Origin of the sequence: Marinitoga sp. 1154, assembly GCF_013363285.1 — a bacterium.
Lineage (GTDB): Bacteria > Thermotogota > Thermotogae > Petrotogales > Petrotogaceae > Marinitoga.
In genome coordinates this window covers 1-52217 of sequence record NZ_LBFB01000015.1, presented here as the reverse complement: position 1 = coordinate 52217, position 52217 = coordinate 1, and the positions used below count along the sequence as shown (strand labels likewise).

Genomic DNA, 52217 nt, shown 5'->3' with positions numbered 1-52217 from the left:
AAGAATATATAAAAAGAAAAGGGTTAAAAGAGGGATGGTTAATAATATATTCAAATACAATAAAAGATTTTGAATATATATTAGAAGAAGAAAATGGAATAAAATTACACATTTGGTTTATAAAAACGAATTTTAAAAGTCCATCAAATGTAAAATAATTTTATGTATGGCTTTTTAGAAAAAAATATTATCATTCATTAATATTTGCAATAATAGCATCATCAGGAATAGATGTAAAAGCAGAAGGATTAACAAATTTAGGGCTCAGCGACTTTTAACCTACCGGAGAAGAGCGACAGATCAAAAGTTTTTTTAATTAAAATCCAATTTTTAATCCTATAATCCGCCGTAGCGTGAATAATTGCTTTGCAAATATTTTAAGAATTTATTTTTTAAAATAAAATGATTTTATCCTAATCCCTACAGGAGATTAAATAATTACACTGTAATTATTTAATAGTTTTTTTATCTTTTAAAAATCAAAAAAATATAAACCGCTGCCCGCAATAGCGTGTATATTTTCTTTGAAAATATTAAAAAGTTTTTATTTTAAAATAATAAATTATTATCCTATAACCCGCTGTAAGCGTGTAACACCGGAGGTGAGCGACAGCTCACAAAAGTTTTTTTAATTAAAATCCAATTTTTAATCCAAAAACCCGCCGTAGGCGTGTAACACCGGAGGTGAGCGACAGCTCACAAAAGTTTTTTTAATTAAAATCCAATTTTTAATCCAAAAACCCGCCGTAGGCGTGTAACACCGGAGGTGAGCCATGAGAAAAAAAATACCATATGGAGAACAAAATTTTGAAAGAGTAATAATGCAGAATTATTATTACATAGACAGAACAGAATATATAGAAAAATTAGAATCATTAAATGAAAAAAATATAGTGTTTTTAAGGCCAAGAAAATTTGGAAAAACATTGTTCTTAGATACACTTGCAAAGTATTATGATATCAATTATGCAGAGAAATTTGAAGAATTATTTAAAAACTTATACATAGGAAAAAATCCAACATCGTTAAAAAACAGTTATTATATTTTAAAAATGAATTTTTCTGGAATACAAACAGAAAATAAAGAAAAATTAATAAGTAGTTTTAAAAATAATGTAATATCTTCACTGGATGACTTCAACACCAGATATGAAATAAAACTAAAAATAGAAAAAGAATACACAGAACCTGCAGATATAATAAGGGCATTTTTAACAGACGCTAAAGAAAAATTAAATAAACCAATATACTTATTAATAGACGAATATGATCACTTTGCAAATGAATTATTGAGTTTTAACCTTGATTTATTCAAAGACAGCGTAACAAAACATGGATTTGTAAGAAAATTCTACGAAGAAATAAAAAAAGGAACAAAAACAATAATAGAAAGACTATTCATGACAGGTGTAAGTCCAATAATGCTGGACTCATTAACCAGTGGATTTAACATAACAATGAATATAACATTAGCACCAGAATTCAATGAAATGCTTGGATTCAAAGAAGAAGAAGTAAAAGAATTATTGGAATATTATGACATATATTCAGAAAAATTATTAAAAGAAATGCAAGAAAATTATAATGGATATAGATTTAATAAAGAAGTAAAAGCAAAAGTATATAACCCAGACATGGTATTTTATTTTATAACAGAATATTTTTCAGAAAAAAGACCACCAAAAAAAATAATAGATGACAACATAATGAGTTATTATAAGAAAATTCGGAATCTATTCAGTCTTGGTGAATTAATATATATAAAAACGGATGAAGAAAGCAATAAAGAATTAACAAATGAAGAAAAACAAAAAAAATATTTAAAAAAAATAATCGGGAAATTATTAAACGAAATATTACTAACAGGAAAAACAGAGCTAACAGAACTAACAACAATGTTTAATCCAGGAAAAAGGATAGAAATAAAAGACATAAAATCATTATTATTCTATCTGGGATTCATGACTTTTGAAAAAAAAGGCATAATAACATATCTAAAAATACCAAATTATTCAATGAAAAAAATATTCTCAGAATATTTCACAGAATACATAGAAGAAAAACTAACAGAATATATAGACCCAGAGCCAATAGAAATAGCGGTAAGAAAGATACTATCAGATGGAGAAATAAAAAGCTTTGCAAAAGAAATAGAAAGCCTACTGAACAAAATGGACAACAGAATATTCATGGGATTAGATGAAAAATACATAAAAGCAATAATGTATAGTTATCTAATACTAACGCCATATGCAATGGTAAAAATGGAATATCCAGTAGAAAATGGGTATATAGACATAGCAATGTTCAAAAGATACGAAGAAGTGCCATATGAAGCGATAATAGAAGTAAAATACATAAAACAAAAAGGATACACAGAAGAAAAATTAAAAATGAAAATAAAACAGGCAAAAGAACAAATAGAAAAATACAAGAAATCATATGAATTAAACACAAAAAATGAAACGATGAAAAAGTATATAATCGTTTTTGTTGGTAAAGAAGCGAAGTATATTGAGGAAATAAAATAAATCGGGCAATTTCGCCCGATTTATTATTAAATATTCTTTTATTTCTCTTTTACTTCTATTATAATTTCTAACTGCAGTGTTTGATCTCTAAAATTTGGAGGATTTTTTTTCCACATTTCAAATTTTTCTTTGCTTTTGTCAATATATTCTTCGTAACATAATTCACAACTGCCAGAACGATAGAATTTCAAAAATCTTATACTATCTTCATTTTCTATGAGACTATAAGCTTCATCTTCCTCATCAAATAAAACTTTTTTCATTACGTCTAAAGCCTTTTCATCTTTTATTTCATCTTTAAAATATTCTTCAACTGCTTTGTAATTTTCTAATCTTTTAAAGATCCTTTTATGCATATTCCCCTCCTAATAATGATATTTTTCATTGTTATTTATTTTAAATGCTCTATATATTTGCTCTAATAATAATAAAACTGCCATTTCATGTGTAAAGGTCATATTTGAAATTGAAAGCAAAAAATCCGCATTTTTTTTGATATATTCATGATGCCCTAAAGGTCCTCCTATAAAAAATGATATATTTTTTCTTCCTATTCTCCATTTTTCAATCTTATTTGCAAAATCTATTGAACTTAATTGTTTTCCTTTTTCATCCAGAACAACTTTAAAAACTTGGGGTAAAAAATATTTTTCAAATTTTATTTTATCCTGATTTTTATATTCTTCAACTGTTATTTTATTTAAATCATTTGATAATGGTAACTCTACCAATTCAATTCTATCATATTTTTTATTCCACTTTAAATATTGTTCTATTCCCATTTTTATAAACTTTGTTTTGGGTTTTCCTATCACATATATTTTAATCATTAAAATCATCCTTTATTCTTTAGTTTTTTATTCATTGTCCAGATAATTATCCTCCGTAAAAATTTCTGTTGTTGCAATTCCTTTTGTTGCCAATCCCAATAAAAAGGAAAATGTTATTATTTGACTTCCACCATATGAAATTAATGGCAAAGGTACTCCTGTAACAGGCATTATTCCAAGATTCATACCAATATTTTCATACACGTGCAAATATATAATTACTATTGTCCCAAAATATATATATTTCCAGAATTTTCTTTCTGTTTTTTGAGCGTATATATATAATCTATAAATTAATAAAGCATATAAAAATATAATCAAAATAATTCCTAAAAAACCCAATTCTTCACCAATTACAGCTGTTATAAAATCATTGTGGTCTTCTGGAACAAAGTTTGACAGGTTCATAAAACCATTTAAATATCCTTTTCCAAATAATCCACCAGATCCTATTGCCTTAATTGATTGTAATGTATTATATGCGACACCTGCTGCATTTTTTTCTGGAAACAAAAAACCTATTATTCTCGCTCTTTGATAATCTTGCATAAAATAAAACGCAAATGGCATTGAAAACAACATTAAAAATAAAGATGTTTTCCAGGTTTTTTCATGTTGTCCTGAAACATATGTCAATAAAAACCATAATGTAAAGGTGAATAATGTCATACCTAAATCAGGTTGTTTAAAAATCAATGCAAGACCTATTAATGTTGTAAAGGATAATATATAGTATGCTTTTTTATTTTTTTCTGATAAATATTTCGCTAAAATAACCAGCGTAAACATTAAAAATAAGTGAGAAGGTTGAATTCCAACGGGACCTATCCTTATCCAGCGCCTGGCACCATATCTTGCCCGTTCGAAAAACAATACATATATTAATAATAATAATGTTATACCATATAAATGAGGTATTATACTTTTCAAAATTCTTTCTTTCAAAAAATATGTAAAGAAAAAAACTATTATTCCTAAAATGGAAAAGATTATTTGTTTATAATAATTATCTTCTATATATTCGCCATAAGTCGCTGTTCTCACCATAAAAATACCTATAATCAATAAAGAAATATATATTAAAGGAACAATATATTCAAATCTTCTCATTCTTTCAAATGGTTCTACCTTTATCTTCACAGATATTTCCTCCTCAAAAATTCGATAAATTTAGATGCTAAAATAGGATCAAATTGTGTTCCAGAATTTATTTTTATTTCTTCAATGGCATCTCTTATACTTAAAGCTCTTTTATATGGCCTTATTGTAATCATTGCATCAAAACTATCTGCCAATGTTATAATTCTTGAAATGTATGGTATTTCTTTACCTTTTAAGCCATCTGGATAGCCTGTTCCATCCCATCTTTCATGATGATGCCTTACTATTTTTGAATACTCTTCAAGATATGCATTACTTGATAATAACTCAGAACTTTTAACCGGATGTTTTTTTATAATTTCAAATTCTTCATCACTTAATCTTTCTGGTTTGTTTAATATAGTTTGAGGTATAAAAAACTTACCTATATCATGTGTTATACTTGCCCAATATATCTTTCTTATTTCTTCTTTATTTAAATTCAAAAATTCTGCAAATTCTGTAGAATATTTTGCAACTCTCTCAGAATGACCTTTGGTATATTTGTCATAATATTCAAGCGCTTTTATCAATACAAGAATTATATTTTTATGAAAAACACCTTCTTCTTTTGATATTCTTTTCAGTCTTACAAAAGTTGTTGCGATTATACTTAATGATTCTATCAATTTAAGTGTTTCTTCTGAAAAGTCAATATCCTTACTTGTATCTAATGTTAATTGACCAATAATTATATCCTTTATTTTCATTGGACATAAAATACTCTTTTTATATGGTTTAGAACCCTTTTTTAATATTTCATAATACTTTTTTTCCATTAATAATTCATCTCGTTCCATTAAGTTTTCCTTTATCATTATTTTTTCAGGATGTATAAAGATTTCTTCTGGAAATGCTACTTTTTTTAATATATTATAATCATGGCCAAGTGTTGCAACAAAACTCCAATATCCTTTATTTTTTACCAAAATACTGCCATATTCAATACCAGGAATTAACTTAACAGAAATATTCAATATCTCATTGAAAAAATCTTTTTCTTCTATATCTTCTAAACTTAAAGAACTTATTATTTTCATAATATTGTTAAAACGTTCTATATACGTTTCAAGATTGTTATTTAAATCATTTAATTCCTCATTCATAGATGTTAATTCTTCATTCATAGCTGTTGTCTCTTCATATGCTGATTCTAATTTTAAAATATTGTTGTTTATTTCTTTTATCTGTTTATTGAATGCATTTTTAAGATTTTCATACTCCTGAATTTCGAAATTTTCATTATAGATTTCATATTTTGATGTTTTAATGTAGTTTGAAAACTTTTCAAGTGGCTTTATTATATTTTTATTCAAATATTTCATTTCAAATTTTTTTATAATATAATACATTATAACTATTATTATTAAGCCTAAAAGTAGCATTTCAAAAAATACAAAAATTCTATTTCTCAAATTTATTATGAAATAATATTTATTATTATAAAATTCAAAATTTTTATACTTTATTCCAAATATTTTCTCTGGTTTATTTTTTAAGATTTGTTCTCCTTCTACAAGAAGATTTTTTATCTCATTTAATAACGACTCTTTTGATATTTTAAAAATTAACACTCCCTGAAATATATTATAATTTTCTACCATTTTATAAAAATATGGAAATACATAACATATGTAATGTTCATTATCAATAAATATATATTCTCCATTTTTTAGATTTTCTGCTTTTCTCTTTATTGCTTCTTTAATATTTTCTTCTGGATTTATATTTTTTGGATATGCTGAATTTTTTATATCCATAAACGGTTTATAATCAATAACAGCTGATATATAAGAGCTTTTTTCTACTATGCTTTCTAATAAGTTTTCTATATCTACTGAATATGCATAAGTTTGAGTAATAAATTTTATTTCGTTAAGAATTCTTTGTTTCTGCATATCTATGGTTTTTATAATTTTATTATATTGTATCTCCATTCTTTTATCTATCTCTATATGAACAATAAGGATCATTGATATGATCCATATAAAATACATTATTGAAAATGTTAAAAAAAATATTATCTTTAAATTTTTTTTAAACCATTTACTGATAGTAGTTTTATCCTGCATATCTATCTCCCTATTAAATTCTTCTGTCTATACTTTAAGATTGACATATTTATTTTATTTAAAAGCTCTTTATCCTTTACACCTATACCTACATCATTTTTTGTTAAAGGCTCACCATATATTTCAATAGGATATTTTTTCATCAAATATATTGCATTCACCAAATCAAAAAAAGCCCCTTCTGCATTTTTGTTTAAAATAGAATTCAAACATTCTTCATTGGTTTCATATACGGTATAAATAATATCTTTTCCAGATTTTTTCCAGCTCAAAACAGTTTTATATCCCGTTGAATCATTTTTTACAGCAAAAGTTTTCAATTCATTATTTTTATTATCCTTTAATTTTAGAATAACAAGACCTGTTGTTAAATAGGGTATGGAAAAGTTGATATATTTTTTTCTTTCATCGGTTATGTGAATACCCCCTATTATAATATCCATATCATTCAATGCATTTTCTATTAGATCTGGAAAAGAATAAATATATATATCGACCTTTTCATTTAAATCTTTAGAAAGCATCTTTATTATATCAATATCTATACCTTTTAGCAAATATCCCTCTGTGGTTTCTTCAAAGTAGGCATAAGGCTCTGTTAATGCTATTCCAACCTTTAATATAGGAAAAGATATTGTTGTAAGTAAAAGTACAATTACTATTAAAAACTTATTCATTTCTTCACCTTCCTGTTATTTATTATTACAATTATACCATATTTCACTTATCTTAATTCTCAATCACATCAAATCCAAATAAACTAATATTTTATTGCATAATATATAATGATATGTTATAATTACTATAAGCAAATTTTTCAAAGAGTTAAAAATAGATTGTACAAAAATTTAAAAACACAAATATTTTTAAAGGGGGGAATAAGATGAAGAACTTTTTAACATTTTTTTTGGTTTCTTTATTCTTAATTATTGGTGTTTTAGGATTTTCAGAAAACATAACGTTACAATTAAAGTGGTTTCATCAGTTTCAATTTGCAGGATTTTATGCAGCAAAAGAAATGGGATTTTACTCTGAAGAAGGTCTTGATGTTTCAATAATACAGGGAGGACCAACTGTAAGTCCTTTGAAAAATGTGCTTACTGGTAAAGTGGATTTTGGTCTCGAAGGGGCTAATATTATCCAAACAAAAGCTGCTGGAAAAAAAATCAAAGCTATTATGGTTATATTCCAGGAAGAACCTGTAAGTTTTATGTCTTTAAAAAGTTCAGGAATAAAAACACCTCAGGATTTTAAAGGGAAAATTTTAGGTAGCGCTGGTTTCTCTTACTTAGAGTCTCAATTATTGTTGAAAAAAGCCGGACTTTCAAAAAAAGATGTTACATTTAAAAGATGGACATTTAATATGGACTCATTTTATAAAGGGGAATTTGATGTAATTCCTGTATATATAACAAACGAGCCAAATTTAGCAAGATTAGCTGGGTTTGAAGTCAATGTTATTAAACCTTCCGATTATAATATTCACTTTTTTGGAGATACATTATTTGTTTCAGAATCTTACTTAAACAGCCATCCAGATATTGTAAAAAAATTTGTTAAAGCTACATATAAAGGCTGGTTATATGCTATAAATAACAAAGAAAAAATTGTTGATATTATTTTAAATAAATATAATACACAAAAATTATCAAAAGATCATTTATTGTATGAGGCTACAGAAGTTATAAAATTAGTCAAATCTGGTTTAAAATCAGAAAAATTAATAGGAACATTTAATAGAAATGTGTGGAATGAAGTTAATGAAACTATGTATGAATACAAAGTATCAAGGAAAAAAATTGATATAAATGATTTAATTTATGATGAGTTTATAAATAATGTTGCAAAGTAGCCGTAGTTTTTTAAGGAGTTGATATAAATATGATAAATACTTTAAAAAGCAAGATTATTCTATCTATTCTGATTGTTGTTCTGATAATGGTTACTATTATTTTATCTATATATAATCAGGGTATGACAAAAATAATAAATGTTATAGAGGATTCTTTTGATTCTGTAAATAATACAATTTCAACAGCTTTTTCTGATATGAAAGTTCAAACAGAAACATTTATGAATACTACAATAAAAAAAGAGACTGAAAATATTGTAAATAACACTCAGACTTTTGTTCAAGAAAACCTTGATGATTTCAATAACACTATTATAAATGAATTAAAAAACGAGGCAGAAAAATTGGCTCTTTCTGAGATTTCTAAAAAACTAAAATCCAGAATACAAATTATAGAAAGCGATATTAAAACTCAGATTTATAACTATGTTGAAAGTTTATATATGCTACCATCAATAAAAAACTTTTACGATTTATATGATTTTGATTTAGGATCTGCTGAATCTATTGGAAATGATATAGGTACCTTTTTCATAACTACAAATAATAGTAATAATACTGTATTTAAAAAGTTCATACTTACAGATTATAGCGGAGCTATTTTATTGGAAGTTGATAATAATTCGGATATAATATTTGATTCTGGAGATTATATTGATGAAAAATTCTTTTCAAATATTGAAAAAGCCAAAGAAGGGTCTTTTGTAATTTCTGATTTCGATTATAAAACCTTTGATTTTAATATAAGTACTCCTATATTTATTGCAGGAGAATTTAAAGGAATACTGACATTAACTGGTAATTTATTAAAAACTATAAAAACTGCTTTAAAACCTCTGTCAAATAATAGTAAAGTCTATTTATTGGAAAAAAATGGAAAGGTTATATATCCATATTCCAATGAAAAAAAATCCTTTAAAATTGGTGTTTATAGCAAAGAAAACAAGGTTGAAGCTGCACAAAATATTAAGGTGAAAAACCTGGAATTTGTTTTTTATACAGAAGCTCCTATAACTGACTTTAAAAGTAATATAGATTCTATTATTGGAAATTTAATGACAGAAAAACTAAATGATATAAATAATGAGATGACTTCTCAGAAAGAAACAAGTTTAAACAAACTGGATGAAAACATTAAAACCATAGTAAGCAATTATGAGAAAACTATTAAAAATGTTGAAGCCAAATTAAACAGTGAAACAGAAAAATCAAAAAACACTATTATAAAAGAAAAAAACAACACATTTCAATTTTTAATATATATTGGTTTGGCATTTATTATTGCTGGATTCTTTATTTCAGTATTTCTTGGAAATATGCTTTCTCGTGAGATAAAAATCCTAAATAATGAATTAAAAAAGGTCGAAAATGGTGATTTGCGTTTTAAAATATCTGGCTTTAATAAAAAATCAGAAATTGGACAGATTAGTTTGTCTGTAAAAGATACTGTAAATTCTCTGAGAAATGTTGTCAGAAAGATTATAGACTCATCTAAAAATTTGTCTAATATTATATCTTCATTATTTGATATATCCGGTATATTAAGCAAAACTTCTACTGAACTAAACAACAAAGCTGATAAAATTTATAATAATGCTAACAATACATTTACTTCTGTTAATGAAGTAAGCAATGAAGCAAAAAAGGTTGCTGAACTTTCAAAAAATGTATCTGATTTAATTCAAAATGCTGCGAATATCTCTGTAAACGTTAATAAATCAGCTTCTGAAGGAAAAGAAGATATTAAAAAAATCGTTGATTCTATTTCTAAAATAACAAATGGTGTAACTGAAACAGCAGAAAAAGTAAAAGATCTATCAAAATTTACAACAAATATCGGCGAAATTGTAAATGATATATTATCAATAGCAGAACAAACAAATTTACTTGCATTAAACGCTGCGATAGAAGCTGCAAGGGCAGGAGAAGCTGGAAAGGGGTTTGCCGTTGTTGCCGATGAAATCAGATCTTTAGCGAGCGAAAGCAAAAATACAACAGATAAAATAGCAGAAATATTAAATTCCACTACAGATTATGTAAAAGAAATTGATAATAAAATTGTCGATGTTGTTCAAACTTCCAAAAACGCTGAATCACGAGTATATGAAATTGGTAAAAAATTAGAAGATATATTGACACAAATTGGTGATATCAGTAATATGATGGAAGAAATAACAGATATGTCATCCAATCAAAGTTATTCTGCTGAGGAAATTTCAAAGTCTATTGCTTCTGTGAGTCAGGCAATAGAAAATGTTGTTGATAATATTGATGGGATAACAAAAAATATTGATAACCTTGTTAATATTTCAAACGAAATAAGCTCTGATATGGATTCACTAAACAAAGTTGATAATGAATTTAAAAATCTTATTAAGAGATTTAAAGTATGATAACCATCCAAAAAGTCAAATTATACTTTTTATATGTAAAAAATTATCAACGCCTCACTAAAATAGTGAGGCGTTAAATGTTATAATTACGGTGTCCAAAAAGTCAAATTCACTCAGGCAGCTTGATTGCTTATCCTTAAAATTATTCATTCTCAGCCGTCGCTCAGATTTTTCATCCATGAAAAAGCTTCACTCAAAAAAACGTCCTGTTTTTTTGACGGCTTTCATTCACGCTTAGATTTTTTAGGATAAAAAATCTAAGGGAAAAGGAGAGCGATAGCTCAAATGTTTTTTTAATTAAAATCAAAATTTTTAAACCTATAATCCACCGTAGGTGCGTTAAGGGCAATCTTCGAGCCTTCGTTTCATTTGAGACTTTTTAGACAGCCTATGTTATAATATAAATGACAAAAAATTTTCAGGAGGTTATTATGATAAATATTATTGGACCAGGTAGGGTTGGAAAAACTTTATTCAACTGTTTTAAAAAGAAAAATATTTCTATTAAATTATTTTCCAAAGATGATGATAAAAGTAATATTTCTGGCATTGTTATAATAACAACACAGGATGAAAAAATTAAAAATGTATGGGCTGAAATAAAAGATTGCAATATAGAAGCGGTTGGACATTGCAGTGGTATTTTAGATTCAAATTTTTTTGGTGATATTCCTCATTTTTCTATGCATCCTAATTTCCCGTTTTCTTCACCCTTAAAATGTGATGCTTTAAAGAATATAGTATGGGGTATAGAAGGAAATTCTAAAGGAATTGAATATGCAAAAAATTTAATTGATATTTTAGATGGAAAATATGTTATAATACCACAAAATAAAAAAGTTTTATATCATCTGGCTGCAGTTATAGCTTCTAATTTTTCTTATGGATTAATTAAAATGTCAAAGGTTTTATATAATGAAATTGAAATTGATACTATTAACCATTTAATTGACCTTTCCATTATATCTTTAAATAATATAAAAGAAAAAGGTTTAAAAGACGCTTTAACTGGCCCTGTTTCAAGAAATGATACATATACTATAAACAAAGAACGTGAAGAATTTAATAAAATTTTTGGAAATGTTGAAGTTTATGATTTTTTTATAGATTTACTCTATAAAATTAAGGAGGATGAATGATATGAGTATAAAAAAAATACTAAAAATGAAAAATAAAGAAAAAATCGCAATGATAACAGCCTATGATTATATCAGCGCCAAAATTGCAGAAGCTGCTGGAATTGATGTGATTTTAGTTGGAGATTCTGCCTCTAATGTTATGCTTGGTAATGAGGATACTATCAAAATAGGTATGGATGAAATGTTAATTTTTATAAAAGCTGTAAAAAAAGGGGCTCCTAATACATTTGTTGTTGGAGATATGCCGTTTTTGAGTTATCAAATTTCTGAAAGTGAAGCAATAAAAAATGCCGGATTAATATTAAAAGCTGGAGCTGATGCAGTTAAGCTTGAAGGAGGTTATAATGTTGCTCCTTTAATAAAAAAAATGGTAGAATTCGGAATTCCTGTAATGGGTCATATTGGATTTACCCCGCAATCATATAAACAAATAGGTATTTCTTCTAAAGGTAAAACAAAAACAGAAGAAGATTTACTTATAGAAAGTGCTGTTGCACTTGATGATGCTGGCGCATTTTCTCTTGTTTTAGAAATGGTTACAGAACCTGTTGCAAAAAAAATTACAGAATCTATTTCTATTCCAACAATTGGCATTGGTGCTGGAAGATTTTGTGATGGGCAGGTGTTAGTATGGCACGATTTTCTTGGTCTGAATAAAGACTTTGAACCTAAATTTTTAAAAAAATATTTGAATGGTTTTGATTTATTTAAAGAAGCTATTGAAAATTATTCAAAAGAAGTAAAAAATGGTATTTTTCCTGAAATAAAAAATGTTTTTAAACCCATTGAAGGCAGTGATCAAAAATAATAGGGGATAATATTATATATTTTGATACAATAGATTCAACCAATGCATACTTAAAAAAATACTGGAAAAAACTTCCTTCTGAAACTATAGTCTGGGCTTCTAAACAAACAGGTGGTTATGGTAGAATGAAAAGAAAATGGATATCCCAAAGGGGAGGTTTATGGTTTTCTGTATTATTTAAACCAAAAAATCGACCCATGAATCCCTGGCATTATGTAAGGTTATACACCATGTCTATTAAATATGTTTTATCTAAATATAGACTTGAAACAGTTATAAAATGGCCAAATGATTTATTGGTAAATAATAAAAAAATATGTGGTATTTTAGGCGAGGGTATTTATACTGGCAACATCGTTTCTGCTATTATTGTTGGAATTGGACTAAATGTGAATAATATAATTCCAGATGATTTAAAAAACATAGCTACAAGCTATGTTGAAGAAAAAAACAAAGAGTTAAATCTAAAAAAGTTGTTAAAACAGATTAATTCGACAGCATATTATAAATATTATCTAAAATATTTTAAAAAAGATAAAATTTCCATTTTCACAAAGTTATGGATAAAAAATCTTAACATTAGACATGGAGATTTTATAAAAGTAATATCGCAAAGTATTGAAAAACGTGGTAAAATTGTTTCAATACATGGTGATTATTTGGAAATAGATTTTGATGGAAAAATAGAGAAAATTTATGCTGGTGAAGTTTCAGTAAGAAAGGAGCGGATTTAAATGGAGATTAATCCAAAAAAATTAAAGGTATTATTGACTGAAAAGCAAATACTTGAAAAGGCAAAAGAATTAGGAAAGCAAATAACAGAATATTATAAAAATATTGATGAAGAGATTGTTGCTGTATGTGCATTAAAGGGTTCTGTTCATTTTTTTTCTGATTTAGTTAAACATATAAATCATGATATGGTATATTATTTTGTAAGGGTTTCAAGCTATCATGGCGGTACATCTTCAACAGGTAAAATAACCGTAAATAGCTGGACAAACGAACCACTTGAAGGAAAGCATATACTTCTTATTGAAGATATTGTGGATACTGGCAATACAATTAGGTTTTTAATCAATGAATTTAAAAAGCAAAATCCTGCTTCAATAAAACTAACCTCTCTCCTTATAAAAAATGCTCATGATCACGGAATAAATGTAGACTTTCCCGGTTTTGAAATAGATAATTATTTCGTTATTGGTTACGGACTTGACTACGAAGAAAAATATCGAAATTTACCATTTATTGGTTATGTAGAATAATATTTGTGATATAATATATAATGTTATTATTATCTCTGGAGGTGTTTTTATGAATGATATTAACGAATATGTAAAGAATGTAAAAGAAGCTGCTAAATATATAAAAGAAAAAATATCAAATCAACCAGAAATTGCAATTGTATTGGGATCAGGATTACACGGAATTTCCGAAAAATTAGAAAATTCATTAAGTATATCATATACCGATATTCCGAATTTTCCTGTTTCAACAGCACCTGGTCATAAAGGCGAATTGATGTTTGGCAGTATATCTGGAAAAAATGTTATGTTAATGAATGGAAGGTTCCACTATTACGAAGGATATACTATGAAGGAAGTTACATTTCCAATTAGAGTTATGCAGGAATTAGGCATAAAAATCCTGATAGTAACAAATGCTGCTGGTGGTATGAATCCAAATTTTGAAGTTGGTAATCCCTGTATAATAACAGATCAGATTAACTTTATGGGAGATAATCCATTAATTGGACAAAATTGCGAAGAATGGGGACCAAGATTTCCTGATATGAGTGAACCTTATGATAGAGAATTAACAGAAAAAGCTATATCCGTAGCAAAGAAATTAGGAATTCCTGTATATACCGGTGTTTATCTTGGTATTACCGGTCCTACATTTGAAACACCTGCTGAATTAAAAATGATGAGAAATTTTGGTGCTGATTTAGTAGGAATGTCTACAGTTCCTGAAGTTATTGTTGCAAATCATGGAGGAATAAGAGTTTTAGGTCTATCCGCTGTTACTGATAAAGCTGTACCAGATGAATTAAAACCAGTCACAGCTGAGGAAGTTATAGAAATAGCAAATAAAACTGGTGAAAAAATAGCTGAAATAATTTTATCTTTATTGGGTGAATTATAGGTGAAAAGGTTTTTTTTTCTAATATTTCTTTTTATTTCTATATTCTCATTTTCAGAAAAAATTGATATATATAATAAGATTTTTTATAAACCAGGATTACACATGGAGTTATATACAGACTCCATGTTTTTGAATTTTGAATACACATTTTTAGGAAAATATTCTTATATGAGTTCATCTGAATTACTGAATTACGTCTGGTCACAGGATAGAAAGTTAATAGGAGGCCAGATGTATGTTGAGTCTAATTATTATACACATGCTATTTCTTCAAGTCATGCCGTTGGACTTCTACAGTTAAAACCTATAGTTGCACAGGATTTTGGTATTCATAATTTATTTAACCCAATTGATAACCTAACTGGCGCCGCTGCTTATCATAGTTATTTATATAAAATTTTTCAATCTGAAAAACAGCAAATAGCAGCCTATTATCAGGGACCAACATCTGTTTTAAAAAGAGGAATAAATTCTTCAGGTTTGAATTATTATAAAAAAGTAAAAAAAGCTCAAAAATTTTATAAGAATACCGAAATTTACTCTCCATTTTTAATTGGGATTAATGGAAAAGTATCGCTAAATTATTTTGAACTAAATACATATTCCGGACTTGCTTATAAAAATTTTGAAGTTTATTCCACTCAAAATTTATCTTTTATCAAAGAAAACTATTCCACTAAATTTAACAAATTAAATATTACCTATGGTTTGATGTATTTTCCAAAATCCGATTTCTCAATAGGTTCATCATATGGAAATAATTTAAACCTCTATTTACGCCTTGGTTATCCCTGGTCACAAAATATATTATCTTTAAATAACTTAAAATTTATGAATTCTTATTATCTGAACATTGAGTATAAAAATGGAATATGGATAAAATCTTATATAGATGATAAATTTATCTTTATTACTGGTTTTTCTGTATACGACATAAAATTCGGAATAATTCTAAATTCTGATTATAGAATTGGTATTTATATGAGTCTTTAGAGGTGAGTTCATGGGTTTTTTTCAAACTATAAAAGATTATTGGGAAAATTTTTCTCCAAATCAAAAAATTATATATTCTATCTTAATTGCAACTGTTATCTTTTTGTTAATAATTTTAATTATATTAAACTTAAGACCTAATTATCAGGTCTTAATAAGTGGTGTTGACGAACAACAGGGTGGAAAAATTATATCGAAATTAGAAGAGTTAAATATTCCATATAAGGTTGGTCCAGGCGGTTCTATTCAGGTGCCTGAAAAATACAACAAATATGAACTATGGATGAAATTAGCTTTAAATGGTGTTTTGGGAAATCAAATACAGGGGTATGAATTGCTTCAAAAACAGAGTTTTGGAGCAACAAGTTATGATAAACAGGTAAATTATCAGATTGCTCTTGAGGGTGAATTATCTAAATCTATTTCAACTATGAAGGGCATACAGTATGCAAGGGTACATATTGTTCTGCCTGCAAGAACTTATTATACTCCTGCTGAACAATCAAAACCAACTGCCTCTGTTTTATTATTTCTTGAGCCTGGTGCTACAATAGACTCTGCGCAGGTTAAAGCTATAATGGATTTTGTTGCAGGCGCTGTACAAAATCTTGATCCTAGAGATGTAAAGGTAGTCGATAATAATTCTCGAAATTTAAGCGCTCAGGTTATATCAGAAGGTAATATTGCTGATGCAGCTACGAAATTTGATTTAAAAAGAAAAATAGAAGAATATTATACAGAAAAAATAGAAAATAAATTACAAAGAGTTTTCGGTATGGGAGCCATTGTTGTTATTCCAGAAGTTGAATTAAACTGGCAAAAAATAGAAGAAGAAGCAAGAAAAGTTCAACCTGTTAATAAAAATACAGGAATTATTGTTAGTGAACAAAAAGAATCTGAAGAAAGAAAGAATTTTTCAGGTATATCAAATGTTCCAGGTGTAGATTCAAATGTTCCTCCTTATACCACACAAACACCAGACAATCAAAATGGCGATACTTATAAAACGTCGAAAACAATTACAAACTACGATTTCAATGAAATATACCAAAAGGTTACGGAAGATAAAAATGGCGAGATTGCTCAAAAATCCATTACTGTTTTCATAGATTTAGATAAGTCACCTATTCCAGAAAATGAAACCACTAAAGCTCAGATTAAAAGCGCTATTTCAACTGCTACTGGTGCGACTCCTGCTAATATTAATATATTATTCACCAAATTTAACAAAGATTTAGAATCTGAATATCAAAAGATTATTCAACAGTCTGAAAGGGCTAAAACAATTACTGCTATAACCATTATTTCTGTAATTTTTATTTTTGTTTTAATATTGTTGATTATCGGAATAATAAATGTTAATAAGAAAAGAAAAGCAAGAAAAACACTTATTGAAAGAAAGAAAAAACTCGAAGAAGCTGCAAGTAGAATTATTGAGGAAATTGAACCGAAAACTACAGAAATTAGTGAAGATCAAAAAATTTTTGAAAAACTTGAAAAAACAGTCGATCAAAGTCTTGATGATGTTGTCGAAATATTAAAATACTGGATTAATCAATAAAGAGGTGATTTTATGGCTGCAGAAAAAGGTAACGTTACTACAGGTTTGAGAAAAGCAGCTATTCTTGTGGTTTTAGTTGGACCAGATAGAGCTTCAAAATTATTACAAGAATTAAATGAAGAAGAGGTGGAAATGCTGACACTGGAAGTCGCCAATCTGGGAAAAATATCTGATGAAGAAAAAAGCGCAGTTTTAAATGAATTTTTTGAATTGATGAAAGTAAAAGAATTTATTAAAGAAGGTGGCGTTGATTATGCCAAAAAATTGCTTGAGGAAGCATTTGGTCCTGAACAGGCAATTAAAATTATTGAAAATCTCGTTACAAATTTACAAGTTAAACCTTTTGATTTCTTAAAAAGAATCGATATTGCTCAAATTACAAATGTTTTACAAAATGAACATCCCCAAACTGTTGCACTGGTATTATGTTATCTGCCACCATCTGCTGCTGCGCAGGTTATTGCTGGCTTGCCTGAGGATCTTCAGGTTGACGTAATTAAAAGAATTTCTATTATGGATAGAGCCACCCCAGATGTTGTTAAGGAGGTGGAAAGTCGTATGAAAGATAGATTATCATCATTTGCTGCCCAACCATTCAGTCAAGTTGGTGGAATAGAAACAACTGCCGAAATTATGAATAATATTGATAGAACCGTATCAAAAAATATTTTTGATAGATTATCAGAATCAGATCCAAAATTATCAGAAGAAATTAGAAAGAAAATGTTTGTATTTGAAGATATCCTCAAACTTGATGACAGAACTATTCAAAGAATACTCAGAGAAGTTGATACTCGTGATTTAACGCTATCACTAAAAGGTGCATCAGAAGAATTAAAAGATAAAATTCTATCTAATATGTCCCAAAGAGCAAGTCAAATGATTGTGGAAGAATTAGAATTTATGGGACCTGTCAGACTAAAAGATGTTGATGAAGCACAGCAAAGAATTGTTGCAATTATCAGAAAATTAGAAGAATCCGGTGAAATTATTATTGCTGGTGGAGGAGGAGAAGAATTAATTGTTTAATAGAAAAATAATCAAAGGCCAATATATTATTTTTGAATCACCAGAAAATACACAGGAGTTAGAAAAAGAAAGCGCTGAAGAAATTGCAAAAAAAATTATTGAAGATGCTGAAAGAAAAGCCTCAGAAATAATAGAAAATGCAAAACATGAGGCAGAAAATATTATTAACGAAGCTCATTTAGCCTATGCTGAAGAAATTGAAAAAGCAAGAAGAGAAGGCAAAGAACAGGCGGAAAATGAGCTTAATTTATTGATTGAGCAATATTCACAACAGCTCAATCAATTATTGTCCTCTTTTGAACAGTCTATAAATTTAGAACTATATAATGCAAGAATACTTTTATTTAATATATTAAAACTATTGATCAATAAATTTCTGGATATTGAAATTTTATCTTCTCCAAAATGGATAGAAAATTCATTAAATAAAATTATAGAAAAATTTATTAATTTTGATAAAATAAAAATACATGTTAGTTCCAATATTATAAATAATTACTCACAATTGATAGAAAAATTTGACTCTTTAGATAATATTGAAATAATAGAAGATATCACTTTGCCGGATTTTTCTCTTTCTGTACATACGGATATGGGAAAAATTATTATTAATAAAGATAATATTATTAAGCAGGTTAATACTATAATTGAGGAAGAATTAAATGATGAAAAATTATAATGATATTTATGAAAATATAAGCAAAAAAATTACCGCTTTAGATTTTTTTTCGCTGGAAGGAATTGTAGATAGGATTACAGGCGTTGTTATAGAATCCAGGGGACCAGATGTGTCTCTTGGCGATTTGTGTTCTATAACATTAAAAGACGGAAATACTGCACTATGTGAAGTTGTAGGTTTTGTTGGAAATAGAGTTTTATTGATGCCTTTTGAAGATGTTCATGGCCTTTATGTTGGAGCTAAGGTAAAAAAATTAAACAGAAAGGTATCAATTGGAATTACTCAAAACCTATTAGGAAGAGTTTTAGATGGAATAGGAAGACCAATAGATGGAAAGCCCCTACATATTGAAAAATATCGTTCTATATATTCTCCGCCTCCAAATCCTTTAATAAGAAATAAAATAGAAAATCCTTTATCTGTTGGAGTTAAAGCTATAGATGGCTTAATAACCCTTGGGCAGGGTCAAAGAATCGGAATTTTTGCCGGTAGTGGTGTTGGAAAAAGTACATTATTGGGTATGATTGCAAGAAATACATCTGCTGATATTAATGTAATCTCATTAATAGGTGAACGAGGAAGAGAAGTTAGAGAATTTATTGAAAGAGATTTAGGCGAAGAAGGTTTAAAACGTTCAATTGTCGTCGTTTCAACTTCTGATCAACCAGCTTTGATGAGAACCAAAGCTTTACTCAGCGCAACTACTATTGCAGAGTTTTTCAGAGATCTCGGATATAATGTTATGCTAATGGTAGACTCTTTAACACGTTGGGCTATGGCTCAAAGAGAAATAGGGCTTTCAATAGGCGAACCCCCAGCAACACGAGGATATACTCCAAGTGTTTTTGCGGAATTACCTAAAATATTGGAAAGAGCCGGTAATTCTGATAAAGGTAGTATAACTGCAATTTATACTGTTCTGGTTGAAGGCGATGATTTTAATGAACCAATTTCTGATACTGTTAGAGGTATTGTAGATGGACATATTATTTTATCTAGAAGATTGGCAGAATCTTCGCATTATCCAGCGATAGATGTTTTATCAAGTATAAGCAGATTAATGTCATCTGTTGTTTCGGCTGAACACCTTGATGCTGCTTATACGGTTCGGGACATTATGGCAACATATAATGATGCAAAGGATTTAATAGAAGTTGGCGCATATAAAGAGGGAACTAACAAAAAAATTGATATTGCAAAAAGGGAAATTGATAATATCAATGCATTTCTAAAACAGGGAACATTTGAAAGACCTTCATTTGATGAAATAGTAAGTCAATTAATAAAATTAGCGGAAAAATTGAAATAAATAAAAATTGACTTTTTATTATATAATATGGTAAAATAGGTGTTACAAAATTTTTGGTTGATTGGAGGAAAGTATATGCCAGCTGAGATTCTTATTCCTGTTATAGGTGTTGTTATTGCCCTATTATTGGTAATTTTTATGAAAGTATCCAGATACTTTCTTTCTCCACATGCATGGAGACGTACACGCGAAAGTTTAACTGCATATTTATATATTTTACCATCTATGATTATTTTATCTATTTTTGTTTTCTGGCCTATTATATATTCATTTGTTTTGAGTTTTTTCAAATGGGATTTTAAAAATCAGGCAAACCCTCAGTTTATAGGTTTTGACAATTATACTCAACTTTTTAAATTAAAACATCCCGTTGATTTAACATTTAATGTTGCTTTTTTAGGTACTTTTTTTATAGTATTTTTTACAGCATATTTTTTGAATACTTTATTGGATTTGAGAAGAATTCCTGATAAAAAAATTAAAAGTTTTATAATTTTTAATTCTATTTTAGGATTATTTACGTTTATTCTTTGGAACTATATTAATTATCAATTTCAATGGATTATATTTCTATGGCTCGCTTTTTCATATGTCGCAATTGCTGCAATGAAAAAAATAGAAGGAACACCTGATAAATTATTATTGAGATTAATATTATTTTTAATTATTTATATTGTCGGAATAAAATTTATAAAAATACCAGAAATTGTGAATTATTTAAGTATGGCAAAAGAAGAAGCTGACTTTTTGAAAGCTATATGGAATACAAGTTATTACGTGTTATTATCAATGCCTATAACAATATTTTTGTCTTTAATAATAGCTTTATTGTTTTATCAGGAAATCAGGGGAAAAGTTGTTTTTAGAACTATATACTTTATCCCTTTTGTAACTAGTGTTGTTGCCGTTTCATTGGTCTGGCAATGGATATTTAATGACAATGGTTTGTTAAATTACATTCTGTCATTTTTCGGCGTAGATAAAGTTTTATGGTTAAAGGATGAAAAATGGACAATTCCAACAATAGCTATTATTTCTATATGGAAACTGGTAGGATATTACTCTATAATTTTCCTTGCAGGACTTCAAAATATAGATAAAAGTTATTATGAAGCTGCAGAGGTTGACGGCGCAACAACATGGCAAAAATTTGCTTATATAACATGGCCTTTACTTTCTCCAACAACATTCTTTATTTTAATTGTTTCTATGATTGGTGCATTTAAAGTGTTCTCTGAAATTTTTGTTCTTTATTCAGGACTCCCGGGTCCATACAACAATAGTGGTTTGACAGTTGTTTATTATGTTTTTGAAAAATTCTATGGTGAACAGAGAATGGGACAGGCAAGTGCAGCTGCATATGTATTATTTGGTATTATACTGATTTTCACCTTTATACAATTTGTAGCTGGGAAAAAACGTGTCCATTACGATTCTTAAGGGGGTCTTATAATGTCCTGGAATAAATTTGCTAATACTATGGGTACTTTAATTGTATATTTGTTGGTTATTGGTGGAGCTATTGTAATGGCAATGCCATTTGCCTGGATGGTTGTAACTTCATTTAAAACCGGTAGCGAAATAGCACAATGGCCACCAAGATGGACATCAAAAAATTTCAAATCTGAAATTTCAGTAAACATTAAAAATGTACCTTCAACAACACTTGGTAATCAGGGAAGTCTTAGTTTAGCTGAATTCAGAGCCTCTCAAAGTGGGGATATATATAATCCGTATAAAAAGGTTTTTATCGTTGAAGATGATCCAATAAAAAGAGGTTTAGTTACCTTAACTTTTACAAAAATTAATTATGCTGATAATGAAAACATCAATACTTTAATTAAAGAAATAAAGGAATATAATGCTAAATTTCCTTTAATAAAAGAATTATCCAATAAAATAAATCTATTAGAAGAAAATCCACAAAGTTTTGAGAATTTTTATTTTGGCTTATATTCATCCTCAAATGGATTATTTAAAAAATCTCAAATATTAAAATCTATGGATAAAGAAATTAAAAATTCTATCAATTACATTGATAAATTTTTAAAGATTTCTTTAAATAGAGTCCCATATCTCAGAGTTAAAGATACTGATAACTCAGTAATAAAAAATGAAAAATTAAGAAAAAAAGATGAGTTAAAAAATTATCTTTTAAAATTAAAAAACAGTTTATCCGACGTATCTGCTTTAATAGAAAAATATTCAAAAGGTACCGGAATAATTTCAAATGATGAAATCGCTCATATAATTGAAAAATTAAATTCTATCGATTTTGTATCATTCACTGATATGTATTTAAGAAATGTCAATAGATTACTGGAAAAAAATATTTATAATTCAATAATCTATAACAAAAATTCTTTGAAATTTAAAGCATTTTTTGAAAATAAATTTAATGATGTTCAAAAATATACTTCTAATGACTTAACAATACAATTCAAGGTTCCAACTAAAGAAATAATGAAAGCTAATTTCCTTAAAAAACTTGAATCATCAGATATACCAGATGAATTAAAAAATGAAATAGATAAAAATATCGATATATTAAAAATTAAAGATAACTTTGTATTAAATTTAGAACACGACTTTAATGACCAAGTATTATCTATTTTAAATATCAATTCAGAAGATTTATCGCGAGCATTGATGATAATCAGAAGTCTTTCTAAAATAAATAATGTAAATGTTGATAATATCAATAACTATTTAAATACTTTTGATCTTGACTTTATAAATGAAAAAAATATCGATAAATCAAAATTATTAAAACTGTCTAGCATCAGAAATGACTATAATAAAATCCTTGAAAAATTCAATAAGGTTTATTCGGATTCGATTTCCATAGTTAACTTAACTAATGCGCCTTCTTTTATTGATAAAGTTTACTATAGAAACTATTCTACTATTGAAATATATTATAAAGATTTATATGCTGTATGGTTTCTTGATGATATACCAACAATGAAAGCTAATTTTACACCAACAGAAATCTTTGCAAATGTTTTTCAAAATTATGTTGATGCATGGAACGCTGCACCTTTTTCAAAATATTATATAAATACCTTATTCATGGCAACATCTACAACTATTTTTGAAATTATTATTGCAGCAATGGCTGCTTTTGCATTTGCTAAACTTGAATTCTGGGGTAAAAATATTTTATTCACATTATTTTTAGCAACAATGATGGTTCCAGGGGAAGTTATGCTTGTTCCAAACTTTATAACAATAAGTAAATTTAGATGGCTTGATACTTATTATGCATTAATAATACCGTGGATAGTCAGTGTATTTGCTATATTTTTATTAAGACAGCAGTTTTTGACAATTCCAAATGATTTATGGGATGCTGCTAAAATAGATGGAAGTTCAAGCTGGCGATTCTTATGGACTGTTATGGTTCCTTTAAGTAAACCTGCATTAATTACAGGTGCTTTATTAAAATTTGTAGGAAGCTGGAATGCATTCTTATGGGTATTAATCGTTACCAAATCTCCAGAAATGCGCACCTTAGCTGTAGGATTACAAACATTCACAACAGAATCTGGTACATTATATAATCTATTAATGGCTGCTTCAACATTCTCTGTAATACCGATAATTATATTGTTTATTTTCATGCAAAAATATTTTGTGGCAGGAATAGCACGCTCAGGATTGAAAGGATAAACATGGAAAGAAAAAAAATCATTGTTGGAAAAAAAAAGAAAAAAAGAAAGAATATTAATTTTATAAAAGTTATAATAATATTTTCTATTATATTTGTTATAATATATTTCAGTATTCAAATGATTCGTATGCTATTCATTTATAATGAATTAGTTAATGAATATAAAAAAACTCGCAATGAATTTGAACATTTACAAAAACGTCTTTATGAAATAGAAAAAGAAAGAGATATGATTAAAAAATTATTAGAAGAAAAGGGTGTGACAATAGAAAATGGAAAAATTAATTATAACTACGTCCCACAAACCATCGAAGGAACAACTACAGCGAGCCAAACAACTCGCTAAAGAATATGGTTTAATATATAAAAATAGAAGACATTTAAAAACCGATAATATATTCTTTGTAGTGGAAAAAAATCTAACCGTTAAGGTTAAAAAAGGGGATTTTGAATTTTTCTTTCACCCTTCTATTGTAAAAATAAGAATGAAAAATTTTGTTTCAGATAAAAAAGATTATTTACTGAATAATTTAGAATTAAAAGGAAATGAAATTATTTTAGATTTAACTTTTGGTCTTGGTAGTGAAGCTTTATTAATTGCTTCTCAATTAGACAATGGAAAATTAATAGGTCTTGAAGGTTCATTCCCTATATATTTTGTTGTTAAAGAAAGTATAAATTATTATCCATATAAAATAAAATGGTTAAAAGAAGCTTCAAATAAAATTGAAGTAATAAATGATAATTATAAACACTTTATAAGGAATCAAAAGGATAAAAGTTATGATATTATATATTGTGATCCAATGTTTGAAAACCCTGTATTTGAATCTTCTGCGCTAAATCCATTGAGAAAGTTTGCTGTTTATGAAACATTAGAACCTTCAGACATCGAAGAAATGAAAAGAGTTGCAAAAAGTAAAGTTATTATAAAAGCTCATGTGAAGGATTCTATATGGAATAAATATAAATTTGATAAAATTGATGGGAGCAAAAATTCAGGTGTATTTTACGGGGTGATTTATCTAAAATGAAAATACCTGTAATATTAGGTCCTACCGCAGTTGGAAAAACTGGAATTCTCACAGAATTTGGAGATGATTTTGAAGTTGTATCATGTGATTCAAGACAGATATATAAATATATGGATATCGGCACAGCCAAACCTACAAAATATGAACAGGAAAAAATAAAACATCATTTAATTGATTTTATAGAACCGAATCAATATTATAATGCATATATGTATAGATTAGACGCTTTAAAGAGTATTAAAGATATTTTAAATAGAGGAAAAATTCCAATAATATCAGGTGGAACTGGGCTATATTTCGATTCTATATATAAAGGTTTTTTTGAATCACCGTCTTCGTTAACATTGAGAAGTTATTTAAGAAAATTAGAGGCAAAACAACCAGGAATCATAAGAGAAATATTAAAAGATGTTGATCCTGAAAGTTATTTAAGAATACATCAAAATGATTTAAAACGAAGTATCAGAGCTTTAGAAATATATATTATATCTGGAAAAAGAATGTCTGAATTAATAAAAAATCACAAAGCACATTCCCCCTATGAATTTAATATAATTATACTGGATAGAGATAGAAAAGAGCTTCATGAAAGAATAAATTTAAGAGTTGAATTAATGATAAAAAATGGATTAATTGATGAAGTAAAAAAACTAATTGACATGGGATATAACAAAAACTTAAATTCTTTGAATACTATTGGATATAAAGAAGTATTAGAATATATTGAGGGGAAATATGATTATGATAAAATGATACATCTTATAAAAAGAAATACAAGACGTTATGCCAGACGGCAGATTATATATTTTAGAGGATATGATAATGTAGTATGGATAAATTTATCAGAAGAAAAATATGCGATAAAGAAAATTAGAGATTTGATTTTTTTAAATTTATAATTAATTAAAATTCATCTTAAAGGGGGAGTTAAAATGGCTGAAAAATTTAATTTACAAGAAAGATTTTTAAATTTGTTGAGAACAAATAAAATTGAATGTAAAATTTACTTTGAAGGCGGATTTCAAACAACTGGTTTTATAAAATCCTTTGATAATTTTACCATATTACTGGAAAAAAAAGGACAGCAATCGCTTGTATATAAACATGCGATAAAAATGATTGTGCCAATGAAATATGTAAGGTTATTCCAGCAAGATAATAGTGGACAATAAGCTTAATTTATAATAATAGAATAATCAATTTTATCCAGAAGATTTTTCTTCTGGATAGTTGAGTATATATTTAGGAGGTATGTTATGAAAAAATTATTTATTATTTTGATTATTCTTTTTAGTCTCGTTTTATCTTTTTCACAAAGATTTTTACCACCAGTAAAAGATTCATATCTTACTTCATCTTTTGGAGAATATAGAGATACTGGGGATAAACCTCATTTTCACCTTGGTATTGATTTTTCATCATTTTCAAGAATTGGATATCCTGTAAATGCAGCTGCTGACGGTTATGTATATAAGATATGGTTAAACCACAAAGTTTATGGAAATACTATTTTTCTATATCATCCAGATTATGATTTAATAACTGTTTATGCACATTTAAATTCGTTTAAAGGTATACTATCTGAAATTGCTAATTCTGTAATCAGCGAGGTTGGAAATACTTTTGCAGAAGTTAAATTTCCTGAGGATGAAATTAGAGTATCAAAAGGTGAAGAAATTGCTTATTCAGGAAAATCTGGAGAAGCAGAAGTTCCACATGTGCATTTTGAAGTTAGAGAACTCAGAAAATCTGGAAATGAAGAAATTGAAATTGTTAGAGACGCTTTAGAATTTGTTGATTATATTGAAATGAGACCAAGAAAATTAGAAGCTCTTGAAATCAGGTCAAATAATAGAACATTTAAATTACTTGAAGATCAAATTACTGAAATTCCATTTGCTACTCTTCCAAAATTAGAAGTAAAAGCTGATGAAAAAATTGGAAATAATACGAAAATTATTCCAAGAAAAATTTCCCTACGCGTAAACGATGAGCTTGTTTATGAAATTGAATTTGATGCTATAAGAGCAGATGAAATGTATTCTGCCAATACTGTTTTTGGATATGGTTCAAATATTTTTACATACTGGCTTAAGTTATACTCATCATCGTTCATAACTCCTATTAAAGTAAATAGATGGAATGAAATTGCATTTACATTAAAAGATAGAAATCCTGCTGAATTAATTCTTGAAGATATATGGGGAAGTGTAAAGGTTTATAAATTAGTATTAGTAAAAGAAATGTAACTTAAAATACAATAGATTTTATTTTAAAATTAATTTTATATAAGTCTATTGATGTATATTTTTGGTATAATAGTAATCTGGATATCGATTAAATTATAATATAATCAAAAATTAAAAGGAGGAAGAAAATTGAAAAAAAGACTTTTCACAAGTGAAAGTGTTACTGAAGGACACCCAGATAAAGTTGCTGACCAAATTTCAGACGCAATATTAGATGCTTTATTAGAAAAAGATCCATTTTCAAGAGTTGCTGTTGAAACATTAGTAACAACTGGTGTTGCAATGGTAGCTGGAGAAATTTCGACAAAAGCATATGTTGATATACCCAAAATTGTAAGACAAACAATTTTAGAAATTGGATATACACGAGCAAAATATGGTTTTGACGGTGAAACATCTGCTGTTTTAGTTTCAATTGATGAACAATCACCGGATATTGCTATGGGTGTAGATAAAGCATTAGAAGCTAAAACTGGAGAAATGAAGGATGAAGACCCCTATGAAAAATTAGGTGCTGGAGATCAGGGAATTATGTTTGGTTATGCTACAAATGAAACTCCAGAATTAATGCCATTACCTATAGTTTTAGCTCATAAACTGGCATACAGATTATCAGAAGTTAGAAAAAATGGTACATTGAAATTTTTAAGACCTGACGGAAAAACACAGGTTACTGTAGAATATGATGAAAATGGTAAACCTATTGAAGTTGAGACTGTATTAATTTCTACACAACATGAACCAGATGTTACTATAGAAGAAATAAGAGAAGCATTAATTGAACATGTAATAAAACCTATTATTCCAGAAAATTTATTGACAAAAAATACAAGAATTCTGGTTAATCCAACTGGAAGATTTGTATTAGGCGGTCCTCATGCTGATACCGGTTTAACAGGAAGAAAAATAATAGTCGATACATATGGTGGTTGGGTACCACATGGAGGAGGAGCATTCTCTGGTAAAGATCCAACAAAAGTTGATAGATCCGCTCATTATATGGCTCGATATGTTGCAAAAAATATAGTAGCTGCTGGATTAGCTGATGAAGTTATGATTCAATTAGGTTATGCTATTGGTGTAGCGAAACCTGTTTCTATCTTAATTGATACCAAAGGAACTGCTAAAGTTGATGAAGAAAAATTATACAACGTTGTAACTGAAATGTTTGATTTTAGACCTGGTGCTATTATTAAAAATTTAGATTTATTAAAGCCAATGTATAAAAAGACCGCTGCTTATGGACATTTTGGAAGAAATGATGTAGAATTTCCATGGGAAAAGACCGATAAGGTTAATGAATTAAAAGCTGCATTTGGATTATAATAATAAAATAATATAAAGGAGGAATTTTAACGTGCCAAATGTAAAATCTGCTAAAAAAAGAGTAAGACAAACAGCTAAAAGAAGATTGAGAAACAAAAGTTATAAAACAAGAGTTAAAAACTCTATCAAAAAGGTATTATTAGCTATTGAAGAAAAGCAGGAAAAAGAAGTTTTAAATGAATTGTTAAGCAATGCTTTCTCTGTTATAGACAAAGCTGCTAAAAAAGGTGTTATACATAGAAATAACGCAAATAGAAAAAAAGCAAGATTGACAAAAAGAGTTAAAGAATATTTAGGCGAAACTGAAAAGTAATAAAAAACTTCCCGAGAACATCGGGAAGTTTTTTTTACATATAAATATTCTCATTTAAAAGTTTTATTATTTTAATATTTATTTAGTACAAAATGATCAAGAATTACATTAACAGGAATAAATCCATCTTCTTTCTTCTTATCTGTTTGTTGTGCAACACCTTTAACAAGAACTTTTACCTGATTTTCTGTAACTATAACTTCTACATAGTGATGAAGTCCTGTAATATCTTTTGTTGTAAATGGATATTTTTCATCATAAGATTTAACCTTTGAATATAATGGAGCTCCACCTCCACCTGTAACTATATAATTAATTTTGTTATTGGTAAATCTTTCATACATATGGAAATGACTGTTAAATACAATATCAACACCATATTTTTCAAATACAGGTTTCCAATAATTAATAGTTGGACTTACAGGTTCTACGCCATACTCAGTACAATTCGTCCAGAAAGGTTCGTGGAAAAATACAAATTTCCATTTCGAATTTTTATTCTTTTCTAAATCATTGATTAACCATTGAGTTTCTCTTTCCATTCCTTCTTTATCTTTCTGCATTAATAATACATCAGCATCTAAAACTATAAAATGAGCATCTCCATAATTAAACGAATAATATTGTTCATTATAATCTCCGCCACCTTGTGGTGTAACAAATGAGCTGAAATAATATTTTGAATTATATTCATGATTTCCTAAAACGGGATAGAATGGTGAATTGGCTGCCATATTCTTTATTGCCCAGAAAAATCCATCCCAATCACTCATAATTCTTCCATCCATTACAAGATCCCCAACATGAACAACAAAATCTGGATTTTCCTCTGCTATTTTATCAGCAACTATTCTATGTCTTTTATTATATGTTCTTGTATCCGCATATACTACAAATTTAAATTCTTTTACTTTTTCAGAAACTGTTTTAAATGTATAAGTTTTTGTTGTTACCCCCTTTGCTGCACCATCTTCAACTATTAATTTATATGTATATTCTTTTCCAGATTCTAACCCTTTTATTTCTAAATGATGTAATACACTTTCATTATTATCTTCATATACTTTTCCATTAACAACCACTTTTCCTTTTGCTGGAACAAGTGTTTTCCAATTAACATATACACTATCTTTAGATACATCTGAAAGATATGGACCCCATAATACTTTATTTTCTTCTGCATATTTTCCAACAACAGTCGCTGCATTCACACTTTCTTCACCTTTAACTATTATCTCAGGTAATTTTATTGTATTCATACCTGGTAAGTCGATCTTAACTGTATAATTTCCTTTTTTAGCAGGAAATGTATATTCTCCATTTTCATTAGTATATGCAACAATATATAATGTTCCATTCTTATCATATATATTAACTTTTGTATCTTTTATTGGTTTTCCATTCTCAAAAGTAGCTTTTCCTTTAACCAAAGTATATTCAACACTTCTTAAATCAAATGCTGTTTTTAATAATGAAGACAAATCTTTACCAACCATGAATATTCTTTGAAATGTTACTTTTTCCCCATTTTTTATAGAAACTGTTTTAATTTCTGGATCTGCAAAAATATAGGAAATATGTATATCTCTTAATTTTCCTTCTTCGCCAGTTTCTGTTGTAGTAACACCATAAGCAATTTCATCACCTTGTGCTCCTAACAAATCTGTATCTATTCTATTTACTTTATAACCGAGACCAAATGTAAATGGTCTTGCATATCCAAAAAATGTTGCGTCTCCCAAAATCATTTTATCTATATCTTTTCCACTTTGATTTTCAAGAGTTGTTTTCATTATTAAATAATTTACACCAGGTAATAGCATATATGTAGAGGTAATTTTAACTCCTGGTATGTCAGAATGATGACCTACTAATTTTAATACTGCAGGTCCTCCATCAGAACCATTATTCAAAACAAATACATTTTCATAAATTGCTTGTTTTGGCCAACCAAAATATGTATGCATTTCATCAAATTGATCTTCTCCACCTAAATAAATAGCATCAAGAAGATTTCCTCCAGACTTCATATATCCGTGGTAATTGCCAAGATTACCGATTAAAAATTCAACCTTTTCATTGGATAAAATATAATCTCCAACCTTACCATCTGCAGCTGGTCCTGGTAATAATTGACTCTTATCCATAATTTTGAATGCTTTAGCATTTGGAAATACAGATACAGCTAATAAAACTACTAACATCAATAAAATATATAACTTTTTATGCACTTTAATACCCCCTTTTTGAATGATAATATATATATACATATATATTATATGTATGCAAAATATAATGCTACACCTTTTTATTCGTTTTGTCAAATATAAAAAACGCTATCTAAATCCTTTGAGATTATTTAAATATAATTATTTCTTATTAATAAATAAAATTTATTTTTTTAAAAATATACTTTAACCTCCTCTATAGGAATTGACAAAAATAAAAAAAAAGAGTATAATAAAATCGAACGAACGTTCGATTGGGGGTGATTATATCGAAAGCATTAAAGAAAGAATTTTTAAAAGTGCTGTAGATTTATTTTCTAAAAAGGGATTTGAAGCCACAGGAGTTAGAGAAATTGCCAAAAAAGCAAATGTAAGTATATCCATGATTAATTATCATTTTGGATCAAAAAAAGGGATCTTAAAAGAAATTATAGAAGTATTTTTTTCTCGAATGAACGAACTGCTTGAAAATGAACATATAATAGAAAAAGATTTTGAAAAGAGATTACGTCTTGCAATAAAATCTTTAATTCAGGCTTTAAGGGAAAATGAAAAATTGTTTAAAATTATAATGATTTATATTCCAGAAAGTGAAAATGAACTTTTGAATTTGCGAACAAAAAAACTTAAAAATATAATTTTCAAAAAAGTACTACAGGATAAATTTAAAAAGGAGAATAAAAATATACGATATGATATAATTGGTCCAGCTTTAAGTGGTATGATTTTTTCACATTTTTTATTAAAAGATTTAATTCCTCAAATTGTAGAAACTAAAATAGATGATGATTTTTATAAAATATATCCCGATTATATAGCAGATATATATTTATATGGTGTTTTGAAAAAATTTGAAGAGGAGATGGAATAATGGAAAAGTATGTTGATCTTTTGCTCAAAAATAAGAAAAAACTACTATTTTTGCTGGGGATTATCAATTTAATTGCCTTAATTGGCTTGTTTCACATAAAAATAAATGTAGATATGAAAACATTTTTACCTACAGACTCAAATTATATAAAAAGTTATGATCTAATAGAGAAAAAATACGATCTATCCGATCAATTAATTGTAATGCTAGAAATTGAAAAAAATCCACTTGAAGATATAAAAACATATAAAAAAATCTGGCAACTTCAAAGAGATATTGAAAAAATAAATGGTGTTAATTTTATATCGAGTTTATTTCCACAGTCATTACCTGGTTATAACATTAAAAATGCTGATGATATAAATATTTCTTTTTTAAATAGATTAAATCAGATAACATTATTTAAAGAAAAATTTTTAAAAGTGAAAAATAATATATATTATACATTATTGACTATACCATTAAAAAGTGAAGATTTTAAAGTTGTGGATGAGATTGAAAAAAAATTAAAAGATGTGACATATTATAGTGCAGGTACACTTTTTTTTACAAAAAAACTCTTTGATTATTTATTTAACATGGTTATATTCCTGCCACCCTTTGCATTTATTGTTATGTTATTTATATTCTCAATGCAATTGGGTTCAAAAAAGGTTGCTTTTTTTTCTATAATTCCAGCAGGTTTGGGTGCTCTATGGACAATGGGATTAATGGGATGGTCTGGAAAGGAAGTGGGAATATCCACAATTTTAGTTCCAATATTTACAATAATAATGGGTAGTGCTGATGGTATGCATTTTTTAACACATTTTATAGAATATAGAGAAAATGGGTTAAATAAAAGACTATCAATAATAGAAACATTACGAAGCACTGGAATTGCTATGATTATGACAACAATAACAACAATTATAGGTTTTATATCAATGATATTTATTAATTCCAATATGATGAAAGAAATGGGGATATGGTCTTCATTTGGTATAGGTTTTGCTGGAATTGCAACCTTATATATTTTACCTTTAATTATTTCAGGTAATGTGGAATTAAAAAGAAAAAGACCACATATGTTTAACGTTGATTTTACAAAAAAATTATGGAATAAAAAAGGTATTTTTGTATTTATAATCATTATATTATTTTTTGCTTTGCTCATTCCAACTATAAATATCAAATTTGATCAAATCTCCATGTTTAAAAACTATACCAAAGTAAGAAAAGACTATGAAAAGTTGAAAAATATTTTTGATTTTAATATACCTATAATGGTAGATTTTGAAACAACAAAAGAACCACTTGATAAGATTTATTATAAAGAGATGAAAACTTTAGAGAAAAGTCTATCAAATACAATAAATGAATTTAATTACCCCCAGGATTTTCTTGAAATAATGGGAAAAGAATTCTTTAAATTTAAAACATACCCAAATCCCATACAAATTTTAATAATAAAAAATGCTGTAAAAAATAACCCATCAATTCCTTTATTTGACCTCACAAAAGGGAAAAGTTATTTAGGTATTATAATAACAAAAGATAATTCAGAAAATACTTTAAAAATGGTAAAAAATACTATAAATAAGCTCAAAGAGAAAAAAATATTTAAAAATATAAACGTTACTGGAATGGGATATGTCTTTGATGAAATGAATACAACAGTATTGACCAGTCAGGTTAAAAGCATATTTTTAAGTGTATTTCTGGTATTTATTTCCGTATTTTTCATGATTAGAAAATTAAAAACATCTTTTTTTGCAATTTTACCATTAATGGGTGCTTTGATCGTTGAATTTGGAACAATGGCATTATTGAAAATTCCTTTAAATATTCAAAGTGCTTTAATGGCGAATATAACAATAGGTGTCGGTGTGGATTACGCTATACATATGATAGGAACATATAGATACTATAAAAATAAGGTAGAAAATCCTATTGAAAAAACATTTGATGTTGTACAGAAACCTATTATGGCAAACGCTCTTGGCCTGGCTTTTGGACTTTCAGTATTGAATGCTTCACCATTCACATTCCATACATACTTATCAATTATAATGTGGGTTGGCATGCTAAGTGCTTCCTTATTTACATTAATATTATTACCAAATCTATTAAAGCTTGATAACAAAATCTCCCGATAAAGGGAGATTTCTTTTATGTATTGATAATTGAGCATTTTTATTCTTAACATGGTATAATAATATAGAAACTATTAATTTTTGAGGTGATTTTATGTCTATGTTGGATGTTGTTGGTCCGGTAATGGTTGGTCCATCGAGTTCTCATACACTAGGAGCATTAAAAATAGCCCGATTTGCTTATAAATTGTTTGGTGAAAAACCCGATAATGTTGAGTTTTTTTTACATGGATCCTTTTCAAAAACATATCTGGGTCATGGTACAGATAGAGCATTAATTGCCGGCATTTTAGGATTAAGAGAGTATGACTATGAAATAAAAAACGCATATGACCTTGCCAAAAGAAAAAATTTAAAATATAAATTTATAGAAGCAGATTTAGGGGATGTTCATCCAAATACATTATTAATTAGAATGAAAAAAGGAGATAAAATGAATGAAGTTCAGGGAAGTTCAATTGGCGGAGGTTCTATTAAAATAACAAAAATAAACGGTGTTGATTGCGATTTATCAGGAGATTATAATACATTAATAATTGTTAATAAAGATGTGAAAGGTGCGTTAGAAAATATTTTAAAATTAATACAAGTTAATGTTGCCAATCTTTATTTAAAAAGAACGAATATTCTGGAAGGACGTGCTTTAACCATATTAGAACTTGACGAGAAACCAACCAATTTTAATGAGCTGGAAAATTTAGAATGTGTCATTAAATATTTTTATGTTGGAAGTGATAATAGTGACATTTAAACATATTCTGGAAATGTGGAAAGAAACTAATATTCCATTTGATGAAATAATTTTAACTGAAGAAATGGTTGAAACAGGCATGGATCCTGTTATAATAAAAAATAACATGAAAAGATTAGTTGAAGTTATGATAACAGAAGCAGAAAAAAATTATGGAAAAAAACATGAAAGTTTGACGGGATTAACAGGAAATAATGCATCTAAATTGATAAATCACAATCCAAAAATATTGGGAGAATTTAATTATGTAGCAACTATAACTGCATTATCAACAGCAGAAAACAATGCATCGATGGGAAGAATAGTAGCATGTCCAACAGCAGGTTCATGCGGAGTTGTTCCTGCAATATTATTTGCCTTAAAAAAAGTTCACAATGCCAAAATGGAAGACATAGTTTCATCATTTATAATTAGTGGTGCAATAGGTAATATTATTGCTAAAAAATCTACAATTTCCGGTGCTGCTGGCGGGTGTCAGGCTGAAATTGGAACAGCAGCGGCAATGGCATCTGCTGCTTTAACCTATTATTTTTCAAAAGATGCTGAAAAATGTGGCCACGCTGCATCATTAGCACTAAAATCATTAATGGGACTTGTTTGTGATCCTGTAGGTGGGTTTGTTGAAATTCCGTGTGTAAAAAGAAATGCATCAGCAGCTAACGTAGCAATTACTACAGCTGAAATGGCATTAGCTGGGATAGAAAGTGTCATACCATTTGATGAAGTTGTAGATGCAATGTATAGGGTTGGAAAGATGATGCATGAAGATTTAAGAGAAACGGGAAATGGTGGAATTGCGACTACACCTACAGCACAAAAATTAGTGGAAGATATTAAAAAGAGATGGAAATAATTATTTCCATCTCTTTAATTTATTTTCGGAATCTTTATAACCCAAATCTATTAATTTTTTGGAATACTCACCTGAAAAATTCAAAGGAAATGGAACTGAATCTGAAGGTCTTATTATGATTACATTTTTCTTTGTTAATAAAAATGTAATTAATAACCAATCTGTTGGGTTATCTATTACTGGAAATACGCCTATTATTTTATCATATCCATATTTCTCTGCCAACAATGCCGGATATACATTTGAAAATACTCCACCATCTGTATATTTCTTTCCTTCTATTTCAATTGCTCCAAATAACGGATAACTTGCACTAGCGAATATATAATCTAACATTCTTCCTTTCATTTCATTCTTTCTGACAAAAACAGGTTTAAAATCTGTTATATTAAATGTTAGTATCCCATAATCATATCTTGAATTCAATATTAATTCTTCAGATATTATTGTATTTAAAAAAGTATAAAGAGGAGAAGGGTCAAAAATAAAAGGCTTTAATTTTTTACTATGATCATTTATATTGAGATCAAAAACATCTTCTGCGCTTATATTTTTCCATAATTCTTCAACTTTATCCAATTTTCCCATAACAAAACCTGCACCATTCAACGCACCTGCTGAAACTCCATATATTCCATCTATTTTAATGTTATTTTCAATAATATATTTTAAAACTCCAATTTCATAAGCTCCCGCTGCACCTCCACCACCCAGAACAAGTAATGTTTTTGGAAATATTATTGTGAAAAATAGCATTATATATAATACATATGTGGTTAGTAATTTTTTATTATAAATTTTATCACTCCCCTTAATTTTTATAAGTATATAAATAGGGTGTCCAATTAGTAAAGCAAGCGAAAACTCGCAGATTGTCCGAAAAAATAGCGAATGTAGCCGGTCAATTTTGCACGGATGCAAAATTGAGTGAAGCCGAACACGGATGTGAGTCTGATACGACCGGCGAGAATGAGCTATTTTTGAGGATTAACAATCAAGGTTTGAGCGACTTTACTTTTTGGACATCGTAAGTATATAAATATTATAACATATTTATATATTTGTTTATTATTCATTACGAAATTTTTTTCTATTGACAAAAATTTACAGTTGTTGTATAATAAAGTATAATAAAGACATGGAGGCGATATTTTGAAAGTATTTCTTTTAGGAGCGGGAAATTCTGCAAAAATTATTCTGGATGAATTGAATTTCGAAAAGGTTTATGTATATGATAAAAATTTCAAACAATTTGAAAAACTAAAAGAGATACATAATGAAATCGAATATTTAGATATTAAAAACTTAGAAACTATTGATGTTGATTATATCATAGAAGTAGCTTCTGTTGAAGCATTAAAGAATTATGGACTAAAACTCCTTGATATGAATAAAAATTTAATTGTCTTAAGCACAGGCGCTTTTGCAGATAAAACTTTTAGATATAATTTTGTGAAAAAATTAAATAACAAAAATATTAATGTTTACGTTGTATCTGGAGCAATCGGTGGAATTGATCTAATAAGAACTATAAGCAATAAAATAAATACAATCACATTAATAACCCGAAAAACACCAAAAAGGCTTGGAATTGATATTACTACAAAAGAAAAAATAATTTTTGAAGGTAATTCAATAGAAGCTATTGAAAGATTTCCTAAAAATATAAATGTTGCTGTTACGCTGGCATTGGCAATAAAAAATTTTGAAAAGGTAAAAGTTAAAATTATAGCAGATCCTTTTATTGAAAGAAATGTACATTCAATAGAAATAAAATCAAAGGTTGGAAATTATACATTTAAATTTGAAAATTATCCATCAAAAAATCCAAAAACCAGTTATCTGGCACCATTATCTATAGTTGGATTATTGAAAAACATTCACTCAAAATTCAAAATAGGAGGATAAAAATGATAACAGAAACAGTTGTTGAAAAAGATTTTTTAATAAAAAAAATAAAAGAGTTAAAAAAGAAAAAGGATTATACAATATTAGCCCATAATTATCAAATTGATGAATTACAGGATTTAGCAGATATAACAGGGGATTCATTACAACTTGCAAAACTTGCAACAGAAATAGAAAACGATAAAATACTATTTCTTGGTGTGGATTTCATGGCAGAAACATTGAAAATATTAAACCCAGAAAAAAAGATAATAGTTCCAACAACAGGATCCACATGTCCAATGGCAAATTCTCTAACACCAGAAATAATAAAAGAATACAAAAAAAGATTTTCAAACGCTCCTGTTGTATTATATGTAAACAGCACTGCAGAATGTAAAGCACTTGCTGATTACACATGTACATCAGCCAATGCCGTTGATGTGGTAAAAAAAATAGATGCAGATACAATATTATTTGGTCCAGATAAAAATCTTGGTTCATATGTCGCAGAAAAAACTGGGAAAAAAATTATTCCAATTCCTGGTGGGACTGGATATTGTTATGTACATAATAGATTTTCAACAGAAGATGTAAAAATAGTAAAAGAAAAGTATCCAAACGCAAAAATAATAATACATCCAGAGTCGCCTAAAGAAGTGAGAGATTTATGTGAATATGTGGGTAGTACAGGTCAGATGATGAAATTTCCAGAAACAGATGGATCCAATGAGTTTATAATTGGAACAGAAGTTGGAATGATTCATAAGTTGCAAAAAACATTTAAAAATAAAAAATTCTATCCATTAAAAGAATTAGCAATATGTAATAATATGAAGAAAAATAACCTGAAAAATGTATATCTTTCTTTATTGAATGAAGAACATGAAATAACCTTACCACAAGAAATTATAGAAAAGGCAAAAATTCCAATTCTAAACATGTTTAAAATAATGGAGTGATTATATGTTTGAATATGAAATAAATCTATTAAAAGAATGGATAGAAAAAGATAATCCATTTTTTGACATTGCTTCATATGAATTAAAAAGAAAAGAAGCAAGAGGAACAATAATTTTAAAAAACTCAAATGTTGTATTATCTGGAATAGAAATAATAGAAAAGTTATTAAAAGAATATAAAATAAAAACAGAGTTTTATTTTAAAGATGGTAATTTTGTTAAAAGTGGAATTATAGGTAAAATAAGTGGGAATGCTTATAATATTTTAACGGTTGAAAGAACAATGTTAAACATACTTTCTTTAATGAGTGCTATTGCAACAAAAACAAATAAATTAGTTAGTAAGATTAATGGAAAAACAAAACTTGCTGCTACAAGAAAAGTATTTCCAGGACTGGGAAACCTTGAAAAAATTGCTGTGTTACATGGTGGTGGCGACACTCATCGATGGAGTTTATCAGAAAGTATAATGATAAAGGATAACCATATAAAATTATATGGCGGTGTGGAAAATGCCATAAGTGCTGTGAAAAAATATAAATCTTTTACAAAAAAAATAGAGATAGAAGTTGAAAGTAAAGATGATGCATTTCTTGCAGTAAAATCTGGCGTAGACATTATTATGCTTGATAATTTTGATTCAAAAAATGCAAAAATTCTTGCCCGAGAATTAAAAGAAAGATATCCGCAAATAATTATAGAAGTTTCTGGTGGAATTAGTGAAGATAATTATCTTGAATATGTTGATGATAATATTGACATAATTTCAATGGGAAAATTAACAACAGAAGTAAAATATATTGATTTTTCATTGGAAACAACAAATTGAGGCATTCCACCTCAATTTGTTTTAATTTAAAGACTGTCTAAAAAGTCAAATTCACTCAGACAGCGATTATCCTTAAAATTATTCATTCTCAGCCGTCGCTCAAACAATACATCGTGTATTGTTTCGCGGCATTACATCCATGTAATTTTGACGGCTTTCATTTACGCTTAGATTTTTTAGGTATAAAAAATCTAAGGGAAAAGGATTTATAATTATATAATAAAAATTATTTTTTCCAATTACCCGCTGTAAGCGAGCGATAGCTCAAAAGTTTTTTTATTAAAATCTAATTTTTTAATCCAATAACCCACCGTAGGTGTGTTAAGGGCAATCTTCGAGCCTTCGTTTCATTTGAGACTTTTTAGACGGTCTATTAATTTATGCAACATTTAAAATTTTTTCAACAAGCTTGCCTTCTTCCATTTTTAATACTTTTTGTCCAAATTTTTGAGCTATATTTAAATCATGTGTAATCATAAGAATTGTAATTCCTAATTTTTCATTAATTTGTTTTGTTAGATTCATTATAATTTCTGTTGAATCAGGATCTAAAGCTGCTGTATGTTCATCAAGTAATAAGATTTTAGGATTTGATAATACAGCTAAAATCAATGCTAAAGCCTGTTTTTGACCACCAGATAATTCTCTAACTTTTGTATTCAATCTATTTTCTAATTTCATATTTAAACCCTTTAATAAATCCAGAGAAGGCATTTTTCCAAATTTTAAACCTCTAAACCCTTTTTTAGATCCAAGAATTAAATTCTCTTTTATTGTTAAATCTGGAAAAACTCCCATTTCTGGGTTCTGATACACAATACTTATTCTTTTTGCCAGAAGATGCGAAGATATTTTGTTCATACTTTCTCCATCAAGAAAATACTCTCCGGAAAAAGGTTTTATCGTACCTGATAATACCTTAAACAAAGTTGATTTTCCTGCTCCATTTGAACCTATAATAGAGATAAAATCACCCTTTTCAATTTTCAAATTTAAATTTTTTAAAGCAATTTTTTCATTTACCTGATTGTGGTTGTAGATAACTGTAATTTCTTTAAGTTCAACCATTTTGTTACCTCCAATCTTCTTGAAAGAATAACACCAATTATAAAAAGTACAGTAGTTAATTTTAAATCGCTTGATTTAAAACCTATCTTATATCCATATTTAATAACCATGGTTATAATAATACTGTATATAATTGCTCCGAAAAAAGGAGCTGGTAATTTATAAAAATATTCTTTCTTTCCTAAAATAATTTCTCCTAAAATAACTGTTGCAAGTCCTGTTACAAGCATTCCTTGTCCCATATTTACATCTGAAAATCCGGCATACATTGAAAATAAAGAACCACTTAATCCTGCAAAAAAATTACCTAAAAACAATCCTAAAATACTTAAAAATTCTGGTTTTATACCAAATGAAATTATTCCATATTTATTAGAACCAAAAGCCCTTAGTGAAAGTCCTAATTCTGTTTTTAAAAATAAAAATAACAAAAAATATGAAGACATGGAAAATATCAGTAATTTTATAAATGTATTTGTTTCTAAAAAATTTTTTGTAAAAGATTTATTTTCTTTTCCTAAAGATATAGTTGTATTATTCATTTCAAACATTTCATCTAATTTTGTTCCTGATAACGAAACTGAACTTTCTTTTTGAATTTTTGGTATTGGCAAATTAGGACCATCCATAATTCTAATATTTATTGAATATAACATTGTCATAACAAGAATACTCGCCAATAAAGGATTTATTTTTGTTTTTGCATGTATTATTCCTGTTAATATTCCAGATAGTCCTCCGGCAAATGACCCAATAAATATAGATAATCCCCATGGTATCCCGATATACATTAAAGAAACAGCGACAGAACCACCTAAAACATATGAACCATCTACAGTCAAATCCGGGGTATCTATAATTTTAAATGTAATATATACACCTAACGAGAGTATTGATAAAATAAGAGCTTGTTCTAATATCTGAATCATTGTTTCACCTCACTACTTCATCAGCTTTTTCTAATAAAGAATCAGGAATATCTATATTTAAATTATTTGCTGATTTTAAATTTATAAACAAGATTAAAGCATTCATATCCATAGTTTTTGATTCTAAATCAGATGGTTTTGAACCTTTTATAATCAAATTTACCATTTTTCCAGTTTCTTTCCCCAAAGAATAATAGTCAAATCCAAAACCCACAATACTTTTAGCAGCTTTTGCTAATTCTATATCTCCTGAAATAGATGGAATTTTATTCTCATTTAATATTTTTCCAATACTTTCTATTGATGAAGCCAATAAATTATCTGTAAATATATAAACAGCATCTATATCATTTATTTTTGAATTCAAAGAATTTATCATTTCAGAAGAAGTGGTTCCAGGAATCTCTACTATATTTAGTTTTAAATCTTTTGCAAATTTTTTTGAAAGGTTTAAAAGTGTTTTTGAGTTAGTTTCACCAGGATTAAAAATTATTCCTATATTTTTTGCATTTGGAATCAACTTTTTTAGAATTGATAAATGAATATGTACAGGTAATAGATCACTTAAACCAACTATATTTCCATTGTTTTTACCAAAATTTTTTATTAAACCCGCACTAATTGGATCTGTAACAGCAGAAAAAATTAAAGGCTTATCTTTAATAACATTTGCTGCTGCTTGAGCACTGGGTGTAGTGATTGCAACTATTATATCTGCAGTATTATTAAATTCTTGTGCAATAGATACTGCATTTTGAAAAGAACCTTGAGCATTTTGAATAATAATTTCCACATTTGGATTTTCTTCTTTGATAGTTTTTATAATAGCTTTTTGAACCTGGTTTAATGCTGGATGGTCAATAATCTGTGTAATTCCAACTGTAATAGAAAAACTAACTAAAGATAATAACAATACCCATACTACAAAAAATTTTTTCATAATACCACCTCCATAATATTTATTACAATAATATTTTTTTAGAAAATAAGACAAAAAAATATAAAAAAAAGTGGATGCTATAAAGCATCCACCTTTTTTATTTAGCCTTCATTCCTCAAATAGGTATAACAAAAGAGGTATGGAGGCCATCACAGTGGATGCCATTTCCATACCAATAATAATAGCTATTTAAATTATAATCTTGAAATAATTTTTTCATTAACATACAACATCACCTCAAATTCATTTGCAGTAATTTTAACACATGTTACATTCTTTGTCAAGAGATAATTTTATAAATAATCCACGGTTATTTATTCAATATATTGATAGCTTTATCAAGAAGTGTTTTTAAACTTTGTGATGTTTCCTTTACTTCATCAAGCAGAGCGATATTCTTTTCTTTATTTTTATACTCAAAACTATTTGCATATTCATGCAAATCTTTGTGCAATTTTAAAATATCTCTCCATATTGATTTTAATTCATCTGGAAGATTTTGAGATATAACCCTTATCAAAATACCAAAACCACACTTATCAGAACTACTTTCTGATAATAATCTTAAATTTTCATTTGTTGATTCCTCAAATCTTTTCACCCAATCTGTATGTGACTCTTTTGCCTTTTTTAATTCTTCTATTAAATCCTGTTTTGTAAATAATTTAAACGATGAAAATATATCTACTGTTTTTATTAATTCAAATGATTCTTTTTCTACTATATTTAACAACTCTGTATTTCTATCTTTTATATAAATCTGCTCTTCGATTACTTCTTTCATATCTTCTTTTAGAGCATTTACAAGTTCTGTAATATTTTGTGACGATGCTGTTAATTCCTCAACTGCTGCACCCTGTTCCTGAGCACTTGCAGCTAAATTATCTGAATAATTAGAAATTTTTTCAACAGAATCTATAAGTTCATATAATTGATCTGCTGTTTCTTTGTTTACAGAAGAAACACCTTTTATATTTTCAGACATATCCATAACCATTTCTGATGTTTCATTTACACCAGTCATAACCTCTCCAAGATTTTCTCTTATACTTTCAGCAGCTTTTCTACTTTCCTCTGCTAACTTTCTAATTTCATCAGCGACAACAGCAAAACCCTTTCCTGCTTCACCTGCTCTTGCAGCTTCTATTGCAGCATTTAACGCCAATAGATTTGTCTGTTCAGAAATATTAGTTATAGTTTCAACTACATCATTTATGATTTCAGCTTTTTCAGCTACTGACTTTACTTTATTAACAATTGGTATCATGTTTTCTGTAATATTTCCCATAGTTTCATTAACCCTATCAAGACCAACTTTACCATTATTAGCAACTTCATTGATATTATGAGCAATTCCACTTAATTCCACAGCTGTATTGGCTAAACTTTGAATATTATCTGATATTTCATAAGTACTTGCATTTTGTTGTTCAACATAACTTGTTATATTATTTAAAGACTCAATATTATTTTTTAAAGAATTAAGGGCTTTTTCAAAATTATCATCAAAATTCTTTAATTCACGGTTTATTGAGTTAAATTGTGATATATTATTTCTAAATCTATTAAAGAAATCCTTTAATGATTGTCTGAATGAATCAATAAATATATTAAAGAATTTTGATATTTCACCTATTTCATCATTCTTAGAATACTCAAGTTTAGAAACTAAATCCCCACCATTTTCTGATAATTCACCCAATTTATTCCTGACACTATACAATGGGTTCATTAATTTTGAAATAAAAATATACAGCAATATCAATGCTAAAATTATTATTATCGATATTCCAATTATTATCATTTCAAGGAATAATATAGAACCATCAAAATTCTCTGTTTTTATTTTTGTCAATTGTGTATTGATTTTTTCCAGTTCATCAAACGCATTTAAAGCCGGGCCATCATCTATTTTTATTTTTTTATCTATTTCTGATATGCTTAGACCCTGTTTTTTCAATTCGGCAGCTAATTTTATATTTTCACCATATAATTTAAAAGTTTCTTCAATTACTTTAAGATATTTTATCTCTTCCTGAGTAACATCTGGAATATTTTTATACATTTCAAAATCTTTCATCACTTTTTCTTCTCGATCAAAAAATCTTGTTATATATTTTTCATCCCCTCTTAAAACATAATTTTTGAATAAATGTATACCTCCACCATATCCAAATTGTTCTTTAATATCCGAAAGGAGATCCTGCCTTTTAGTTACTGTATTTACATAATCTTCCCATTGAAGTTTTAAACCTCTCGTTTCTTTAATAACAAAAAATCCAATAATCGAAAAAATAATAATACCTAAAATTACCATTATAGATATTTTTGTTTTTATTTTCATTTTTTCACCCCTTTCTTAATTTAATATTATTTTTCTTTTTTATATTATATCATATTTTTATATCATTGTAAAAATTTAATTACTACATCAACTATTATTATTTTTACATAAAAATAATAATATCTTTTGTTTATTATGATAATATTAAATTTAGACTTAAAAAAAGGAGGATTTTTAATGCATGATAAAATTGGGGTATTAAAATATTTTATGAAACCCCAGCAATATGATACATATCCTATAAAATGGAACGAAATATTTGGAAATAAAAGAAAAATATATGTTGAAATAGGATTTGGCAGTGGAGAATATATGGCTGCACTTGCAAAATCTAATCCGGATATTAACTTTATTGGATTTGAAACCTCTTTGACAGCTTTGTACAAAGCACAAATTAATTTTCATAAAAATAATATTAAAAATGCTCGTGTTATTCAGGGAGATGCACGTCTTTTAATAAGAGAATTATTTTCATCTAATTCAATTTCAAAATTAATAGTGAATTTTCCCTGTCCATGGCCGAAAAAACGACATAAAGAAAGAAGAATTTTTATTACATCGTTTATTAATACTCTTGCTGATGTTTTAAAAAAAGGCGGGACAATAGAATTAGCAACTGATGTAGATTGGTATGCTCAAGAAGTTTATGAGAATTTCAGTAATTCTGAATTTTTTGAAACGCAAGAAATTATCAAAAATTTTAATAGACCTATAAAAACAAAATATGAGTTAAAATGGGACAATGAAGGTAGAAATAAATATTTATTTATTGCAAAAAAATTAAAAAGTTTTAAAATAAAAAGAGTTCTGGAGGGAGTGAGCGATTTGCCTCATAAAAATATAAAAGATATTGATATAGAAAAATTAAAAAGTTTAAAAGATAAAACATTCAAAGATAACAACATAACCTTTACAGTAAGCTCTGTGTATGAAGATTTATTAAATGATAGGTTCTTACTCAGGGTTGTTTCTACTGATGATGACTTCATGCAACAATATTATATATCAATATATAAAAAAACAAATGATTGGCTTGTTAAATTAGATTCAACAACAATTCCATACAGAACCCCTGCTGTAAAATATACAGTTTATAAAATTGCAGAATTAATTGAAAAATAAATCTTAAATATATTATAAAAATTATTATGTGGTGATTTATATGAAAACAAAAACTTTTAATCTTATCATTGTGTTATTACTTACACTTGGATTACTAATTATTTCCGTAAACTCATTATTTCAGATGAATAATGATAAAAAATTGCTCAATAATATGAAAAACTCAATATCTCTAATAAAAAATATATCTTCAGCTGTCTTTCATCTTCAGAATGAAAGAGGACTTGTTAATATGTATGTAAATGGTGAAAAAAGCGTTTACGATGAATTGGTAAAAGAAAGAAATCTATTTAATAAATATCTTGAAAATATTAAAAATTTAAACCTCGAAGATTTTTATTATAAAAAATTGGAGGATATTGAAAAAAAACTCAATTTATTGCGAAAAAATATAGGAAAAGATAATAATATAGATATTTTTATAAATTACACAACAATAATAAATGATCTCCTTGATTTTTATAATTATTCCATAAAGCAAAAAACTGTTTCAGAAACAGGAAAATGGTTGTCTTCCATATACTTTCTCGAAAGGATTAAGGAATATTCTGGTGAATTTCGAGGTATATTTTCAGTCATTGTATATAAAAAAATGAAAATAAGTGAAAAAGAATATTATTTATTGGATAGAAGTTTTTATTCGCTTATTGAATTTCCGAAATTTAAGGGTTTATCATTTACAAAAGAAACATATGAAAAATTAAATAATTTTTATAACTTTGAAGGTTATAAAAGTTTATGGAATTATTATGAACTTTTTGAGAAAAAATCTCCAAAACTATATGAATTAAATTCAAAAGATGTTTTTAAAAATCTGAGCATGCTTGTAAATTATTTTCAAAACATAATAAATTATGAACTATCAAGTCTGGATTCAAATATATCTTCCATTTTAAAGGAAAAAATAACTTTTTTATTTATTGATATTTTCACGCTATTTTTTAGCATTATTATGGCTATATTTATTATTATTAATTATTATAAACTGATAAAGGTTAAAGATGAACTGGATAAAAATCTGAGCTTATTTCAAACAATATTTGAAAATTCTCCTGTTGGTATAATAATTTTTAATACTAATTTAAAAGTGATTATGGCAAATCCAAGTTCGTTAAATGTCTTAAATTTGAAAAAAAATGATATTATCGAATTTGATCTATCCACACTACCAAATAAAATTATAAAAGATAATATTTTTAATGTTTTAAAAGGTAAAATTTCTTATTATGAAGGAGAATATACATCTTTCATTTCTGGAAAAAAAATTATTTTACGAGCTGAATTTGCTCCTTTAAAAAAAGATAATTACATTATTGGAGGTATAATTATTATGGAAGATTATACCGAAAGAAATAATCTTGAGAAAAAACTTAAACATCTGGCTACTCATGATATATTAACTGGACTGCCTAATAGAACTCTATTCTTTGAAAATTCAAAAAACATACTTGCAATTGCAAAAAGAAATAGTTTAAAATATGCTTTAATGTTTATTGATATTGATAATTTTAAAAAAGTGAACGACAATTTTGGACATGATAAAGGAGATGAAATTTTAATAGAATTTTCAAATATTCTAAGAAATTCTTTAAGAAATTCTGATCTTATTTCAAGATTCGGTGGAGATGAATTTGTTGTATTAGCTCAATATAAAGAATTAAAAGATATACATACAATAACAAAAAAAATGTCAGAAAAAATATACAGGAAATTTAGTACAAATAAATGTTCTTTTTCTATTTCATTGAGTATTGGTGTTTCCTTATTCCCTGAACACTCTGAAAATATAGATACATTAATTAAATATGCTGATATAGCAATGTATAAAGCTAAAAAAATTAAAAATACAGTTATTATATACAAAAAACCCCAATAAGGGGTTTTTTATATTTCTTTTACTTCATCAAAATTTTTTTTATAATTAAATAAGAATGCTGTTGATACTAAACTAATCATAGATAATATTAATATAAAGAAATTCATACCACCCATTGAATAAAAAATAGATAGATATGGCCCAAAAAAGTTTCCACTTATTCTAAAAGCTGAAAATACTGCCATTCCTTTTTCTTCAAAACCAACTGATAGATATGACGCATATTCACTACTCATTGTTAAAGATAGACCAAGGAACAATCCTGATATAATTATCAAAAATAGGAATAAAAACATCGATATTGAATTAGCAAACATCGCAAATATTAAAGTTGAAAACGTAGCAAGAGGTATCCAAATTCTCACTCCACTTATTTTATGTTTAAATAAATTTCCAAGCATTAAAGATAATGCAAATATTGATATATATATTTTTCCAAATATAGGATTATGAATATATTTTTCTATAAAAAATGGCATTGTAGCCTGAAATCCAACTATTACAGCTAATGTTAAAATACCAAAAAAAGCAGCTAAAAATATTCTTGGTGAAAACTTTGCTACCTGTTTTTTTACTTTTTCAGGATGAATATCTATAACAGGCAACTGTTTATAAACAAACAATGTGGCTATAAATAATATTACACCAACTGTCATTAAAATATAATGTGACATATAAATAAAACCCGTACCTATTACAAGAGGACCCATAACGGCTCCAAAACTTGCCAGAAATTCAACTAAACCAAAATATTTTGACTGTTCTTTTGCAGAAAAATTTGATTTTGTTATTACTGTTAATGCATTAGAAAATAGTGCAGAATCAGCTATTCCCTGGATTGCACGAAAAATTATTGCCAATATTGGTAATTTTAAAGATAATCCAGATAAATATAATGCTGTAGTCCATAATGCCATTGAATATAAAAATGTTTTACTTTCACCTTTTTTCTCTAATACCTTTCCCCAAAAAGAACCAAAAATAATGGATATTAAAGGGGTTATTCCTATATATGTACTTGCTAACCATGTTGAACCAAAAATTTCAGTTAATTGTGGAAAAGATGATGCTATTCCCACCTGAACAAATACCTGTAAAAATGGTAATGCGAGAATATATTTCAATGTGTTTTTCAACCGTCTCAACCTCCTGATATTATCTATTCTTAATCTTTACAGTCAACTTTAAACTATAAAGATTAAATTATGATGTATATTTTTTACTCACATATTAAATATATGATAATTATTGTTTCTAAAACTCTTTTTAAATCAAAGTTTAATCATCATGTAACGATATATGGATTCATAAAAGTATATATACGTTGTCCAAAAAGTAAAGCCGCTCAAACCTTAATTGCTAATCTTCAAAAATAGCATATTTTCGCCGGTCGTATCAGACTCACATCCATGTTCGGTATTTTGCATCCGTGCAAAATTGTCCGGCTTCATTTTACGCTTAGATTTTTTATAAAAAATCTAAGATAAATAGTTTTTTAAAAATTTTATAGAAAACAAAAATTTAAACAAATAGCCCACCGCAGGAAAGCGATAGCTTAAAAATTTTTTATAAAATCAAAATTATTTAAACCAATACCCGCGGTAGCGTGTATGGACAATCTGCGAGTTTTCGCTTACTTTACTAATTGGACACCCTAGTATATATTCTGTTTTTTTATTTTCAACGCAGTATGTTATAATTGTAATGTATTTGTTTATAGTTATGAACTTTTGTTATCATATTAAAATTCCTGATAATAGTAATTTCAGAAGTTAACAACCAAAAATGTTTATAACTATTATAGTTGTTGTTAAAACTTTCAACATATATATTTTTATGGTTGATAAATTATAACAGGAATACTAACAATCAACGTTAAAAGTTATTTACTTATGAACAATTTAAATATTATCAACTAAAAATATAGAACATATATTCGTATTATGTACTTTGAACCAAAATAATAAAAGTTACATTTAATTATTTTCAAAACTTTCAACACATTAAAATACCCTATTATAAACATGTATACACTGTTATTAACTAACAACACTATCATAGCACCTGCACCAATATAAATAATATATAAAGGAGAAAAAATATGAAAAAAATTTTGTTGTTTATTTTAATAATAATAGTAATTCTTTTTTCACTGGATATTATATATATATATTCATCAACTAAAAAAGCTTTGATTCCTGTAAAAACAAACAACACCAATAATCTTGAAAAAGATATTTTCAAAATAAGCAATATAGATATAGAGGAAAATATAACAGTTGATACATGGTTTAAAAAAATGACAGAAGGTAAAATATTAATATTAAAAGACATTGTAACTGTTAATAAAAAAATTTATATTATAGGACAAAATGAAAAAATAAATCAAAATATAATAATAATAAGTTTTAATGAAGAAGGAGACATACTTTTCCAGAAAGAAATAAACATATCATCTAATGTAAAAATAAATACAGCGGAATACATAAATAATGAATTTTATATAGTAGGAACACAGGATTATAAACCAGTGATTTATATAGTAAATAACTCAGGAATATTAATAAAATCAAAAGTATTCAATAATAAAGGTGAATTCATAAAAATTATAAAAGATAATTTCGAAAATATTTATGTTACAGGATTCATAATAGAAAAAAATAAAAGAACAGGATATCTAACTGAAATTAATGAAAATCTTGATAAATTAAACGAATTTAAAATTACATGGTACAATGACGAAGTTATAACGGATATAAATTATGATAAAAACTATATATACTTACTCGGAAATACCAATTCTACAGCAAATAATAATGAAAATATTTTCATCATTAAATTAAATAAATTAAATTACAGTGATTATACAATATTAAAATATGGAAAAGAACAGTTAAATGAATATGGTAATACTATTTTAAAAGACAATGAATTTTATTATATTATAGGCTATAGTACAACAATAAATGGATTTCCATGGAAAGTATTAATAATTAAAACCGATAAAGATTTCAATAAAATATGGAGAAAAGATTATCTTTTAAAAAAATCTGCAAGAGGATTATCGGCAAATATCATAAATAAGAAAATTATTATATCAGGATATACATTAGAAAAAAATGATGACTTTGATGGATTTATATTACTATTAAATAAAGATGATGGTATTATTATAAAAGAAAATTATTATGGTGAAACTTTTGATGAAAGAATTTTAAAAACAATATTATTTGATGATAAAGCTTTGATATCAGTAGGATATCAGAAAAATCCAAATGACATTTTAGGAATAATATTATATTCAGATATAAACGGAAGATTAAATGGATTTATAAAGTAATCAACGATAATAGATTGGAGGTTAAAAATGAAAAAAGAAAAGGTATCTTTATATCAGTTAATATCAAAAAGTATAATGACAATAGTTATAACAAGTATTGTTTTAGTATTAATTTTAGTCAGCGTATTTAGCTATATAAATTTATTAAAAGTAGAAAAATCACTAAGAAATAATACAGAAAGTCTAATAAGATTTGCATTTAATTCATTATATAATGCGCTATATGATTTTGATTCTGTTTTTTATGAAAAATTAGATACATTAATGAATGAAATAAAAACATCACAGGATATAAATGAATCAATAGAAAAATTTGTTTCAACATCATACAAATCAAATAGAGAAAATAATGTCATAAAAAAAGTAAATATTGAGTCTATAGATCTAAAATTAAAAAATAAACTGATTAATCTTCAAAAATATAATTATCTAATAGAATTAGATTTAAAATCTGACAAATTACTAAGAAATATATATATAAAAACAGATGAGAATTTTTATGTTTTAAGCTCCATACTATCTATAGATAAAATAAAAAAAACAATAAATAATTTAGCAAATTTAAAAAATGAATATGACTTTATTTCAGATATCAATATATGTACGCATGAATTTGAAGGATTGTCACAAAACTTTTCTAATTTAACAGATGAAGATAAAAAGTATTTAGAAAAAGTTTTTTCTACTGAAAAAGATATCGTTATAAAAAATAATGAAAAAGTAAAATTTTACTATGTATGGAAATATGAAGATGAAAAAACTTTATTCAGGCCAATTGGTATAATATTAAAATTAGATTTTAATAAATATCGAAGTTCAATAATAATAAGCATTATTTTATTTTTTATATTGTTAAGTATAGTTATTATATCAATAGTTAAAAAAGCACATAAAGTATCAAAACAGATATCAAAACCATTTGAAATAATGCTTGATAATATGAAAAAATTTCAGAAAACACGTTACCTTGAATTTGATAAAATTATGGAAAAGTGTGAAATTAAAG

45 protein-coding genes are annotated in these 52217 nt (G+C 27.0%); 33 read left to right on the top strand and 12 right to left on the bottom strand.

The genetic code is table 11. The features are described 5' to 3' along the window. Nucleotides 1–773: 773 nt before the first annotated feature. Nucleotides 774–2531 (top strand): AAA family ATPase, encoded by a 1758-nt coding sequence (locus tag XO12_RS07835; RefSeq protein WP_175420061.1) that lies wholly within the window; start codon nt 774–776, stop codon nt 2529–2531. Between the two features lie 38 nt (nt 2532–2569). Here XO12_RS07835 and XO12_RS07830 read toward each other — a convergent pair whose 3' ends face one another. The 5 genes from XO12_RS07830 to XO12_RS07810 are packed head-to-tail and all read right to left on the bottom strand — an operon-like array spanning nt 2570 to nt 7250. Further along, complete coding sequence (locus XO12_RS07830) at nt 2570–2887, bottom strand: hypothetical protein (protein WP_047266032.1); 318 nt, start codon at nt 2885–2887, stop codon at nt 2570–2572. Nucleotides 2888–2896: 9 nt separating this feature from the next. Then, nucleotides 2897–3361 carry a 23S rRNA (pseudouridine(1915)-N(3))-methyltransferase RlmH gene (locus tag XO12_RS07825; protein WP_052913218.1) on the bottom strand — a complete coding sequence of 155 codons (465 nt, stop codon included), beginning with the start codon at nt 3359–3361 and terminating at the stop codon, nt 2897–2899. A 27-nt stretch (nt 3362–3388) separates the two neighbouring features. Beyond that, the gene (locus XO12_RS07820) at nt 3389–4501 is read right to left on the bottom strand and encodes an FtsW/RodA/SpoVE family cell cycle protein (protein ID WP_052913219.1); all 1113 of its coding nucleotides are present in this window, start codon (nt 4499–4501) and stop codon (nt 3389–3391) included. Continuing rightward, complete coding sequence (locus XO12_RS07815) at nt 4498–6573, bottom strand: HD-GYP domain-containing protein (protein ID WP_052913220.1); 2076 nt, start codon at nt 6571–6573, stop codon at nt 4498–4500. Before XO12_RS07815 ends, XO12_RS07820 begins: the two co-directional genes overlap by 4 nt. Before the next feature lie 2 nt (nt 6574–6575). Then, entirely contained in the window at nt 6576–7250 is a 675-nt protein-coding gene (locus XO12_RS07810; protein WP_047266034.1) for an ABC transporter substrate-binding protein, read from the bottom strand. A gap of 206 nt (nt 7251–7456) precedes the next feature. Here XO12_RS07810 and XO12_RS07805 point away from each other — a divergent pair, with 206 nt between their 5' ends. The 21 genes from XO12_RS07805 to rpsT all read left to right on the top strand — a co-directional run bounded on the left by XO12_RS07805 (nt 7457) and on the right by rpsT (nt 29076). Beyond that, complete coding sequence (locus XO12_RS07805; protein ID WP_047266035.1) at nt 7457–8425, top strand: ABC transporter substrate-binding protein; 969 nt, start codon at nt 7457–7459, stop codon at nt 8423–8425. 29 nt (nt 8426–8454) lie between these two features. Then, nucleotides 8455–10818 (top strand): methyl-accepting chemotaxis protein, encoded by a 2364-nt coding sequence (locus XO12_RS07800; RefSeq protein ID WP_175420060.1) that lies wholly within the window; start codon nt 8455–8457, stop codon nt 10816–10818. Nucleotides 10819–11249: 431 nt separating this feature from the next. Then, nucleotides 11250–11957, top strand: a complete 708-nt coding sequence (locus XO12_RS07795; protein WP_175420059.1) for a DUF2520 domain-containing protein — start codon at nt 11250–11252, stop codon at nt 11955–11957. Nucleotide 11958: 1 nt separating this feature from the next. After that, on the top strand, nt 11959–12765 hold the full coding sequence (gene panB, locus XO12_RS07790; RefSeq protein WP_047266037.1) for a 3-methyl-2-oxobutanoate hydroxymethyltransferase: 807 nt from the start codon (nt 11959–11961) through the stop codon (nt 12763–12765). Next, nucleotides 12762–13499, top strand: coding sequence for a biotin--[acetyl-CoA-carboxylase] ligase (locus XO12_RS07785; RefSeq protein WP_047266038.1), 738 nt, complete (start codon nt 12762–12764; stop codon nt 13497–13499). Before panB ends, XO12_RS07785 begins: the two co-directional genes overlap by 4 nt. Further along, complete coding sequence (gene hpt / locus XO12_RS07780; RefSeq protein WP_047266039.1) at nt 13500–14030, top strand: hypoxanthine phosphoribosyltransferase; 531 nt, start codon at nt 13500–13502, stop codon at nt 14028–14030. A 49-nt stretch (nt 14031–14079) separates the two neighbouring features. After that, a complete protein-coding gene (locus XO12_RS07775) occupies nt 14080–14910 on the top strand; it encodes a purine-nucleoside phosphorylase (protein ID WP_175420058.1) in 831 nt (276 codons plus the stop codon). Continuing rightward, the gene (locus XO12_RS07770) at nt 14911–15903 is read left to right on the top strand and encodes a lytic transglycosylase domain-containing protein (protein WP_052913222.1); all 993 of its coding nucleotides are present in this window, start codon (nt 14911–14913) and stop codon (nt 15901–15903) included. It abuts the gene before it with no gap. A gap of 10 nt (nt 15904–15913) precedes the next feature. Then, nucleotides 15914–17464, top strand: coding sequence for a flagellar basal-body MS-ring/collar protein FliF (fliF, locus tag XO12_RS07765; protein WP_175420057.1), 1551 nt, complete (start codon nt 15914–15916; stop codon nt 17462–17464). Between the two features lie 12 nt (nt 17465–17476). Further along, entirely contained in the window at nt 17477–18493 is a 1017-nt protein-coding gene (gene fliG, locus XO12_RS07760) for a flagellar motor switch protein FliG (protein WP_047266042.1), read from the top strand. After that, nucleotides 18486–19172, top strand: coding sequence for a hypothetical protein (locus XO12_RS07755; protein WP_047266043.1), 687 nt, complete (start codon nt 18486–18488; stop codon nt 19170–19172). The genes fliG and XO12_RS07755 overlap by 8 nt, the downstream gene beginning before the upstream one ends. Continuing rightward, a complete protein-coding gene (gene fliI, locus XO12_RS07750; RefSeq protein ID WP_047266068.1) occupies nt 19159–20481 on the top strand; it encodes a flagellar protein export ATPase FliI in 1323 nt (440 codons plus the stop codon). The genes XO12_RS07755 and fliI overlap by 14 nt, the downstream gene beginning before the upstream one ends. Before the next feature lie 75 nt (nt 20482–20556). Next, on the top strand, nt 20557–21921 hold the full coding sequence (locus XO12_RS07745) for a carbohydrate ABC transporter permease (protein ID WP_084822667.1): 1365 nt from the start codon (nt 20557–20559) through the stop codon (nt 21919–21921). Between the two features lie 12 nt (nt 21922–21933). Continuing rightward, entirely contained in the window at nt 21934–24153 is a 2220-nt protein-coding gene (locus XO12_RS07740) for a carbohydrate ABC transporter permease (RefSeq protein ID WP_175420056.1), read from the top strand. Nucleotides 24154–24155: 2 nt separating this feature from the next. Further along, complete coding sequence (locus XO12_RS07735; protein WP_047266044.1) at nt 24156–24500, top strand: hypothetical protein; 345 nt, start codon at nt 24156–24158, stop codon at nt 24498–24500. Then, nucleotides 24427–25188 carry a class I SAM-dependent methyltransferase gene (locus tag XO12_RS07730; RefSeq protein WP_047266045.1) on the top strand — a complete coding sequence of 254 codons (762 nt, stop codon included), beginning with the start codon at nt 24427–24429 and terminating at the stop codon, nt 25186–25188. The genes XO12_RS07735 and XO12_RS07730 overlap by 74 nt, the downstream gene beginning before the upstream one ends. After that, a complete protein-coding gene (miaA, locus tag XO12_RS07725; RefSeq protein ID WP_175420055.1) occupies nt 25185–26087 on the top strand; it encodes a tRNA (adenosine(37)-N6)-dimethylallyltransferase MiaA in 903 nt (300 codons plus the stop codon). Before XO12_RS07730 ends, miaA begins: the two co-directional genes overlap by 4 nt. Nucleotides 26088–26120: 33 nt before the next feature. Continuing rightward, a complete protein-coding gene (gene hfq / locus XO12_RS07720; protein WP_047266047.1) occupies nt 26121–26360 on the top strand; it encodes an RNA chaperone Hfq in 240 nt (79 codons plus the stop codon). An 84-nt stretch (nt 26361–26444) separates the two neighbouring features. Then, complete coding sequence (locus XO12_RS07715; protein WP_175420054.1) at nt 26445–27437, top strand: M23 family metallopeptidase; 993 nt, start codon at nt 26445–26447, stop codon at nt 27435–27437. Between the two features lie 129 nt (nt 27438–27566). Continuing rightward, nucleotides 27567–28763 carry a methionine adenosyltransferase gene (metK, locus tag XO12_RS07710; RefSeq protein WP_175420053.1) on the top strand — a complete coding sequence of 399 codons (1197 nt, stop codon included), beginning with the start codon at nt 27567–27569 and terminating at the stop codon, nt 28761–28763. A 31-nt stretch (nt 28764–28794) separates the two neighbouring features. Then, complete coding sequence (gene rpsT / locus XO12_RS07705; protein WP_047268367.1) at nt 28795–29076, top strand: 30S ribosomal protein S20; 282 nt, start codon at nt 28795–28797, stop codon at nt 29074–29076. A 71-nt stretch (nt 29077–29147) separates the two neighbouring features. Here rpsT and XO12_RS11640 read toward each other — a convergent pair whose 3' ends face one another. Then, nucleotides 29148–31307 (bottom strand): metallophosphoesterase, encoded by a 2160-nt coding sequence (locus XO12_RS11640; protein ID WP_175420052.1) that lies wholly within the window; start codon nt 31305–31307, stop codon nt 29148–29150. A 202-nt stretch (nt 31308–31509) separates the two neighbouring features. Between XO12_RS11640 and XO12_RS07695 the strand changes: the two genes are divergently transcribed. From XO12_RS07695 to sdaAA, 4 genes are all read left to right on the top strand, one after another. Further along, on the top strand, nt 31510–32175 hold the full coding sequence (locus XO12_RS07695) for a TetR/AcrR family transcriptional regulator (RefSeq protein WP_175420051.1): 666 nt from the start codon (nt 31510–31512) through the stop codon (nt 32173–32175). Beyond that, nucleotides 32175–34313 (top strand): RND family transporter, encoded by a 2139-nt coding sequence (locus tag XO12_RS07690; protein ID WP_175420050.1) that lies wholly within the window; start codon nt 32175–32177, stop codon nt 34311–34313. Before XO12_RS07695 ends, XO12_RS07690 begins: the two co-directional genes overlap by 1 nt. A 91-nt stretch (nt 34314–34404) precedes the next feature. Continuing rightward, the gene (gene sdaAB / locus XO12_RS07685) at nt 34405–35061 is read left to right on the top strand and encodes an L-serine ammonia-lyase, iron-sulfur-dependent subunit beta (protein WP_047266052.1); all 657 of its coding nucleotides are present in this window, start codon (nt 34405–34407) and stop codon (nt 35059–35061) included. Next, on the top strand, nt 35051–35914 hold the full coding sequence (gene sdaAA / locus XO12_RS07680; RefSeq protein ID WP_047266053.1) for an L-serine ammonia-lyase, iron-sulfur-dependent, subunit alpha: 864 nt from the start codon (nt 35051–35053) through the stop codon (nt 35912–35914). Before sdaAB ends, sdaAA begins: the two co-directional genes overlap by 11 nt. Here sdaAA and XO12_RS07675 read toward each other — a convergent pair whose 3' ends face one another. After that, nucleotides 35915–36670: a patatin-like phospholipase family protein gene (locus XO12_RS07675; protein WP_175420049.1), complete on the bottom strand. Its 756-nt coding sequence runs from the start codon at nt 36668–36670 to the stop codon at nt 35915–35917. A gap of 396 nt (nt 36671–37066) precedes the next feature. On the opposite strand from XO12_RS07675, the gene nadX reads away from it, so the two are divergent. From nadX to nadC, 3 genes are read left to right on the top strand one after another with little or no spacing between them, the layout of a single operon-like run. Further along, complete coding sequence (gene nadX, locus XO12_RS07670; RefSeq protein WP_175420048.1) at nt 37067–37822, top strand: aspartate dehydrogenase; 756 nt, start codon at nt 37067–37069, stop codon at nt 37820–37822. Between the two features lie 2 nt (nt 37823–37824). Then, the gene (gene nadA, locus XO12_RS07665; protein WP_047266056.1) at nt 37825–38763 is read left to right on the top strand and encodes a quinolinate synthase NadA; all 939 of its coding nucleotides are present in this window, start codon (nt 37825–37827) and stop codon (nt 38761–38763) included. 4 nt (nt 38764–38767) lie between these two features. After that, on the top strand, nt 38768–39592 hold the full coding sequence (nadC, locus tag XO12_RS07660; RefSeq protein WP_047266057.1) for a carboxylating nicotinate-nucleotide diphosphorylase: 825 nt from the start codon (nt 38768–38770) through the stop codon (nt 39590–39592). A 378-nt stretch (nt 39593–39970) separates the two neighbouring features. Here nadC and XO12_RS07655 read toward each other — a convergent pair whose 3' ends face one another. From XO12_RS07655 to XO12_RS07640, 4 genes are all read right to left on the bottom strand, one after another. Continuing rightward, nucleotides 39971–40660: an ABC transporter ATP-binding protein gene (locus tag XO12_RS07655; RefSeq protein WP_175420047.1), complete on the bottom strand. Its 690-nt coding sequence runs from the start codon at nt 40658–40660 to the stop codon at nt 39971–39973. Next, nucleotides 40612–41589, bottom strand: coding sequence for an ABC transporter permease (locus tag XO12_RS07650; protein WP_052913224.1), 978 nt, complete (start codon nt 41587–41589; stop codon nt 40612–40614). The genes XO12_RS07655 and XO12_RS07650 overlap by 49 nt, the downstream gene beginning before the upstream one ends. 4 nt (nt 41590–41593) lie before the next feature. Further along, entirely contained in the window at nt 41594–42529 is a 936-nt protein-coding gene (locus XO12_RS07645; protein WP_047266059.1) for an ABC transporter substrate-binding protein, read from the bottom strand. Between the two features lie 310 nt (nt 42530–42839). Further along, the gene (locus tag XO12_RS07640) at nt 42840–44873 is read right to left on the bottom strand and encodes a methyl-accepting chemotaxis protein (protein WP_047266060.1); all 2034 of its coding nucleotides are present in this window, start codon (nt 44871–44873) and stop codon (nt 42840–42842) included. Between the two features lie 177 nt (nt 44874–45050). On the opposite strand from XO12_RS07640, the gene trmB reads away from it, so the two are divergent. Together trmB and XO12_RS07630 are read left to right on the top strand one after the other, a co-directional pair. Further along, on the top strand, nt 45051–45995 hold the full coding sequence (trmB, locus tag XO12_RS07635) for a tRNA (guanosine(46)-N7)-methyltransferase TrmB (protein WP_052913225.1): 945 nt from the start codon (nt 45051–45053) through the stop codon (nt 45993–45995). Between the two features lie 40 nt (nt 45996–46035). Beyond that, the gene (locus XO12_RS07630) at nt 46036–47871 is read left to right on the top strand and encodes a diguanylate cyclase (RefSeq protein ID WP_175420046.1); all 1836 of its coding nucleotides are present in this window, start codon (nt 46036–46038) and stop codon (nt 47869–47871) included. Between the two features lie 8 nt (nt 47872–47879). Here XO12_RS07630 and XO12_RS07625 read toward each other — a convergent pair whose 3' ends face one another. Then, nucleotides 47880–49007: an MFS transporter gene (locus tag XO12_RS07625; protein ID WP_175420045.1), complete on the bottom strand. Its 1128-nt coding sequence runs from the start codon at nt 49005–49007 to the stop codon at nt 47880–47882. A 965-nt stretch (nt 49008–49972) separates the two neighbouring features. Here XO12_RS07625 and XO12_RS07620 point away from each other — a divergent pair. Together XO12_RS07620 and XO12_RS07615 are read left to right on the top strand one after the other, a co-directional pair. Further along, the gene (locus XO12_RS07620; RefSeq protein ID WP_175420044.1) at nt 49973–51211 is read left to right on the top strand and encodes a hypothetical protein; all 1239 of its coding nucleotides are present in this window, start codon (nt 49973–49975) and stop codon (nt 51209–51211) included. A gap of 27 nt (nt 51212–51238) precedes the next feature. Continuing rightward, nucleotides 51239–52217, top strand: a 979-nt coding sequence (locus tag XO12_RS07615) for a hypothetical protein (protein WP_175420043.1), incomplete at its 3' end; no start/stop codon positions are given.

What these genes read in the sequence shown, in the direction of transcription:
- nadC (WP_047266057.1), top strand. Translation starts at nt 38,768, where the DNA reads ATGTTTGAATATGAAATAAATCTATTAAAAGAATGGATAGAAAAAGAT.
- XO12_RS07735 (WP_047266044.1), top strand. Translation starts at nt 24,156, where the DNA reads ATGGAAAGAAAAAAAATCATTGTTGGAAAAAAAAAGAAAAAAAGAAAG.
- XO12_RS07690 (WP_175420050.1), top strand. Translation starts at nt 32,175, where the DNA reads ATGGAAAAGTATGTTGATCTTTTGCTCAAAAATAAGAAAAAACTACTA.
- XO12_RS07620 (WP_175420044.1), top strand. Translation starts at nt 49,973, where the DNA reads ATGAAAAAAATTTTGTTGTTTATTTTAATAATAATAGTAATTCTTTTT.
- sdaAB (WP_047266052.1), top strand. Translation starts at nt 34,405, where the DNA reads ATGTCTATGTTGGATGTTGTTGGTCCGGTAATGGTTGGTCCATCGAGT.
- fliG (WP_047266042.1), top strand. Translation starts at nt 17,477, where the DNA reads ATGGCTGCAGAAAAAGGTAACGTTACTACAGGTTTGAGAAAAGCAGCT.
- nadA (WP_047266056.1), top strand. Translation starts at nt 37,825, where the DNA reads ATGATAACAGAAACAGTTGTTGAAAAAGATTTTTTAATAAAAAAAATA.
- XO12_RS07810 (WP_047266034.1), bottom strand. Translation starts at nt 7,250, where the DNA reads ATGAATAAGTTTTTAATAGTAATTGTACTTTTACTTACAACAATATCT.
- XO12_RS07730 (WP_047266045.1), top strand. Translation starts at nt 24,427, where the DNA reads ATGGAAAAATTAATTATAACTACGTCCCACAAACCATCGAAGGAACAA.
- miaA (WP_175420055.1), top strand. Translation starts at nt 25,185, where the DNA reads ATGAAAATACCTGTAATATTAGGTCCTACCGCAGTTGGAAAAACTGGA.
- XO12_RS07740 (WP_175420056.1), top strand. Translation starts at nt 21,934, where the DNA reads ATGTCCTGGAATAAATTTGCTAATACTATGGGTACTTTAATTGTATAT.
- fliI (WP_047266068.1), top strand. Translation starts at nt 19,159, where the DNA reads ATGAAAAATTATAATGATATTTATGAAAATATAAGCAAAAAAATTACC.
- XO12_RS07825 (WP_052913218.1), bottom strand. Translation starts at nt 3,361, where the DNA reads ATGATTAAAATATATGTGATAGGAAAACCCAAAACAAAGTTTATAAAA.
- XO12_RS07715 (WP_175420054.1), top strand. Translation starts at nt 26,445, where the DNA reads ATGAAAAAATTATTTATTATTTTGATTATTCTTTTTAGTCTCGTTTTA.
- fliF (WP_175420057.1), top strand. Translation starts at nt 15,914, where the DNA reads ATGGGTTTTTTTCAAACTATAAAAGATTATTGGGAAAATTTTTCTCCA.
- XO12_RS07640 (WP_047266060.1), bottom strand. Translation starts at nt 44,873, where the DNA reads ATGAAAATAAAAACAAAAATATCTATAATGGTAATTTTAGGTATTATT.
- XO12_RS07675 (WP_175420049.1), bottom strand. Translation starts at nt 36,670, where the DNA reads ATGCTATTTTTCACAATAATATTTCCAAAAACATTACTTGTTCTGGGT.
- XO12_RS07775 (WP_175420058.1), top strand. Translation starts at nt 14,080, where the DNA reads ATGAATGATATTAACGAATATGTAAAGAATGTAAAAGAAGCTGCTAAA.
- XO12_RS07800 (WP_175420060.1), top strand. Translation starts at nt 8,455, where the DNA reads ATGATAAATACTTTAAAAAGCAAGATTATTCTATCTATTCTGATTGTT.
- hpt (WP_047266039.1), top strand. Translation starts at nt 13,500, where the DNA reads ATGGAGATTAATCCAAAAAAATTAAAGGTATTATTGACTGAAAAGCAA.
- XO12_RS07795 (WP_175420059.1), top strand. Translation starts at nt 11,250, where the DNA reads ATGATAAATATTATTGGACCAGGTAGGGTTGGAAAAACTTTATTCAAC.
- XO12_RS07815 (WP_052913220.1), bottom strand. Translation starts at nt 6,573, where the DNA reads ATGCAGGATAAAACTACTATCAGTAAATGGTTTAAAAAAAATTTAAAG.
- panB (WP_047266037.1), top strand. Translation starts at nt 11,959, where the DNA reads ATGAGTATAAAAAAAATACTAAAAATGAAAAATAAAGAAAAAATCGCA.
- XO12_RS07805 (WP_047266035.1), top strand. Translation starts at nt 7,457, where the DNA reads ATGAAGAACTTTTTAACATTTTTTTTGGTTTCTTTATTCTTAATTATT.
- XO12_RS07745 (WP_084822667.1), top strand. Translation starts at nt 20,557, where the DNA reads ATGCCAGCTGAGATTCTTATTCCTGTTATAGGTGTTGTTATTGCCCTA.
- XO12_RS07830 (WP_047266032.1), bottom strand. Translation starts at nt 2,887, where the DNA reads ATGCATAAAAGGATCTTTAAAAGATTAGAAAATTACAAAGCAGTTGAA.
- XO12_RS07645 (WP_047266059.1), bottom strand. Translation starts at nt 42,529, where the DNA reads ATGAAAAAATTTTTTGTAGTATGGGTATTGTTATTATCTTTAGTTAGT.
- XO12_RS07650 (WP_052913224.1), bottom strand. Translation starts at nt 41,589, where the DNA reads ATGATTCAGATATTAGAACAAGCTCTTATTTTATCAATACTCTCGTTA.
- XO12_RS07655 (WP_175420047.1), bottom strand. Translation starts at nt 40,660, where the DNA reads ATGGTTGAACTTAAAGAAATTACAGTTATCTACAACCACAATCAGGTA.
- trmB (WP_052913225.1), top strand. Translation starts at nt 45,051, where the DNA reads ATGCATGATAAAATTGGGGTATTAAAATATTTTATGAAACCCCAGCAA.
- XO12_RS07630 (WP_175420046.1), top strand. Translation starts at nt 46,036, where the DNA reads ATGAAAACAAAAACTTTTAATCTTATCATTGTGTTATTACTTACACTT.
- hfq (WP_047266047.1), top strand. Translation starts at nt 26,121, where the DNA reads ATGGCTGAAAAATTTAATTTACAAGAAAGATTTTTAAATTTGTTGAGA.
- XO12_RS07835 (WP_175420061.1), top strand. Translation starts at nt 774, where the DNA reads ATGAGAAAAAAAATACCATATGGAGAACAAAATTTTGAAAGAGTAATA.